At 71.3% G+C, this 57671-nt stretch carries 44 protein-coding genes and 5 pseudogenes (1 of these 49 running past the window's edge); 25 read left to right on the plus strand and 24 right to left on the minus strand.

Features of this window, described 5'->3' with window-relative positions:
- The 5 genes and pseudogenes from ACYVDG_RS10520 to ACYVDG_RS10540 all read right to left on the minus strand — a co-directional run.
- Window positions 1–110: pseudogene (locus ACYVDG_RS10520) on the minus strand (IS5/IS1182 family transposase); the annotation flags it as partial.
- A 17-nt stretch (window positions 111–127) separates the two neighbouring features.
- Window positions 128–731, minus strand: a pseudogene (locus ACYVDG_RS10525) (transposase domain-containing protein); the annotation flags it as partial.
- Window positions 732–862: 131 nt separating this feature from the next.
- Window positions 863–1321, minus strand: a pseudogene (locus ACYVDG_RS10530) (PepSY-associated TM helix domain-containing protein); the annotation flags it as partial.
- Window positions 1322–1422: 101 nt separating this feature from the next.
- The gene (locus tag ACYVDG_RS10535) at window positions 1423–2616 is read right to left on the minus strand and encodes an MFS transporter (protein ID WP_460748932.1); all 1194 of its coding nucleotides are present in this window, start codon (window positions 2614–2616) and stop codon (window positions 1423–1425) included.
- 149 nt (window positions 2617–2765) lie between these two features.
- Entirely contained in the window at window positions 2766–5045 is a 2280-nt protein-coding gene (locus ACYVDG_RS10540; protein ID WP_460748935.1) for an ATP-binding cassette domain-containing protein, read from the minus strand.
- A gap of 71 nt (window positions 5046–5116) precedes the next feature.
- On the opposite strand from ACYVDG_RS10540, the gene ACYVDG_RS10545 reads away from it, so the two are divergent.
- Window positions 5117–6118 carry a helix-turn-helix transcriptional regulator gene (locus ACYVDG_RS10545; RefSeq protein ID WP_460748938.1) on the plus strand — a complete coding sequence of 334 codons (1002 nt, stop codon included), beginning with the start codon at window positions 5117–5119 and terminating at the stop codon, window positions 6116–6118.
- Here ACYVDG_RS10545 and ACYVDG_RS10550 read toward each other — a convergent pair.
- Entirely contained in the window at window positions 6069–8423 is a 2355-nt protein-coding gene (locus ACYVDG_RS10550) for a penicillin acylase family protein (protein ID WP_460748940.1), read from the minus strand. The two genes, ACYVDG_RS10545 and ACYVDG_RS10550, sit on opposite strands and share 50 nt — an antisense overlap.
- Before the next feature lie 173 nt (window positions 8424–8596).
- On the opposite strand from ACYVDG_RS10550, the gene ACYVDG_RS10555 reads away from it, so the two are divergent.
- Window positions 8597–9337, plus strand: a complete 741-nt coding sequence (locus ACYVDG_RS10555) for a thioesterase II family protein (protein WP_460748942.1) — start codon at window positions 8597–8599, stop codon at window positions 9335–9337.
- Between the two features lie 21 nt (window positions 9338–9358).
- Here the strand turns inward: ACYVDG_RS10555 and ACYVDG_RS10560 are convergent, their stop codons facing one another.
- Both ACYVDG_RS10560 and ACYVDG_RS10565 read right to left on the minus strand, forming a co-directional pair.
- On the minus strand, window positions 9359–11188 hold the full coding sequence (locus ACYVDG_RS10560; protein WP_460748945.1) for a glycoside hydrolase family 13 protein: 1830 nt from the start codon (window positions 11186–11188) through the stop codon (window positions 9359–9361).
- Between the two features lie 198 nt (window positions 11189–11386).
- Window positions 11387–12373 (minus strand): glycoside hydrolase family 6 protein, encoded by a 987-nt coding sequence (locus ACYVDG_RS10565; RefSeq protein WP_460748948.1) that lies wholly within the window; start codon window positions 12371–12373, stop codon window positions 11387–11389.
- A 208-nt stretch (window positions 12374–12581) separates the two neighbouring features.
- Here ACYVDG_RS10565 and ACYVDG_RS10570 point away from each other — a divergent pair, with 208 nt between their 5' ends.
- Window positions 12582–13103, plus strand: a complete 522-nt coding sequence (locus tag ACYVDG_RS10570; protein ID WP_460748951.1) for a GNAT family N-acetyltransferase — start codon at window positions 12582–12584, stop codon at window positions 13101–13103.
- Between the two features lie 213 nt (window positions 13104–13316).
- Window positions 13317–13934: a TetR/AcrR family transcriptional regulator gene (locus ACYVDG_RS10575; RefSeq protein WP_460748954.1), complete on the plus strand. Its 618-nt coding sequence runs from the start codon at window positions 13317–13319 to the stop codon at window positions 13932–13934.
- 61 nt (window positions 13935–13995) lie between these two features.
- On the opposite strand, the gene ACYVDG_RS10580 is transcribed toward ACYVDG_RS10575, so the two are convergent.
- Both ACYVDG_RS10580 and ACYVDG_RS10585 read right to left on the minus strand, forming a co-directional pair.
- Window positions 13996–14874: an aldo/keto reductase gene (locus ACYVDG_RS10580; protein WP_460748957.1), complete on the minus strand. Its 879-nt coding sequence runs from the start codon at window positions 14872–14874 to the stop codon at window positions 13996–13998.
- Window positions 14875–15093: 219 nt separating this feature from the next.
- Entirely contained in the window at window positions 15094–15957 is an 864-nt protein-coding gene (locus ACYVDG_RS10585) for an NAD(P)H-binding protein (RefSeq protein ID WP_460748959.1), read from the minus strand.
- Window positions 15958–16073: 116 nt separating this feature from the next.
- Between ACYVDG_RS10585 and ACYVDG_RS10590 the strand changes: the two genes are divergently transcribed.
- Together ACYVDG_RS10590 and ACYVDG_RS10595 are read left to right on the plus strand one after the other, a co-directional pair.
- Window positions 16074–16652, plus strand: coding sequence for a TetR/AcrR family transcriptional regulator (locus ACYVDG_RS10590; protein ID WP_460748961.1), 579 nt, complete (start codon window positions 16074–16076; stop codon window positions 16650–16652).
- A gap of 13 nt (window positions 16653–16665) precedes the next feature.
- A pseudogene (locus ACYVDG_RS10595) lies at window positions 16666–16815 on the plus strand (CGNR zinc finger domain-containing protein); the annotation flags it as partial.
- Between the two features lie 17 nt (window positions 16816–16832).
- On the opposite strand, the gene ACYVDG_RS10600 reads toward ACYVDG_RS10595, so the two are convergent.
- Complete coding sequence (locus ACYVDG_RS10600; protein ID WP_460748964.1) at window positions 16833–17636, minus strand: IclR family transcriptional regulator domain-containing protein; 804 nt, start codon at window positions 17634–17636, stop codon at window positions 16833–16835.
- A gap of 179 nt (window positions 17637–17815) precedes the next feature.
- Between ACYVDG_RS10600 and ACYVDG_RS10605 the strand changes: the two genes are divergently transcribed.
- The 8 genes from ACYVDG_RS10605 to ACYVDG_RS10640 all read left to right on the plus strand — a co-directional run bounded on the left by ACYVDG_RS10605 (window position 17816) and on the right by ACYVDG_RS10640 (window position 25606).
- Window positions 17816–18670: a CoA transferase subunit A gene (locus ACYVDG_RS10605; protein WP_460748966.1), complete on the plus strand. Its 855-nt coding sequence runs from the start codon at window positions 17816–17818 to the stop codon at window positions 18668–18670.
- A complete protein-coding gene (locus tag ACYVDG_RS10610; protein WP_460748969.1) occupies window positions 18667–19422 on the plus strand; it encodes a CoA-transferase subunit beta in 756 nt (251 codons plus the stop codon). Before ACYVDG_RS10605 ends, ACYVDG_RS10610 begins: the two co-directional genes overlap by 4 nt.
- A gap of 108 nt (window positions 19423–19530) precedes the next feature.
- Complete coding sequence (locus ACYVDG_RS10615) at window positions 19531–20706, plus strand: thiolase family protein (protein ID WP_460748971.1); 1176 nt, start codon at window positions 19531–19533, stop codon at window positions 20704–20706.
- Window positions 20707–20759: 53 nt separating this feature from the next.
- Entirely contained in the window at window positions 20760–21551 is a 792-nt protein-coding gene (gene pcaH, locus ACYVDG_RS10620; RefSeq protein WP_460748973.1) for a protocatechuate 3,4-dioxygenase subunit beta, read from the plus strand.
- The gene (pcaG, locus tag ACYVDG_RS10625) at window positions 21548–22111 is read left to right on the plus strand and encodes a protocatechuate 3,4-dioxygenase subunit alpha (protein WP_460748975.1); all 564 of its coding nucleotides are present in this window, start codon (window positions 21548–21550) and stop codon (window positions 22109–22111) included. Before pcaH ends, pcaG begins: the two co-directional genes overlap by 4 nt.
- 105 nt (window positions 22112–22216) lie before the next feature.
- Window positions 22217–23587 (plus strand): 3-carboxy-cis,cis-muconate cycloisomerase, encoded by a 1371-nt coding sequence (gene pcaB, locus ACYVDG_RS10630; RefSeq protein WP_460748977.1) that lies wholly within the window; start codon window positions 22217–22219, stop codon window positions 23585–23587.
- On the plus strand, window positions 23584–24720 hold the full coding sequence (gene pcaDC / locus ACYVDG_RS10635; protein WP_460748979.1) for a bifunctional 3-oxoadipate enol-lactonase/4-carboxymuconolactone decarboxylase PcaDC: 1137 nt from the start codon (window positions 23584–23586) through the stop codon (window positions 24718–24720). Before pcaB ends, pcaDC begins: the two co-directional genes overlap by 4 nt.
- A gap of 49 nt (window positions 24721–24769) precedes the next feature.
- Entirely contained in the window at window positions 24770–25606 is an 837-nt protein-coding gene (locus ACYVDG_RS10640; RefSeq protein ID WP_460748982.1) for an isocitrate lyase/PEP mutase family protein, read from the plus strand.
- A gap of 69 nt (window positions 25607–25675) precedes the next feature.
- Here ACYVDG_RS10640 and ACYVDG_RS10645 read toward each other — a convergent pair whose 3' ends face one another.
- The 6 genes from ACYVDG_RS10645 to ACYVDG_RS10670 all read right to left on the minus strand — a co-directional run bounded on the left by ACYVDG_RS10645 (window position 25676) and on the right by ACYVDG_RS10670 (window position 34374).
- Window positions 25676–26512, minus strand: a complete 837-nt coding sequence (locus ACYVDG_RS10645) for an SAM-dependent methyltransferase (RefSeq protein WP_460748984.1) — start codon at window positions 26510–26512, stop codon at window positions 25676–25678.
- Between the two features lie 108 nt (window positions 26513–26620).
- A complete protein-coding gene (locus ACYVDG_RS10650; protein ID WP_460748986.1) occupies window positions 26621–27358 on the minus strand; it encodes a hypothetical protein in 738 nt (245 codons plus the stop codon).
- A complete protein-coding gene (locus ACYVDG_RS10655; protein WP_460749182.1) occupies window positions 27355–30429 on the minus strand; it encodes an SNF2-related protein in 3075 nt (1024 codons plus the stop codon). The genes ACYVDG_RS10650 and ACYVDG_RS10655 overlap by 4 nt, the downstream gene beginning before the upstream one ends.
- Window positions 30430–30517: 88 nt before the next feature.
- Complete coding sequence (tnpB, locus tag ACYVDG_RS10660; protein ID WP_460748989.1) at window positions 30518–32026, minus strand: IS607 family element RNA-guided endonuclease TnpB; 1509 nt, start codon at window positions 32024–32026, stop codon at window positions 30518–30520.
- Window positions 32027–32158: 132 nt separating this feature from the next.
- On the minus strand, window positions 32159–33556 hold the full coding sequence (locus ACYVDG_RS10665) for an MFS transporter (RefSeq protein ID WP_460748992.1): 1398 nt from the start codon (window positions 33554–33556) through the stop codon (window positions 32159–32161).
- Window positions 33557–33564: 8 nt separating this feature from the next.
- Entirely contained in the window at window positions 33565–34374 is an 810-nt protein-coding gene (locus tag ACYVDG_RS10670) for a glycerophosphodiester phosphodiesterase (protein WP_460748995.1), read from the minus strand.
- A gap of 155 nt (window positions 34375–34529) precedes the next feature.
- On the opposite strand from ACYVDG_RS10670, the gene ACYVDG_RS10675 reads away from it, so the two are divergent.
- The 5 genes and pseudogenes from ACYVDG_RS10675 to ACYVDG_RS10695 all read left to right on the plus strand — a co-directional run bounded on the left by ACYVDG_RS10675 (window position 34530) and on the right by ACYVDG_RS10695 (window position 40751).
- Entirely contained in the window at window positions 34530–34991 is a 462-nt protein-coding gene (locus tag ACYVDG_RS10675; protein ID WP_460748997.1) for an Rv3235 family protein, read from the plus strand.
- 182 nt (window positions 34992–35173) lie between these two features.
- Window positions 35174–37087 (plus strand): annotated as a pseudogene (locus tag ACYVDG_RS10680) (S9 family peptidase).
- A gap of 477 nt (window positions 37088–37564) precedes the next feature.
- Window positions 37565–38572 (plus strand): C40 family peptidase, encoded by a 1008-nt coding sequence (locus ACYVDG_RS10685; RefSeq protein ID WP_460749000.1) that lies wholly within the window; start codon window positions 37565–37567, stop codon window positions 38570–38572.
- 161 nt (window positions 38573–38733) lie between these two features.
- Window positions 38734–38907 (plus strand): hypothetical protein, encoded by a 174-nt coding sequence (locus ACYVDG_RS10690; RefSeq protein ID WP_460749002.1) that lies wholly within the window; start codon window positions 38734–38736, stop codon window positions 38905–38907.
- 161 nt (window positions 38908–39068) lie between these two features.
- Window positions 39069–40751 carry a glycosyltransferase family 2 protein gene (locus ACYVDG_RS10695; protein WP_460749004.1) on the plus strand — a complete coding sequence of 561 codons (1683 nt, stop codon included), beginning with the start codon at window positions 39069–39071 and terminating at the stop codon, window positions 40749–40751.
- A 187-nt stretch (window positions 40752–40938) separates the two neighbouring features.
- Here the strand turns inward: ACYVDG_RS10695 and pstS are convergent, their stop codons facing one another.
- Window positions 40939–42129, minus strand: coding sequence for a phosphate ABC transporter substrate-binding protein PstS (gene pstS / locus ACYVDG_RS10700; protein ID WP_460749006.1), 1191 nt, complete (start codon window positions 42127–42129; stop codon window positions 40939–40941).
- Window positions 42130–42402: 273 nt separating this feature from the next.
- Here pstS and treY point away from each other — a divergent pair, with 273 nt between their 5' ends.
- The 3 genes from treY to treZ all read left to right on the plus strand — a co-directional run bounded on the left by treY (window position 42403) and on the right by treZ (window position 47591).
- Window positions 42403–44781 carry a malto-oligosyltrehalose synthase gene (gene treY / locus ACYVDG_RS10705; protein WP_460749009.1) on the plus strand — a complete coding sequence of 793 codons (2379 nt, stop codon included), beginning with the start codon at window positions 42403–42405 and terminating at the stop codon, window positions 44779–44781.
- Between the two features lie 67 nt (window positions 44782–44848).
- A complete protein-coding gene (locus ACYVDG_RS10710) occupies window positions 44849–45739 on the plus strand; it encodes a putative RNA methyltransferase (RefSeq protein ID WP_460749012.1) in 891 nt (296 codons plus the stop codon).
- A gap of 61 nt (window positions 45740–45800) precedes the next feature.
- Complete coding sequence (treZ, locus tag ACYVDG_RS10715) at window positions 45801–47591, plus strand: malto-oligosyltrehalose trehalohydrolase (RefSeq protein ID WP_460749014.1); 1791 nt, start codon at window positions 45801–45803, stop codon at window positions 47589–47591.
- Between the two features lie 43 nt (window positions 47592–47634).
- On the opposite strand, the gene ACYVDG_RS10720 is transcribed toward treZ, so the two are convergent.
- Both ACYVDG_RS10720 and erm read right to left on the minus strand, forming a co-directional pair.
- Complete coding sequence (locus ACYVDG_RS10720; protein ID WP_460749016.1) at window positions 47635–48156, minus strand: hypothetical protein; 522 nt, start codon at window positions 48154–48156, stop codon at window positions 47635–47637.
- A gap of 134 nt (window positions 48157–48290) precedes the next feature.
- Entirely contained in the window at window positions 48291–49265 is a 975-nt protein-coding gene (gene erm, locus ACYVDG_RS10725; protein ID WP_460749018.1) for an ErmE/ErmH/ErmO/ErmR family 23S rRNA (adenine(2058)-N(6))-methyltransferase, read from the minus strand.
- Between the two features lie 468 nt (window positions 49266–49733).
- Between erm and ACYVDG_RS10730 the strand changes: the two genes are divergently transcribed.
- On the plus strand, window positions 49734–50435 hold the full coding sequence (locus ACYVDG_RS10730; RefSeq protein WP_460749020.1) for a class I SAM-dependent DNA methyltransferase: 702 nt from the start codon (window positions 49734–49736) through the stop codon (window positions 50433–50435).
- Window positions 50436–50469: 34 nt separating this feature from the next.
- Here ACYVDG_RS10730 and ACYVDG_RS10735 read toward each other — a convergent pair whose 3' ends face one another.
- The gene (locus ACYVDG_RS10735) at window positions 50470–51309 is read right to left on the minus strand and encodes an aminoglycoside phosphotransferase/kinase family protein (RefSeq protein ID WP_460749023.1); all 840 of its coding nucleotides are present in this window, start codon (window positions 51307–51309) and stop codon (window positions 50470–50472) included.
- Window positions 51310–51367: 58 nt separating this feature from the next.
- On the minus strand, window positions 51368–52726 hold the full coding sequence (locus tag ACYVDG_RS10740) for an MFS transporter (RefSeq protein ID WP_460749026.1): 1359 nt from the start codon (window positions 52724–52726) through the stop codon (window positions 51368–51370).
- An 84-nt stretch (window positions 52727–52810) separates the two neighbouring features.
- Between ACYVDG_RS10740 and ACYVDG_RS10745 the strand changes: the two genes are divergently transcribed.
- The gene (locus ACYVDG_RS10745; RefSeq protein ID WP_460749028.1) at window positions 52811–53371 is read left to right on the plus strand and encodes a helix-turn-helix domain-containing protein; all 561 of its coding nucleotides are present in this window, start codon (window positions 52811–52813) and stop codon (window positions 53369–53371) included.
- Window positions 53372–53599: 228 nt separating this feature from the next.
- On the opposite strand, the gene ACYVDG_RS10750 is transcribed toward ACYVDG_RS10745, so the two are convergent.
- Both ACYVDG_RS10750 and ACYVDG_RS10755 read right to left on the minus strand, forming a co-directional pair.
- Window positions 53600–55939, minus strand: coding sequence for a DUF6351 family protein (locus ACYVDG_RS10750; RefSeq protein WP_460749030.1), 2340 nt, complete (start codon window positions 55937–55939; stop codon window positions 53600–53602).
- 214 nt (window positions 55940–56153) lie between these two features.
- On the minus strand, window positions 56154–56723 hold the full coding sequence (locus ACYVDG_RS10755) for a pyridoxamine 5'-phosphate oxidase family protein (protein WP_460749032.1): 570 nt from the start codon (window positions 56721–56723) through the stop codon (window positions 56154–56156).
- A gap of 343 nt (window positions 56724–57066) precedes the next feature.
- Between ACYVDG_RS10755 and ACYVDG_RS10760 the strand changes: the two genes are divergently transcribed.
- Window positions 57067–57671, plus strand: partial view of a response regulator gene (locus ACYVDG_RS10760; protein WP_460749034.1) — the 5' portion only. It continues 52 nt past the right edge of the window; the window shows 605 of its 657 coding nt (coding positions 1–605); the start codon lies at window positions 57067–57069; its stop codon lies off the right edge, out of view.

Raw genomic sequence — 57671 nt, forward strand, 5'->3', positions numbered from 1 at the left:
ATGCCCTCGTGCAGGTAACGGTAGCCAGTGGCCTGGGAGATACCGGCATCACGGGCCAGGCAGTGCACGCAACCGCGCTCACGGAACCAGCGCAGAACAAGTACCGCTTGACGGAACGGACCCAGCGGGCTTGGTCGGGTTCGCCGCTGGGGGCGGGGCTGATGGTGGCCCCTAGCAGGGAGCGGGTGCCGGTCTCGCACAGGGCGGTGACCTGCAGGCGGGGGTAGCCCTCCTCGCCGTGGGGTTGGGTGATTTTGCGTAGCCAGGCCAGGTTGCGTGGGCTGTCGGGGGCTTTGATCGAGGTGCAGGCGTCGAAGGCCACGGTGCGCCAGTGCCGGTAGCGGGTGCCGGGGGTTCTGGGTCGGCCAGGGGCACGGCGATGGTTTCGAAGAGGGTGTGGAAGGGGGCGGGTCCCAGGCGGCGGCGTAGGTGGCGTAGCGCGGCTTCGCTGGGGCGGGGCAGGGGGAGTCCGTGCAGGCCGGCGACGAGGCTGTCCCAGACGCGGGCGTATCCCACTTGGTCGAACAGGGTGAGGGCTAGGACGAAGTAGATGCCGACGCGGGAGGGCAGGGGCATTGGCGTTGCTGCCAGGTGTTGGTGCGCTTTAGGGCGTCATCGATGAGTTCGAAGGGCAGGTAGCGGGTGAGTTCGCCCAGGTGGCCGGGGGCGTAGGGGCCTTGGGCCACGGTGGTGGTGCGGGTGTGGGTGGTGGTGGCATACTGGTCGGGCAACGGGGCCTCCGGGTGCAGGTGTCTTGGTCGATTTCCTGCGTTTTATCGGAGGTCCCGTTGTTTTGTCATGGGTGCGTGGGTGTGGTGTTACGGACTTGACATCGGGCGCAGAGCGCTAACTACGCGGTCTTGAGGTGCAGCTCGCGGTGGAGCAGGTCGATCCAGGTGCGTACGGGGAGGGCACCGCTGGTCCCGTAGGTCTCGGTGACCCCCAGGACTTCGCCCTCGTGGGGGTCGACGAACACCGTCGTCTGCGTGGTGGATTCGGCGCCGGGTACGTGGAGGAGCACTCGGGTGGAGTCCTCGGGGCCGGTGGCCGGGCGGACCGAGTCCACGTGGGCCCCGGGCATTTCTGCCTCGGCGATCCGCACCTGTTCGCCCAGGGGCAGGGAGCGCTCGGCGGCGGGGACCCGTAGGAGGTCGGAGTGGAGCGCTTGCTCGAGCTGCGGGGTCCAGACGTAGAGCAGCCCGGTGACCGCAGCGACCAGGATGAAGGGCGCTACCAGCACGCCCGCGTAGAAGTGCAGCCGCAGTACCAGGGGCCTGAGCTGTGCCCAGACTCCTGGTCGTGTGCTGGGTGCCGGTTCCATGCTTGTCCTTCCCGTCGGTATCCCGGGCCGTCAGTGCCCCGGTCGCCACTGATGTCGTCCTGGGGGCCCGGGGAGTTCCCGGCGGGGGAGAGGTTTCCGGATCAGTTCGGGGAGCGCCGGTCCGCCAGGCGGGGCACCCCCGGCACCAGGAGCGGCAGCAGGCTGGTGGCCAGCCCCACTGCGGCAGCTCCGTAGAGGACGGGACGGGCGCCCACGGTCTCGGCCAGTGCGCCGGCGGCCGCGTACCCGACCGGCTCGAGTCCGAAGCTGCCCACCTGGTCGATGCTGATCACCACGCTCAGGCGGTCCTGCGGGACGGACTTCTGCAGCGCCGTGTACCAGTACACGCCGAAGAGCATGAACCCCACCCCGGCGGCGACATAGCCCGCCAGCAGCACCGGGACCGGCACGGTCTGCGCGAGGCCCAGCAGCGTCAGCGGGTAGCAGAGCACTCCCAGCAGCGACACCAGCCCGGGCCGGAGCGGGGTCCAGCGGGCGGCGACGACCCCGCCCACCAGTTGCCCGGCGGCCATGCAGGACAGGGCCAGCCCGTAGACGGGCTCGGCATAGGAGTCGGCGACCACGATCGGCAGGAGGGTGAACCCGGGGGCAAGCGTGGCTGGTGCCTGGACGGTGGCCACCGCGATGATCGCCAGGATCCACGGCCTGCGCGCTACCTCGCCCCAGCCGGCCCGCAGGCTCGCACCCGTGGTCTCCGAAGCCCGCTCGGGTGCGGGCGGCGCCTCCCGGATCCACACCAGGGCGCTGACACAGATGGCGAACAGCGCGGCGATCACCAGGAACACGGTTCGAACGTCCAGCACGGCAAGCAGGACTCCGGCCAGTGCCGGGCCCGTGACCCCGGCGGCACGTCCCACGATGTTGCGCAGGGCGTTGGCCTCCTGGAGTTGGTCGCGCGGCACGATCAGCGGCATCATCGCACCGCTGGCCGGTTCCACGACTGATCCGGCAACCCCGCTGAGCGCGGCCAGTGCGAGCAGCCACCCGCCCGCGTCGGGGCCGAGGGCGAAACCCAGCATCACCAGCAGTTGTACCGCGTCGTTGACCACCAGGGCCGACGACTTGCGAACCCGGGTGAGTAGCGCTCCGCTCAGCAGTGCGAACAACGACCCGGCGGCCCCGCGTACGCCGAGGACCAAGCCGAGCATCAGGGGCCCGTGCTCAACGAGGACCAGGCCGACCATCGCGACCGGGAGCATCTCCGATCCGAGGTCACCGGCGCCGCGGCCGCCGAGCAGGAGGCGGAACCCCCGGTTTCCCAGTGTTTGCGGCACCAGGTTTCGAGGGATGGGACGGGGCACTCCGTGACTTCCTACTTCGTGAACGGTGGAGGGCCAGTGTGTCCGAGCGGCGTGGTGGGCAGCGAAGGGTTTTCCGCCCGCTCCGGCCGCGAGGTCGCGTTGGCCCGGCGTGCCCCGGCCCGTTACCCGGCCAGGTGGGTGCGTAGGGCGTCGGCGGTCGGGCCCTCGGCCGACTCCGCCATCCGCGCGGGCGTTCCCTCGAACACCACCCGCCCGCCCTCGTGCCCGGCGCCCGGACCAAGGTCCAACACGTGGTCGGCGGCGGCCACCACGTCCATCCGGTGCTCGGCGACCACCACCGTCGCCCCTTCGTCCACCATCCGGTCGAACAGGGCGACCAGACCGGCCACGTCGCCGCCGTGCAGGCCGGTCGTGGGCTCGTCCAACACGTACAGGCGCCTGGTCCCGGCCAGTTCCCGGGCCAGCCGCAGCCGCTGGCGCTCGCCGCCGGACAGCGTATCCAGCGACTGCCCCAGGGTGAGGTAGCCCAGCCCGACCCGCTCCATGCGTTCCAGCGCCCCCGCGACCACGGAATCCCCGGCCACCGAACCCTCGAAGAACCTCCGCGCCTCCGCCGCCGTCAGCGCCAGAACCTCGGCGATGTTCCGGCCGCCCAGCGTGTACGACAGCGCCCTCGGGTTGAAGCGCAGCCCTACGCAGTCCTCGCACACGGTCTCGACGTCGTCGAGGAAGGCGAGGTCGGTGACGAGCACACCCCGGCCCCGACACGTCGGGCAGGCCCCTTTCGAGTTGGCGCTCAACCACCCCGGCGCCACCCCGTGCGCACGCGCGAACGGTCCTCGGAAAGCGTCCTGCACCCCCAGGAAGGTGACCGGGGTGGACCGCGGGCCGCCGTACAGCGACCCCTGGGACAGCACCACCGCGTCCGGCCGTACCCTGGGCAGCTCCCCGTGCACGAGAGAGCTCTTGCCCGAACCCGCCACCCCGGTGACCGCGGTCAGTACCCCGGTGGGGATACGCACGTCCACGCCGCGCAGGTTGTGCAGGCGCGCGTCCCGCACCTCCACGCTCCCGTCCGGGACGCGCGTGCGGGCGCGCACCGCACGCGCTCGGCGCAGATACCGGCCGGTGGGGGTGTCGGCCGCCCGCAAACCCTCGACCGGCCCCTCGTACACCACCAGCCCGCCGTCCCGGCCCGCCCCGGGGCCCAGGTCCACGACGTGGTCGGCCACCGCGATCACGTCGGGGTCGTGCTCCACCACGAGCACGGTGTTGCCCTTGTCGCGCAGCCGCTGCAGCAGCCCGGTCAGCCGATGCACGTCTGCGGGGTGCAGCCCGGCGCTCGGTTCGTCGAGCACGTAGGTCAGCCCGGTCAGGGACCCGCCCAGGTGGCGGACCAGCCGCACCCGCTGTGCCTCCCCGCCGGACAGCGTGGCCGAGGCGCGGTCCAGGCTCAGGTAGCCGAGCCCCACCTCCTCCAGCCCTCGGAGGCGTTCCAACAGGGAAGCGGTGACCGGGGCGACCCGCGGGTCGTGGACGGCGGCCACCGCGGAGGCGAGTCCGGTGACGGGCAGCGCGCACAGGTCGGCGATGTTGTACGGGCCGATCCGGCAGGCCAGCGCAGCCGGGTTCAGCCGGGCGCCGTCGCACGCCGGGCAGGTCCCCCGCCACACCACCCGGTCCAGCTCCGCCCGGTCGCGTGCGTTGAGCGCCGCCGCGTCCAGCAGGCTCCGGTGGATGCGGGGGATCACCCCCTCGAATACCCCGGTGACCGGGAACTCCGGGTCCGGTCGGTCGGGTCGCAGGCCTTCGGCGTGCAGCAGCAGGTCCCGCTCCTGAGCGGTGTACGCGCCCACGGGCTTCGTCCGGTCGAACAGCCCGGCGTGCACGTAGCGCTTCCACCGCCAGGAGCCCGGGGCGAAGGTACGCAGTCGGATCGCGCCGTCGTCGAGCGAGCGTTCTGGGTCGAGTAGCGCGTCCGCGTCGACCCTCCGCACGGAGCCCAACCCTTGGCACTCGGGGCACATGCCGCTCGGGTCGTTGAACGAGAAGGCGGGGGAGTAGCCCGCCCAGGGTTCACCGACGCGGGAGAACAGCAGGCGCAGAAGCGGGGCGAGGTCGGTCGCCGTCCCCACGGTTGAGCGCGCGTTGCCGCTGAATCGCCGCTGGTCCACGGCCATGGTCACCGTCAGGTTGGTCAGCCGGTCCGCGTCGGGCACGCCCAGGTGGGCCATCCGGTTGCGGGCGAAGCTGTCGTGGGCCTCGTTGAGCTGGCGTTGGGACTCGGCGGCGATCGTGCCGTACACCAGGGACGATTTGCCCGACCCAGAGACCCCGGTGAACACGGTGAGCCGGTCTCTGGGCAGGGTCAGGTCCACCCCGCGCAGGTTGTTCTGTCTGGCGCCGATCACGGTGATCCCGGGCATTGTCGTGGTGCTCATGCGGTCACGCTAGGCGGGGTTGTGGTCAGAATTCGGCCACAATTCGCCGGAGTTGGGGGAGAATGGTCGGCATGGCCGACACCAGCCAGCGGATGCTCCGCCTGCTCTCGCTCCTACAGAACGGTCGGGCCTGGTCGGGCGCGGTCCTGGCCGAGACGCTCGGTACCAGCGCCCGGTCGATGCGCCGCGATATCGACCGTCTGCGCGATCTCGGCTACCCGGTGGAGAGCCTGCGCGGGCCGGGCGGGTACTACCGGCTGGTCGCGGGCAACGCTGTGCCGCCGCTCATGTTCGAGGACGACGAGGTGGTCGCCGTGGCGCTGGGCCTGCGGATGGTCGCGGGCGGGCTCAGCGGGGTGGCGGGGGCGGAGGACGGTGCCGAACGGGCCCTCGGCAAGATCGAGCGGGTGCTCCCCTCCCGGCTGTCGCGCCGGGCCGTGGGCCTGGCCTCCGCGGTCGATCCGGGCCAACGGGTCTGGCCCGGAGCCCCGGCGGGCGTGCTCACGGCCTTGGGCGAAGCGGTCGCTGACGGCCACTGGGTGCGGATGACGCACCGGGGCCGCGACGGTACGGAGCGGCGGCGCAAGGCCGACCCCTACCGACTGGTCCTGCTGGGGCGCCGCTGGTACCTGTTCGCCTGGGACCGGGACCGGGCGGACTGGCGGTCCTTCCGGCTCGACCGGATCACCGTGGTGACGCCGACCCGTGCCGCCTTCACCCCCAGGGAACTCCCGGCCGCGGATCTGGCCGCGCACCTGGAACGGGGGTTCGGGGCAGGGGAGGATCGGTACACGGTCACGGTGCTTTTCCACGCCTCAGCGGCCGAGGTTGCCGCCTGCATCACGCGCGTGGACGGTTCCTTGGAGGCCGTCGGCCCCGACCGTTCGCGGTACACCGCCAGGGTCGACTCCTACGAGTGGATCGTCAGCGTGCTGGCCCTGACCGGCCTGGACTTCACGGTGGAGGGCCCCGACGATCTCGTCCGGTACACCGCAGAACTCTCCGCCCGGCTCGGCCGCGCGGTCACGTCCGGTCGTCCGGACCGGGGGCGGCGGGAACCAGGCGGAGGGTGACCGATCGGTGGCGGTCCACCGCCTCGCGGGAGTAGAGGAGCGGGAAGTACCGGCCCTCGGCCCACAGGTCGGTGAGGTCCCGGTGGTGGGGGCTCCGCGGGTCCCCGGACTGGCCGGGCGCGTTGACCGCCAGGGACTCGTCCCAGGCTCCGACGTCGACCACGATCCGGAAGGAAGCCCCGTGGTACTGGCGGCCGGTGCCGTCGTAGGCGGTCAGGTCCACGGTGTCCGCGCTCCCGGGGCGCGGGATCCGGTGCCCGACAGCCCATGAAGGAGGGTTCTCGGCGGCGGCGAGGGGGTGGTCGAGCCGGGCGAAGTGGCGTTCGCCCCAACGCCAGGCGTCGGAGGGCGGCCCGAGCCGCTCCGCCAGGTCCAGGTAGGCCAGGCCCAGGGATGCCGCCACCAGTGCCCTGCCCCGCGCGTCCCCCACCGACTCCGCCAGCAGGCGCAGCCCGATGCGCGGGTCGCCCGCGACGTTCTCGTCGGGGGAGACCGCGGCCACGGCCCCCGCCACCCGGTCGGGGCCGACCAGCGGCAGCAGGCGTTCGCGCAGCAGGGTCGGGCGCAGGCGGCGGCGGAACCAGTGCTCGAACAGGGTGGGCTGGGGCAGGTCCACCGCCATCGTGGCGTCCCAACCGCGCAGGAGTTCCAGCGCTTCGGCGGCCCCGGGCACTGTGTCCGTCGGTTGCGCGGGCAGCTGTTCCAGGTGTGCGAGGGCCGTGCGAGCGGCCGGGCTGACGTGGTCGTTCTGCAGGCGGCAGGCGTCCTCGACCGTCCACCCGGTCCGCGCGGAGAGTTCCTCGGCGATGCGCTCGTACCGCAGGGGCGCTGCCCAGTCCCGGGTGACGGTGAACGGCCGCCAGTCGGTGGCGCGGCCGGTGTTGTGTTCGTTGGCGGAGGCGAACCAGCCCTGCTCGGGGCGGTCCACGGCGGGCAGCTCCGCCCCGGAGTGGAACCCGGCCCACTCGTGGCTGCCGTCGCCCGGTACGGGCAGGGCACCGTCCCAGTTCGGCCGGACCGGTACCCGGCCCGCGGCGATCCAGCCGATCCCCTGGGAGTCGGCGTAGACCTGGTTCTCCCCGGGGGCGCCCCAGACCCGCATGGCGTCGCGGAAGCCGCGGCTGTCGCGCGCCCGCATGTACTGGACGCTGCCCAGGTAGGGGGCCATGCCGGGGCCGAGCCAGGCGGCGCGTACCGCGACGGCCGTCCGGCGTTCGGGGTCGGTGTGCACGACCGGGCCGTGCACGGTGAAGTTCAGCTCCACCTCACGGTCGGGTCCACCGAGGACCGGGACCCGTTCGGTGACCCTCTCGAAGTCCCGCCAGCCGTCGCCGTGCCGGTAGCGCCAGGGGGCGTCGGGGTGGAGTCCGTAGACGTACAGGTCCTCTTGGTCGATGGGGAAGATGGTGAGCCCGAAGGCCACGCGGCCGTTGTGGCCGATGGAGATCCCGGGCAGTGCGGGTTCACCGGCACCGATCACGTCGAACTCCGGGCAGCTCAGGTGCGTGAGGTAGCGGAGCGCGGGGTTGCTGACCGCTCGGTGGGGGTCGTTGGCCAGGATGGGACGGCCGCTGGCGGTCCGCTCTCCCCCGATCACCCAGTTGTTGCTGCCGTCGGGCTCACGCGCGGCCGCACTTGCGTCGGTACCGGTTCCGGTGTCGGCCCCGGACAGGTCCACGGGGGACAGAGCGAGCCGGTACACGTCCAGGACCCCGTGGTGGAGCGCGCTGAGGTCAAGGCCCTCGGGTACCTTCAACGGCCGCTCGGGTTCGCGGACCGTGCGCAGGTCCTCGGCCTCGGGTCCCAGGTCGCGCAGGGTGAGCGCGCGGGCCAGCTCCTTCTCCGCGTTCCCGTAGAGGCCGTGGGAGCGGATCCGGGCCAAGTCACCGGGCGACCACCGTCCGGGGGTGATCCCGAGCTCGGCGAACTCGGGTCCGAGCAGCTCGGGTCGGCGCTCAGTGAGTTCGACGAAGGCGTTGATCCCGGAGGTGAAGTTTTCGGCCACCTCGCGCACTCCGTCCCCGTACGCCGCCCATTCGGCGTCCATGTCACCCCGGTAGAGGAAGAGGCGGGCCGCGCGGTCCCGGTCCAGGTGGCCTTCCCCGAACACCTCCGAGAGCAGGCCGAGCCCGCGCCTTCGCCACAGGTCGAGCTGGAACATCCGGTCGCGCGCGGCCGTGAAGCCCTGCGCGACGAACACGTCGGCGCTGTCGCGGGCCCGGATATGGGGTACGCCCCAGCGGTCGACCACGACTTCGACCGGGTTGGTGAGGCCTGCGACGGTGTACGTGTGGATGCTGGACATGTCTGGCTGTCTAGCGTTCGCAGGGCCGTTGGCACAAGCCCCGATCGCGGTGCGGGGTCGACGGTGTTCTCGCTCACGTGCGGGAGCCGACCGGGGCCTCCGAGTTGCCGACAGCTTATTACCGGCTGGTAGGTTTACGTTGTTACTTGACGGTAGGAAGACGAGGGGGAGCCGTGCACGAGGGAGCCCTGACCCGGCTGAGAACCGTTCCACACTGCCGGTTCCGGCTCTTCGTCCTCCACCACGCCGGCGGTTCCCACCTGGGGTACCGCGGTTGGGTCCGCCACTTCCCCGCGGACTGGGAGATCTGCCTCCTCGACGCCCCCGGCCGGACCCGCATGTCCGCCGCGGCACCCATTCGTGAGGCCGGGGCCCTGGCCGAGTACATGCACGAGGTCATCGGCCCCGAACTCGACCGCCCTTTCGGCCTCTTCGGGCACAGCATGGGCGCGCTCGTGGCCTACGAACTCACCCGGCGCCTCACGGACACACCCCCCGCCTGGCTCGGCGCCTCCGCCTGGAGTCCCAGGCCCGGCCATGAGCACCCCGAACCCCGTCACCTCGCCTCCGCGGAGCGCCTGCGCGAGGCCATCGTCCGCATGGGCGGTACCCCCCGCAGCGCACTCGAGGACCCCGACGTGTGGTCCTACGTCGAGCCCCTGATGCGCGCCGACCTGGAACTGGTCGACACTTGGACACCGGACCCGGATGCCCCGGCGCTGCGGGTGCCGCTGTCGGTCTTCGGCGGATCCGACGACCCGGGTATGACCCCCGAGCGCCTCGCGAGCTGGTCAGACCACGTCGAGGGCGGCTACGAACACCACGTCTTCCCCGGTGGCCACTTCTACTTCACGGGGCGCACCGGAGAGCTGGTCGAGCAGATCACCAAGGACGTCGAGGCCGTCCTGGGCTGACCGGCCGAACCGGCATCGGCGTCACCCGGCAGACGTGGTGCCCACGGCCACCAGGTGTCCCGGACCCTCGGCGGCGAGCTCGACCTTGTCGTCGACCCGGAACCGCACTCCGCCGACGCGCTCCACGGTCTCCAGCCCTTCCGCGTCCAGGTCGGCGAGCGCGGTGACCCGTTCGTCGTGCGGGCCGTCAGTCAGGTGCACCAGGACCACCTGGTCGCCGAGCGAACGCAGGAAGGTCATGTGGTGCTCGCCGGCGTCCAGCCAGCGCAGGCCGCCGGTCTGGAGCGCGGGCAGCTCCTTGTGCAGGGCCAGGAGGCGCCGGTGCGCTGCGAGGACCTCCCGGTCCCAGTCCTCGGGGCGGTGCCAGGGCATCGGCCGACGGGAGTTCTCGCCGTCCCGGCCCTCCAAGCCGATCTCGTCCCCCGCGAAGACGAACGGAACCCCCGGCAGGGTGGCCTGCGCGGCCACACCCACGGCCTGGAGCACCGGATCGCCCACCACTGTGCGGAAGCGAGCGGAGTCATGGGTGCTCAGCGCGTTCACGCTGTGCGTGCGCACCCGCCAGGGCAGCCCGGCGTTGGTGGTGCGCATCGCCCGGACCGCCTCCGCGGCCCCGCTTGCGGGCAACGGGGCCGACGTGTGCGTCGCCGCGTACCGGACACCTTCCGGGCCGGTGTTCAGCCAGGCCCACACCGGCCGCGTGAAACCGGCGTAGTTCATCACCCCGTGCCAGCCGTCGTGCCGGGTGTCGGGGCCCGCGTCGTAGAAGTGCTCGGCCAGCAGCCAGGACTCGGGGGCGGCCTCGCGCATCCGCGCGGCGATCTCACCGGAGACCTCGTGGTTCACGTCCTGGGCGCCCAGCCGGCCGGTCATGTTGGCGACGTCGATGCGCCAGCCGTCCAGGCCGTCCTCACCGGTCAGCGGACCCGCCAGCACGGAGTCGTCGGCACCGTAGACGCGCTCGCGCAGCTCGGGGGAGGAGTAGTCGAGCTTGGGTAGGGACCGCACACCCAGCCAGCTGACGTAGCCGTCCGGGTGGTCGGTGAAGTAGTAGTAGCCGGCCTCCTCCGACTCCGGGTCCGCCTGGGCGGCCGTGAACCACTCGTGCCCGTCGCCGGTGTGGTTGGTGGTGAGGTCTCCCATCACCCGCATGCCGCGCGCGTGCGCCTCGCGGGTCAGAGCCTGGAGTGCCTCGTCGCCGCCGAGCAGCGGATCCACCTCGTCGAAGCTGGCAGCGTCGTAGCGGTGCGTGGAGCGGGCCGGGAAGTACGGCGTCAGGTACACCACCTCGGCACCCAGGTCGGCCAGATGGTCCAGGTGGCGGCGCACGCCCTCCAGGGTTCCGCCGAAGTACTCCTTGGCAGCGTCCGCCCCGAAGCCCGCGGGCTCGTCCTCCCAGTGCCGGGGGACCGCCCAAGCGGGGTGCTCGGCGAGCGGTGCGAGAGAGTCGTCGTCACGGGCGAAGCGGTCCGGGAAGATCTGGTAGACGGTGGTCCCGGGCACCCACGTTGGCGGGTTCGGTCCGGTGACCAGGCGGAAGTCTCCGTCGTCGGTGACCTCGTGGTCGTGTGGACCCGCCTGGTTGAGCCAGGTGTACCGGCGCCCGCGCACGATCGCGAACCGGTAGGAGGTCACCACCGGAAGCAAGGGGACCTCCACGCGGAACCAGCTCACCCCGCCCGAAGAGCGCTCGAGTTCGCCCTCCACGAGTGCGGCCTCGCCGTCCTCCACCACGCAGGCGTACACCGCGTCCGCGCCGCCCGGTATCCGTACCCGCAGGAGGGCGTGCCCCTCGTGAAGGGTCACGTAGTCGGCTGAGCCGTCGTGGTGGGGGTCGTGGCTGAAGCGCATGTGGGGACACTCCGGAGGTACTGGCAGAAAAGAACCGTCACATCATCGCAAGGAAAACGCGTCTATGCGAAAGTTTTTACGTTCGGGTTTTGCAATCCGGTCCTTACACAGCCGACCGCCGGACCCAGAACCCCGGGTCCGGCGGTCGGGCGGCACGTGCGACGGGATCCGGCCGTCGCGTGCCCGTGGGCGGGGCGGTCAGTCCTGCGCGTTCTCGGCCAGTTCGTGGGCGATGTCCGGGATGAAGGCGCCGGCATCGTCGGCGCATCCGTCGGCCTCACCCGGCAGCTTCACCCACAGGAAGCCGTCGATGGCGGGGTTTCCGGTGTCGGACGTGGTGGGGGTGCCCAGGGCTCGGCCGGGCGGGTCGCACCACTCACTGTCGTCCGCGGGGCCGTTGCCGTTGCGGCTGGTGTCCACCACGGCGGTCAGGTCCAGCCCGCTGGCCTCGATGATGGCCTCCGCGTAGGCGACCTCGTCTTCGCTGGTGCGGTAGTTGGAGGTGTTGGTGGCGATGCCGTGCGCGCTCTCGGCCGCGTTCACGCCGTCCAGGAGGTCGGCGATCTCCTCAGGGGAGTGCCAGTCCGAGTGCCCGACGTCCATGTACACGCGTGCCTGGTCCGAGCCGGCGATCAGCGCCTGCCCCGCGTAGGACAGCGAGTCCATGACTTCGGCCGGGGGCTGGCCCTCGCAGGTGCCCATGAGGGACAGCGCGTCCGGTTCCACGACGATGGTGGCCGGGCGGCCGTCCAGGCCTGCGGCGAAGTTGTCCACCCAAGCCTGGTAGGAGTCGTGGTCGGGGGCGCCGCCGTCGCTGTGGTTGCCGCAGTCCCTGCCGGGGACGTTGTAGACCACCATGATCGGTACAGTGCCGTCGGCTTCGGCGGCGCTGGCCAGGGCGTCGACCTCGGCCTGGATGCTGTCCGGGTTGTACGTGGTGAACCAGGTGGCCTGCGGGACCCCGGCGATACGCTCCTCGATCAGTGCGGCTCGGGGGTCATCGGGGTTGTCGGCGACCCATTCCGCGGCCGCGGTGTTCGGATTGACGTAGAACGCCGAGTCCTGAGCCACCTCGGGGCCCTCCTCGGTATGGGATACGGTTTCGACCGCCGTGGTGCACCCTGAGGCGAGGATGCCCAGGGTCAGTGCGGTCGCGGCACCCAGTGCCGACCAGTGCGGTTTCATGAAGTACTCCTTGCGCTGCGAGCGGGCTAGCGGGATTGGGAGCGCTCCCAGAGTGGCACCACCATAGGTGCGCCCACGCCGCCTGGGAAGGGGGTCACATGACGGTTTTCCTGCGGTACCGGGTGTCTGGAAGGCCCGGAGTGAAGGGAGTCCAGACTCTTGTGCCGCCCCCCTGTGCCGGGGGTTTGTCCCGGGTTACCGTTGTGGTATGAGCCTTGAGCTGCCAACCGAACGACTCCTGATCAGGGAGTGGGAGCTGGGCGATGCCGACGCGGCCCTGCAGATCTACGGGGCCGACGAGGTCGCGCACTGGCTGACACCGGAGTGGCAACCGGTGACCGATATCAGCGCGATGCGCTCGGTGCTACACGCCTGGATCGAGGCGGGACCGAACCTGATCCCACCCGCCGGGCGCTGGGCGATCGTCCGTGAGGAAGACGGAGAACTGGTGGGAGGGCTGTCGTTGAAGCTGCTCCCGCCCTTCGAGGAGGACTTCGAGCTGACCTGGGCGCTACGCCCCGACGTATGGGGTAACGGCTACGCCACCGAGGCGAGCCGGGCCATCATCGCTTGGGCGTTCAAGCAAGGGATCGAGGAGGTGTTCGCGGTCGCCCGCCCCCGCAACGAGCGGGCGATCGGCGTCGCACGCAGGCTCGGCATGGAGTGGGTCGGCGAGACCGAGAAGTACTACGACATGCGACTGCAGGTGTTCCGTATCCGTCCCGGTTGACCGACGGACGCGGACCATCCACAGTCACGGGGACCCACCACAGCCACCAGGGACCCACCACAGCCACAGGAGCACGACCGTCACACGCGGCCCGCCGGAAGGTGTCCTCCGGCGGGCCGTGCCCGTGCCGACGTCCGTCGTCGGGGAGGTGGCTGGAGCGCATACGCTGCTTACTCCGACACTGCGGCACGGGAACGGAAGGGGAGTCCCTTTATGGTGCTGGCCGGGGAACCCGGAAGCGGCGGGGGCAAACGGCCCGGCGGCAGGAGCGCCCGAGTGCGCGCCGCCGTGTTGGAGGCGGCGGGCGACGCGCTGGCCGAGAGCGGGGTGGACGGTCTGGACCTGACCGACGTCGCCCACCGGGCCGGGGTGGGGCGGACCACCGTCTACCGCCGCTGGGGTTCGGTGCCCGCGCTGGTAGCCGACCTGCTCGACGACATGGCCGAGCAGTCACTGTCGAGGGTGGAGACCGGCTCCCTCCTCAAAGACCTCACCGCCAACGCCCAACTGGTCCGCGAAACCCTCGCGCACCCGCGCCAGGGCCCCTTGTTCAAGGCGATCATCGCCGCGGCGACCTGTGACGAGCGCACCGCGGGTGCCCTGCACCGCTTCTACGACGTGCGCATCCGCGAATGGGCGCCCTGCGTGGAACAGGCGGTGGAGCGGGACGAGATTCCCGAGGGCACCGACGCCCACGAGGTGATCAGGGCGGTCTCCGCGCCCCTGTACTTCCGGTTGCTCGCCAGCGGAGACCTCCTGGACGAGGGCGCCGCCGACCGCAGCGCGCGGGCGGCCGTGGCGGCCGCCCGCGCTGGGGTCTACGTGCGGTGAAGCCAGGCCCGGGGCACGTGTTCCCTCAACAGGACCCGCTCCCGTAACAGGGCTCGGGTTCCTAGGACAGGGCCAGGCTGATCCGCTCGACCTCCTGCTCGGACAGCCGCAGGGCCGCGGCGGCCGTGTTCTCCTCCAAGTGCGCCACCCGCGAGGTGCCCGGGATCGGCAGCATGACCGGCGAGCGGTGCAGCAGCCAGGCCAGCGCGAGCTGCACAGGGGCCACACCGTGCTCCGCCGCGATGGCCGCCAAGGGCGACTCCGCCTTGGCCATCTCGCCCCTGCCCACCGGGGCCCAAGGCAGGAAGGCGATCCCGTCCTTCTCGCACTGCTCCAGGACGTCCTCGGACTGGCGGAAGGACGGTGCGTACTGGTTCTGCACCGAGGCGATCGGGGTGATCGCGCGGGCCGCCGACAGCTCGTCCACGCTCACCTCGCTGAGCCCGATGTGGCGGACCTTGCCCTCCTGCTGGAGCTCCATCAAGGCGCCGAGTTGGTCGGCCAGGGGCACCTCGGGGTCGACACGGTGCAGCTGCATCAAATCGAGCCGCTCCACCCCCAAGTTGCGCAGGCTCAGCTCCGCCTGCTGCTTGAGGTACTCGGGCCGGCCCAGCTTGTGCCACTGGGACGGGCCGGTACGGGCGAGCCCGGCCTTGGTTCCGATGACCAGGTCGGCAGGGTAGGGGTAGAGCGCCTCGCGGATGAGCTGCTCGCTGATCTGCGGCCCGTAGGAGTCGGCGGTGTCGATGAAGTTCACACCGAGTTCGACGGCCCGCCGCAGCACGGCCAGCGCCTCGTCCCGATTGCGGGGCGGTCCCCACACCCCCTCGCCCACGATCCGCATCGCCCCGTACCCCAGTCGGTGTACCGGTAGGTCGCCGCCCAGTCGGAGGGTGCCCGCCTGCTCTGCGATGTGCGGTGTGGCGTGTACGTCGGTCACGGTGTCCCTTCCGGTGCGGCACGAGGGCCGGGTTCGTGCCATGGTCTCAGTTCGTCGTCGGGGCGGCCCGCGTCCGCGGCCTCGTGTCGCGGGCCGTGTCCCGGCCGGGATCGGAAGGATTCCAGCAGGGGCCGGAGTCGCGCAAGGTACGCGGTTCCCCGGGCCGGTGCCGACCGGTCCCGGTACCGCGTCCACCGGGACCCGGTCGGCACCGCGCAACTACCGGAAGGCGTCGATGTGGTCGGCGACCCACTGGGCGTACGTGCGGCCGGGGCGGCCCATGACACGCTCGTAGTCCTTGGACACGATCTGGTCGAGGTCCCACGCGGCGCCCGCGTCGGCGGGGTCGGGCTCCCACAGCAGCCAGTCGCAGACCTCGGGCGGGACGCCCTGGGAGATCCAGAGCTCGCGGGCCTCGGCGAGGGCGAGGGGCACGAACGTGACCTCGCGGCCCAGGGCTCCGGCGATCACGGAGGTGCGCTGGGCGGGGGTGATGGGCTCGGGCCCGGTGAGCTCATAGGCGCGCCCGTGGTGGCCGTCCTCCAGCAGCGCGGTCGCGGCCACTTCAGAGATGTCGGCCTCGTGCACGGGCGCGCCGGGCTCGTCGCCGTTGGGTGCGCGGATCACTCCCTCGGACCGGACGGAGTCCGCGTAGGAGTCGAGGTCGTTGATCATGAACTCGCCGCCGCGCAGATGCGTCCACTCCATCCCCGAGCGCTCCAGGGCGTATTCCACCGGGCGGTGTACCTGGTGGCCGAAGCTGCCATCAGTACCGTCGCCGTCGTCCTCCACCGAGGAGGAGGACAGCAGCACGACCCGCCGGACACCCGCCGCCTCCATGCGGCGCACGATCTCAGCGGCGGTCTCGGAGTGGGGATAGAGCAGGACCGCGTCCACCCCGTCGAAGACGCCGTCGAGTGTCTCGGGCCGGTCGAGGTCGCCCGCCACCGGATCCACTCCGTCGGGGAAGACCCGGTTGGCGGGGTCACGGCTGAGCGCGCGGACGGTGGCGCCGCGTTCGATGAGCTGCGGGACTACTAGAGAGCCGACGGTTCCGCTGGCTCCGGTCACCAGGATGCGCATGGTTCGGGTTCACCTCAAGTCTGGTGTTTTGGGATTTCAGTAGATCATAATAGGACACCAGTGTCCCATCTAGGGTTCCCTACGTTCTGTTTTGGGGTGAGCGATAGGTTGTGGCCATGAGCAGCACCGAGAATCCGAGGGTCGGGGTCCGCGCCCGGACCCGCGGCGCGATCCTGCGCGCGGCCGCCACCGTTCTGGCCCAGGACCGGGGCGCCCCGTTGTCGGCCGTCGCCGAGGCGGCCGATGTGGGGCGCAGTACCCTGCACCGGTACTTCCCCGACCGTGAGGAACTGCTGGCTGCCACTTACCGGGAGGCGCTGTCCGAGATCACCAGGGTGATGGACGAGGCCCGGGTCGAGGAGGGGCCCGCGGTGGAGGCCATGCGCCGCGTGGTCGCCGCGCACGTGGAAGCGGGCGACTGGATGCTGTTCGCCTTCGGGGACCCCGCCAACGAGGCCTTCGACGAGGAGGCGGGTGAGGTCGACTCCGAACCCGAGATCCTCACCGGCCTGGTCAGGCGGGGCCAGGAAGAAGGGGCCTTCGACCCGGACGCGGAACCCGCCTGGGTGGTGCAAGTTCTGTGGGCGCTGCTGTTCACCGGCGTGGAGCGGGCCAAGCAGGGGCGGATGTCCCGGCACGCCGTGGCCCCGGCGGTGGTGAGCGTCCTCGAGCACGGGATCGCGGCCCGGGGCTGAAGCCGCCTCAGGCGCCGCCCCGGACTGCGCGCACGTCTACGCCGACTTCTCCCGCAACGGCCGCCAGCGCTACTGCTCGCCCACCTGCGGAAACCGCGACGCCGTCCGCCGCCACAGGGCCCGCGCGGCCGAGGGAGCCGAGGAGTTCGTCCAGGGGGTGTAGGGGTGCGCCCCTGCCGGTCAGCCGGTGGCGTCGCGGCGGGCCACCGAGGCGAGGTCGGCCTCGATACGGGCGGTGGTCTCCAACAGGGCGGGGAGCAGGTCGCGGCGCACGTCCTCGATCGAGGAGCGGTTGGCGTGCGCGGACACGTTGGCGGCGGCGATCACCCGTCCCTCGCCGTCGCGGATGGGTGCGGCCAGCGACCGCAGCCCTTCCTCGAGCTCCTGGTCCACGATTGCGTAGCCCTGCTCGCGCACCCGGAGGACCTCTGTGCGGAGTTCGGCGGTTTCGGTGATGGTGAACCTGGTGAGCGGCGGAAGCTTGACCCGGTCCAGGTACGCGGTGAGCCCGGCGTCGTCGTGCCCGGCCAGCAGCACCCGGCCCATGGAGGTCGCCGCCGCCGGGAAACGGGTGCCCACGGCGATGGACACGGCCATGATCCGCGAGGTCGCCACACGGGCGACGTAGAGGACGTCGTCACCCTCCAGGACCGACACCGAGGCCGATTCGTGCACCCGGGCGGACAGGTCCTCCAGGTGGGGCTGGGCGACGTCGGGCAGCCCGGCTGAGGCCACGTAGGCGTAGCCGAGCTCCAGTACGCGCGGGGTGAGGGAGAACTCTCGCCCGTCGGTGCGCACGTACCCGAGGTCGACCAGGGTCAGCAGGAAGCGCCGGGCCGCGGCGCGCGTGAGGTCCGTAGCGCGCGCGACTTCGCTGAGGGTCATGGATGGCCGTTCGGCCGAGAAGGCTCGGACGACCATGAGCCCTCGCTCCAGGGACTGAACGAAGTGGGCTCCGCGCTCGGGGGCGTCTTCGGAGGTCATGAGGCCTTCCAGTGTCGGTGGCGAGGGGTGTTGTTGCTGAGGGCGGCGGTGGTTCACGGTGATGTTCTCATACCGAACACGGGCGGGACGCCTTGACCCTTCCGGTGATCGGCGCTACGGTCATACCCAATATGTTCGCACTGTGAACACTAATTCGCTATACGAACGGGAGGGTCACCATGGTCGTGTCCCTGGGCGAGGCGGTCCGGACACTCATCCGTGACGGCGACACTGTCGCCCTCGAAGGGTTCACCCACCTCATCCCCGTGGCCGCTGGGCACGAGATCATCCGCCAGGGCCGACGTGACCTCACCTTGGTGCGGATGACGCCCGACATCGTCTATGACCAGCTCATCGGTGCCGGATGCGTCCGCAAGCTCGTCTTCTCGTGGGGCGGCAACCCGGGGGTGGGGTCGCTGCACCGATTCCGCGACGCGGTCACCGGCTCCTGGCCGGTCCCGTTGGAGATCGAGGAGCACAGCCACGCCGGGATGGCCAACCGCTACGTCGCCGGCGCCTCCGGGCTGCCGTTCGCGGTCCTGCGCGGCTACAGCGGTACGGACCTGGTCGAGAACAACCCGAACATCAAGACCGTCACCTGTCCCTTCACCGGGCAGGAACTGGCCGCGGTCCCGGCGCTCAACCCCGATGTCACCGTCATCCACGCCCAGCGCGCGGACGCCGCCGGCAACGTGCAGCTGTGGGGGATCACCGGTATCCAGAAGGAGGCCGCCCTGGCAGCCGACCGGGTCCTGGTCACGGTGGAGGAGGTCGTGGACACCCTCGACCCCGTCGCCGGCCAGGTCATCCTGCCGAGCCGGGTCGTCGACGCGGTCAGTGTCGTCCCCGGAGGCGCGGCGCCCTCCTACGCCCACGGCTACTACGAGCGCGACAACGCCGCCTACCAGGCCTGGGACGCCATCGGCCGCGACCGTGAGGCCTTCACCGCCTGGCTCGACGAGCTCATCTCGGCCAAGCCCGGCACCGAAGCCACGACCACCACCCATCCTCAGCCCGCAGGGAGAGGCGCGTGACCACTGCCACCTGGACCGCCGACGAGATCATGACCGTCACCGCGGCGCGCTCACTGCGCGACGGGATGGCCTGCTTCGTCGGGATCGGGCTTCCCAGTACAGCCGCCAACGTGGCCAGCCGCACCCACGCCCCCGACCTGTGGATGATCTACGAGTCCGGCACCCTGGGCGCGGCCCCCGACCACCTGCCGCTCTCCATCGGCGACGGGGTCCTCGCGGACACCGCGGACACCGTGGTCTCCGTTCCGGAGGTCTTCAACTACTGGCTCCAGAGCGGCCGTATCGACGCCGGTTTCCTCGGCGCCGCCCAGATCGACCGGTACGCGAATATCAACACCACCGTGATCGGTGACTACGACGACCCCAAGGTGCGCCTGCCCGGAGCGGGAGGCGCACCCGAGATCGCCGCCTCCTGCCGCGAGGTCATCGTGATCATGCGGCACAGCAAGCGGGCGTTCGTGGAGAAGGTGGACTTCGTGACTTCGGTGGGCCACGGTGCGGGCCCCGGCGACCGTGATCGGCTCGGGCTGACCGGCGCCGGTCCGATCCGGGTCATCACCGACCTCGGCGTACTCGAGCCCGACCCCGACACTCGGGAGCTCACCCTCGTCGGTGTGCACCCGGGCGTGGACGCCGACATGGTGCGCGAGGCCACCGGCTGGGAGCTGCGGGTCTCCGACGCGCTGACCAGGACTCCCGATCCCACCGACACCGAACTCTCCGTGCTCCGTTCCCTGACCGGTGCCTCCTGAACGCGGCGCGATAAGGTGCCTAACAGTGTTAGGTAATGGGCCCGGGCCCGTCACAGAGCCCGGGCCCACCCCGGCAGCGGAACCACACACCACCCAAGGAGACCCACGGTGACCGACGTCTACGTCCTCGACGCCGTACGCACCCCCTTCGGAAAGTACGGCGGCGCCCTCTCCGGCGTCCGCCCCGACGACCTCGCCGCGCACGTGGTCGGAGCCCTGACCGAACGCGCACCCGCGCTCGACCCCGCCGCTGTCGACGAGGTCCTCCTCGGCAACGCCAACGGGGCCGGCGAGGAGAACCGCAACGTCGCCCGCATGGCCACCCTGCTGGCCGGGCTGCCCACCGGCGTGCCCGGAGCCACCGTCAACCGCCTCTGCGGGTCCGGGATGGAGGCGGCCATCCAGGGCAGCCGCGCCATCCAGACCGGTGACGCCTCCCTCGTCCTGGCCGGGGGAGTGGAGTCCATGAGCCGCGCCCCCTGGGTCCTGCCCAAACCCGCCAAGGGCTTCCCCGCGGTCAACGCCACCCTGCACTCCACCACCCTCGGCTGGCGCATGGTCAACCCGCGCATGCCCGAGAAGTGGACCCTCTCCCTAGGTGAGAGCACCGAAGGACTGGCCGGTCAGCACGGCGTCAGCCGCGAGGACCAAGACGCCTTCGCCCTCAACAGCCACGCCAAGGCCGCCCGCGCCTGGGCCGACGGCGTGTTCGACGCCGAGATCGTCCAGGTCGACGGCGCTCACCTGGAACGCGACGAGAGCATCCGCGAGCCCTCAGCCGAGAAGCTCGCCGGCCTCAAGCCCGCCTTCCGAGGCGACGGCACCATCACCGCGGGCAACGCCTCGCCCCTCAACGACGGCGCAGCCGCCCTCCTGCTCGGCGACCGCGCTGCCGTCAGCACCACCGGCCTCGACCCCCTCGCCCGCGTGGTCAGCCGGGGCGTAGCCGGGGTCGACCCCGACGTGTTCGGCATCGGACCGGTCCGCGCCGCCGAGATCGCCCTCGAACGGGCCGGGATCGATTGGGACGACCTGTCCGCCGTCGAACTCAACGAAGCCTTCGCCGCCCAGTCCCTTGCCTGCGTCCGCGCCTGGAAGGGACTGGACCCCGACATCGTCAACCCCAACGGCGGGGCCATCGCCATCGGCCACCCGCTCGGCGCCTCCGGCGCGCGCGTCATCGGTTCGCTCGCCCATGAGCTGCGCCGACGCGGCGGCGGATGGGGCTTGGCCGCCCTGTGCATCGGGGTAGGCCAGGGACTGGCGGTCGTGCTGCACGCCTGAAGCCCATGGCGGGCCCCGAGCGCACCGGGGCCCGCTCCGAAAGGAACAGCCGTATGTCCACCACCTCAGACGGGGCGCGCCCCGGCCACGGTGCGGCCGCCCGCGCCGACTCCGCCGGACTCCACGTCCCCGGGTACGTCCGCGACCACGACAGCCACCCGCCGCTCGACTATCCCGGGTACAACAGCACCGCGCTGCGCCACCCCAAGCGCCCGCTCACCCTCCTCCCGCACACGCTCACCGAGATCACCTCGCCCGTTCTGGGTGAGGAACGCCTCGGAGCGTTGGACCACGACCTCACCCGCCAGCACGAGGACGAGCCCCAAGGGCAGCGGATCATCGTGCACGGGCAGGTCCGCGACAGCGACGGCACCCCCGTCCCGCACACCCTGGTGGAGGTGTGGCAGGCCAACGCCGCTGGGCGCTACCGGCACACCGGTGACACCTGGCCCGCCCCCCTGGACCCCAACTTCAGCGGGGTCGGACGGGCCCTCACCGACGCCCAGGGCCACTACCGGTTCGTCACCGTCCGGCCCGGCGCCTACCCGTGGAAGAACCACCGCAACGCCTGGCGCCCGGCCCACATCCACTTCTCCCTGTTCGGCCGGGCCTTCACCCAGCGCCTCGTCACCCAGATGTACTTCCCCGACGACCCGCTGTTCTTCCAGGACCCCATGTGGAACTCGGTCCCGGACGAGAAGGCGCGCGAGCGGATGCTCGCCCGGTTCGACTACGACAACACCGAACCCGAGTGGGCGCTGGGCTACCGCTGGGACATCGTGCTGCGCGGACGCGAGCAGACCCCGTTCGAGTCCGAGGAAGAGATTCTGGAGGACGACGAATGAGCACCCACGCCACCACCCCGTCGCAGACCGTCGGCCCCTACCTCCACATCGGCCTGCCGTGGCCCGACGGCCCCTTCGCGGTCGATGAGGGCACACCCGACGCGGTCTGGCTGCGCGGCACGGTCTACGACGGCGCGGGCGCCCCCGTCACCGACGCCCTCGTCGAGACCTGGCAGGCCGACCCCGACGGCCGCTTCGACCACCCAGACGACCCTCGCGGGGCCCGAAAGCTGCCCGGCTTCCGCGGGTTCGGCCGCTGCGAGACCGACTCCTCGGGCAGCTACGGCATCCTCACCCTCAAGCCCGGGACCGTGCCCGGCCCCACCGGGGACCAGGCGCCGCACATCGACGTCTCCGTCTTCGGGCGCGGCATGCTGCACCGGGTCGTCACCCGCCTGTACTTTCCCGAAGAGGAAGCGGCCAACGCCGCGGACCCCGTTCTCACCAGCATCGAGGACCCCGAGGCCCGGGCCACCCTCGTCGCCCGCCGGGACGGGGACGGATACCGTTTCGACATCCGTATCCAAGGCGAGCACGAGACCGTCTTCTTCGACATCTGAGCTCCGGATGATCTTGCTCCTGTCTCCACCCTCGGCCGCCGGGAGTGGAGACAGGGGCAAGATCATCGCTCATCGGGACCCACGACACCTAGCGAGGAACCATCCATGACCGGCCTGTTCGACGGTGTCCTCAACCGCGGCCCCGTCGGGCCGCTCACCGACGACACCGCCTGGGTCCAGGCCCTGCTCGACGCGGAGGCGGCGCTTGCCCGGGCCCTGGCCGACGCCGGCACCGGTCCGACCGGCCGACAGGCCGAGACGATCGCCGCCGCCTGCGTCGCGGACCGGTACAACCCGGCCGCGCTCGGCAGGGCGGCGGAACGCGGCGGCAACCCGGTCATCCCGCTGGTCGCCGAGCTCACCGAGCAGGTGCGCGCGGCCGACCCCGAGGCGGCTAGGCACGTCCACCGCGGCGCCACCAGCCAGGACATCATGGACACCGCCGCCATGCTCCTGGTCCGCGGCGCGGGCCGGGCCCTGCACACCGAACTCACCGCGCTCACCGCCGAACTGCGCGCTCTCGCGGACCGGTACCGCGCCACGCCCATGCCCGGCCGCACCCTGCTCCAACAGGCGCTGCCCACCACGTTCGGCGCGGTCGCCGCGGGGTGGGCCGAAGGGCTGACCGGGGCCGCCGACCGGCTCGACGACGTCCTCACCCACCAGCTGGCCGCCCAGCTCGGCGGCGCCGTGGGCACCCTGGCCTCGCTCGGCCCGGACGGCCCCGCCGTGGCCGCGGCCTACTCCTCCCGGCTCGACCTCCCCGAGCCCGCCCTGCCCTGGCACACCGAGCGCGGCCGCGTCACTGAGGCCGCCGCCGCTCTGGGCCGGGTGTGCGGCGCCGCCGGAACGGTCGCCCAGGACATCGTGCTGCTCGCCCAGACCGAAGTCGGCGAGGTCACCGAGGAAGGTGGGAGCGGCGTCGGAGGGTCGTCCACCATGCCGCACAAACGCAACCCGGTCGCCGCCGTCAGCGTCCTCGCCGCGGCCCGCCAGGCCCCCGGCCTGGTCTCCACCCTGTTCGCCGCGCAGATCCAGGAGCACCAACGCGCCGCCGGGTCCTGGCACACCGAGTGGCTTCCCCTCACCGACCTCCTGCGCCGCACCGGCTCCGCCGTTTCCTGGCTGCGCGTCAGCGTCGAACGCCTGCGCGTCCACCCCGACCGCATGCGCGCCAACCTGGACCACACCGCGGGCCTGGCCCTGAGCGAGCGCGTCACCACCGACCTGGCCCCCGAACTCGGCCGCATGGAGGCCCACCGCAGGGTCACCGACGCCTGCCGTGCCGCCGTCGCCGAGGACCGCGACCTCGTCGACGTCCTCGAAGACCACCTCGGCGGCCTGCGCACCCGCGACCGGATCAGGGCCCTGCTCGACCCCGCCGCCTACCTCGGCGCCGCCACCGTGTTCACCGACCGGGTGACGGGTAGGACCGGCCGAGCGACACCTACCGACAGTGAAGAAGGAACCCGATGAGCGTTGACCTCCACCACACCGAAAGCGGCCCGGCGGACGCACCGCCGCTGGTGCTCGTCGGATCCCTGGGCACCAACGGACAGATGTGGCAGCCGCAGGTCGAAGCCCTCTCCAGCGCCTTCCGGGTGATCCGGGTCGACCTGCGCGGACACGGCCAGTCACCCGCCCCCGAGGGGCCCTACAGCATGGCCGACCTCGGCGGCGACGTCCTCGCCCTCCTCGACCGGCTGGGGATCGAACGCGTCCACTACGCCGGCCTGTCCATCGGCGGGATGGTCGGCCAGTGGCTGGCGGTCAACGCCCCCCAACGGATCGACCACCTCGTCCTGCTGGCCACCACCCCGTACCCCGGGCCTGCCCAGAGCTGGCTCGACCGTGCCGCCCTGGCCCGCGACAAGGGCACCGGTGCTCTGGCCGACGCCGTGGTGGGGCGCTGGTTCACCCCGGGCTACGCGGAAGAGCACCCCCAGGACGTCGACCGGCTGCGCGGCCAGATCGTGGACACCCCCGACGAGGGCTACGCGGGATGCTGCGAGGCCATCAGCCAGCACGACGTGCGCGAGGACCTCCACCGGGTCGTCTCGCCCACCCTGGTCGTCTCCGGTGCGGAGGACCCGGCCACCCCGCCGGAGGGCCACGGGTCGGTGATCGCCGAGCGGATCCCCGGCGCCAGGTATGTCGTTCTCGACGACGCCGCCCACCTGCTCTCCTGGGAGCACGCGGCCAAGGTGAACACGCTCATCACCCAGCACCTGGCCTCCGCTGACCGGTACGGGTCCGGTATGCGGGTGCGCCGGAGCGTGCTCGGCGACACGCACGTCGACCGGGCTGAGGAGCGCAAGACCGGCTTCACGGAGCCCTTCCAGGACCTCATTACCCGTTACGCCTGGGGCGAGATCTGGACCCGCCCCGGCCTGGACCGGCGCACCCGCAGCTGCATGGTGCTGACCGCCTTGGTCGCCAAGGGCCACTGGGGTGAGCTGGCCATGCACGTGCGCGCGGCGCGGCGCAACGGCCTGACCCCGGACGAGATCGGCGAGGTGTTCCTCCAGGCAGCGATCTACTGCGGGGTCCCGGCCGCCAACAAGGCCTTCGCCATCGCCCAGGAGACCTTCGACGAGGACGCTCACTGAGCCGGTGACTGAGCCGGGGACTGTCCGAGCCGTGGGATAGAACGTGTCCATGGACATTTCTGAAGACGGTGTGCGCGAGCGCGGTGAGCGCTTCCGCGCACTGCACCACGCTTCCGAGGCCTTCGTCGTGGCCAATGCCTGGGACGCCGGCACGGCCCGGCTGCTGTCGGGGCTCGGTTTCCCTGCCCTGGCCACCACCAGCGCCGGGCTGGCGCACGGGTTGGGACACCGGGACGGGGCAGGTCTGGTCACCCGGGAGGAAACGCTGCGCAACGCAGCGGCGGTCGCCGCCGCCACGGACCTGCCGGTGACCGCGGACCTGGAGAACGGTTTCGGCGACACCCCCGAGGACGTCGCCCGGACCGTTCGGGAGGCCGGTGGCACGGGAATCGTGGGCGGCTCGATCGAGGACACCACCGGGCACCCTGACACGCCGGTATACGAGCCGGGCCTCGCGGTGGAGCGGGTCGCGGCGGCGGTCGAGGCAGCTCGGGCACTGCCATATCCCTTCACTCTCACGGCCCGGGCGGAGAACTTCCTCCACGGCCGACCAGACCTGGAGGACACGATCCGCAGGCTGCAGGCCTTCGAGGAGGCAGGCGCGGATGTGCTGTACGCACCGGGTCTGCCGGACCCCGACGCGATCCGTGCGGTCTGCGCCGCGGTGCGGCGCCCGGTCAACGTCCTCGCTGCGGGGGCGGCGGCTCGGATGTCGGTGGCGGAGCTGGGCGCCCTCGGTGCACGCCGGGTCAGCCTGGGTTCGGGGCTCTCGCGTTCGGCGCTGACCCAGGCGGTGGCGGCGGCCAGGGAGATCGCCGAGCACGGGACCTTCGAGCGGATGTCAGGGGCGCTGTCGGGATCCGAGGTGGACCGGCTGATGGGTTAGCGCCGACGGGGCTGCCCTCGGCGCCAACACCGGTACCCGTGCCGCCGGTTCCCGGTACCGCGTAGCCAGTCAGGGTTTGAAGGCCACCCCGGAGAGCTCCCACCGTTTGATCCCCGGGTCGGTCGGGCGGAACAGCGGGTCGCGGTCGGGGTGGCGCCAGGTGGCGCAGTCCACGGTGTAGGGGGCCTGGTCGCGGCCGTCGTTCCACGGGCTGACCAGGTCCAGGCCGGAGAACACGACGGCGGCCTCCTCTGGGCTGCGCACACGGCCCCAGGGGGTGCCGAAGGACAGGATCTTTTCCGTCATCCAGGCGGCGGCCTCGGTGTCGTCGGAGACGATGTGGGAGAAGATCACGCAGGAACCGGGGGCGAGCCGGTCCATCAGGGAGCGGATCATGCCGAAGGGGTCGCTCTCGTCGGGCAGGCAGTGCAGCAGCGACACGAGCATGAGGCACACGGGCAGGTCGGGGTCGATGAGTTCCTGGGTCTCCGGGGCGCCGAGGATCTGATCGGTGTCGCGGATATCGGCCATGAGGAACGTGGTGCCGGCGCTGTCGGTGACCAAGGCGCGTCCGTGGGCGAGCACGATGGGGTCGTGGTCCACGTAGACCACGCGCGCCCTGGGGTTGGCCCGCTGGGCGACGTGGTGGGTGTTCTCGGTGGTGGGCAGGCCCGCGCCGAGGTCGAGGAACTGCTCCACACCCCGTTCGCTCACGTATTCGACGGCCCGGCCGAGGAAGGCCCGGTTGTCGTTGGCGAAGGCGACGAGTTCGGGGATCCCCGCGGCGAGCTCCTCGCAGGCCTTGCGGTCCGCTTCGAAGTTGTCTTTCCCGCCCAGCAGGTAGTCGTACATCCGCGCGATGCTCGGCGTGTCCATGTCGATGTGCGGAGGGAAGCGATCGGCCATAGAGAGGGTACCAATCAGGGCTAGTAGTGCGCGGTTATCTCCAGCAGAATCGTAACCGCGTTTCGCCCGCCTTACCGGCGATTTACGCAAGAAAGTCGGGGCGATACTTCACATCCGCCCTTCACGCGCGGGAAAGGACATCCCGGAACGGTCGAAACCGGGTAGTTCGTCGGCTACATGCCCTGGGGCGGCGGCTCTGACACGATCCGCTACCCCCTCCGGCAGGGGCGGTGGCGGCGGTGGCGACGGCTCCGCCCAGAAGGCCGCAGCCGAAAGGGGTCCGGTTGTTCGTGCCTCGGGAGCGAAAACGCGGTCGTGGGTGTCCTCGTGTTCCGGGGAAAAGCCGGTGTGATCGTCGTTGTCGAACGCCGCTTCTCGCGCCGAGGGTCCCATTGTTCCGGTAGAGAGGTCTCTGACCAGTTCCACGAGCGGCCTCCGCTCCCGGCCCGCCCACCGGGTCAGGACGAAGGGGTCCCGGTCGGCCTCGGCCCCCAGCGCGGCGGCGGTCGCGGACAGGTGGGCGCAGCGCCCCGCCCAGTGGTCGCACGAACACGTCGCCACCAGGCCGCCCCAGCCGCGGGGAACCAGGTCCAGGCCCAGCAGCGCGAACACGCGGGCCGCCGCCTCCGGCAATTCGCCGCCCAGCACACGGGCCCTGAACACCGGCTGCGAGGCCAGCGCGGCGCACACGCGTACCCACTCCTGTTCCGGCCACTCGGTCCTGATCAGGCTCGTCTCGTGCCCGCCCACCCGGGCGGTGACCTCGCCGGGACGGACCGCGATCCGCTCGACCCTGTGGCCGTCGGAACCCGCCAAGGCCTCGCCGAGCAGCTCCGACCAGCTCATCCGGCCACCGCCTCGGGCGCCATCCGCACAACATCGCGCAGGTCGTCCACGGACAACCCGCTCAGCCACTGCTCACCGGTGGCCACCGCGCCGTCGGCCAGCGCGCTCTTGCGTTCGATCATCTCGTCCACCCGTTCCTCGACGGTCCCCACACAGACCAGCTTGCGCACTTGTACGTCCCGGCGCTGCCCGATCCGGAAGGCCCGGTCAGTGGCCTGGTTCTCCACCGCGGGGTTCCACCACCGGTCCACGTGCACCACGTGGTTGGCGGCGGTCAGGTTCAGCCCGGTCCCGGCCGCCTTCAACGACAGCAGGAACACCACCGGACCCGAAGCCGTCTGGAAGTGCTCCGTCATCCGCTCGCGGTCGGCCCTGGAGGTACCCCCGTGCAACCACAGCACCGGTACCCCGATCCGGGAACGCAGGTAGGGGGCCAGCCGCTCACCCCAGCGCGCGTACTGGGTGAAGCACAGCGCCTTGTCGCCCTCGGCTGCCGCCTCGCCCAGGACCGCCTCCAACCGGTCGAGCTTGCCCGACCGCCCGGCCAGAGCCGAACCGTCCCCAAGGAACTGGGCGGGGTGGTTGCAGATCTGCTTGAGCCGGGACATCGTCGCCAGCACCAGCCCCTTGCGCTCCTTCTCGTCGGCCTCGGCCATCCGTTCGGCCATGTCGTCCACCACTGCCTTGTACAGCGAGGCCTGTTCGGGTGTGAGCGTGCACCAGGTGCGCATCTCCTGCTTCTCTGGCAGGTCGGCGATGATCGAACGGTCCGTCTTGAGCCGACGCAGCACGAACGGCCCCGTCAGGCGGCGCACCAGATCGGTGCCGTCCCCAGTGCCCTGCTCCGCCTCGGCCCGGTCGGCCACCGCGCGCTGGAAGTCGGCCGCCGTCCCCAACAGCCCCGGATTGGCGAACTCCATCACCGACCACAGCTCGCCCAGGTTGTTCTCCACCGGGGTGCCGGTGAGCGCGATCCGGGTGGCGGCGGGCAGGGAGCGCACGGCCCGCGCCTGCCGGGTCCCGTGGTTCTTCAACGCCTGAGCCTCGTCGCACACCACCCGGTGCCAGGGCATGCCCGCCAGCTCCTCGGCATCGCGCGCCACCACCCCGTAGGTCGTGACCACCAGGTCGCAGGCGCCCACGAGCCGGGCCAGCGCGTTCCCGGACGGCCGGTCCGGGCCGTGCTGGACGTGTACCCGCAGGCCCGGGGCGAACTTCTCCGCTTCGCGCCGCCAGTTGCCCACCAGCGACACGGGGCACACCAGCAGGGTGGGGCCGGGCGCCGGGCCCGCGCCGCGCTCATCGGTGAGCAGCGCCAGCAGCTGCACGGTCTTGCCCAGCCCCATGTCGTCGGCGAGCACTGCGCCCAGCCCCAGCTCACCCAGGAACCGCAGCCAGGCCGCACCGCGGTCCTGGTAGGGGCGGAGCGCGCCCTCGAAGCCCGCCGGGACACCCATCGGCCGCGGCTCGGCCTTGGCGCCGCCGTCCAACAGGGCGCCCAACGGGCCGTCAGCCACCACGTCCGCCACCGGCAGCGGGGACTCCTGCGCGCCGATCGCCGCCCGGAGCGCCTCCTCGCGGCGCACCCGGCCGCTTCGCCGCATCAGGTCCAGGGCCGCTCCGACCCGCTCGGGATCCATCTCCATCCACCGGCCCCGCACCCGGACCAGAGAGCGCTTGAGCCGCGCCAACTCCGCGAGTTCGTCCAGCTCCTCGGCGGTGAGGGGGCCGTCCGCGCCGGGGCCGCGCAGCAGCGCCTCGAAGGACACGTCGACCAGGTCGGTGGGGCTCACCCCGCCGCGTCGGCGCCGCTCGGGCTCCTCGTGCACGGTCATCCGCAGCCCGAGGGCGCTCCGACCGCTCCAGTCGGGCAAAACGACACCGAACCCGGCCGCCGTCAGACGGGCCGAGGCCCCGCCGACGAAGGCCTGCGCCGCGCCGGTGTCCATGGCCAGCCGGGCCGGGGCCAGTTCGCGCAGCGCCCGGTGGAGCGCGGGCAGGTGGCGGGCGGCACGGCGCAGGTCGGCCAGGGCGGTGGAGCCGACGTTCTCGGGCAGCCAGGCCGCACCCTCGCCCAACCACACCTGTTCCAGGGGCAGGCGCAGCCCGGGGTCGGCGGTGGAGCGCACCCAGAACTCCAGGGTCCAGGGACGGGGACTGCCCTGGGCGCCCTCGTGCTCGGGCTCGCGGAGCACGAACAGCAGCTGGGCCCGGCCGCCGCCGCGCACTCGGGAACGCCATGCGCGCAGGGGCCCGCGCAGTGCCCGCGCCGTGTCCTCGTCGACGCGGGTGCGGTGCCCGGTGAGCGCGGTCGCCAACCGCGCTGCAGGTGCCTGCTCGGGGGCGGGCACGGGGGTGTCTTCGGAGGCGTTTGCGGCCGAGTCGTCTGCTCGGGCCCAGACCACGGCCATCCGACGGGCGGCGGCGTCGGTGAGCAGTTCCAGTGGAGCCAGCACACAGGTCCGCGCCACCTCTTCCCGCGCCGCTCTGTCGCGCACTGAGCCGCCCCGGCCCGGCACCTGCAGGTGGGCGGAGGCCGACGGCGGCAGGGCGTCGGTGAGCGCCGCCAGGTGCTCCTCGGCGCGGTCCAGCGGCGCGGGCCGCCAGCGCGCTCGCGGCGGCGAACCCACCAGGTCGGGAAGGACACCGCCCGCGCGCACCAGGTGTTCGGCGAAGGCGTGGATCGCGCGTAGGTGGGTCAGGGCGGGGCCGACCCCGCAGGGCAGCTGTTCGAGCGCCCCCAGGAGCGTGTCGGCCTCGGCCGAGGACAGTTCCAGGGCCGTGACCCGCCAGGGCAGGAGCGCCGCGGGGGAGGGGTCGGTGGAGCCGGACGGCGCCGGGGCGTCGCCGTCCGGTGTGGCGGTACTGGGCAGCGACAGCACGAGATCGGTGGTGTGGACCGTGCCCGGGTCGAGCCCGGCCTTGGCCACCGCCTCACGCAGTTCCGTGACACCCGCACCGAAGGGGTGCGCCCCAGGGGAGCGTCGCGCGTCCCCGTCGGGAACACCCGGTTCCCCCTCGCCCCAGAGCAGCAGCGTGTCCCTGGACCACACACCGTGCAGAACCCGCACCGTAGCGCCCGCCAACCCATACCGTTGCTGATGTCTTATGCAAACATCAGCATCCCGTGCATTTCTGTACGAAAGGTCCGTGACGGTGTCACCACAACCTCAGTTGGGTGTCCTGACGACGGTGTCCCGCTTCCTTCCGCCTGTGCGGTCTTGCGCCACCAGCCCGCCCCGCACCCGCCCTGCGGCGGGTGCGGGTAGTGCGGGTCTTACGGTCGGCTCCACGGGCCTTCGGAGCCCTCGCTCCCCGGTCTCCGGCCACTCCGGTACCGGTACTGCCCACCTGCGCCGCCAAGGCGGCGAGGTTGCGTGCTGCGTTCACATCCCGATCCAACATCAGGGGACACTCGTCGCAGTCGAACACCCGGACGTGCAGTGGCAACTTGGCTTTCGTCGCCCCGCACCCCGAGCAGGTCTTACTACTGGCAAACCACCGGTCGGCCACCACCAGGCGCCCACCGTTCCAGGTGGTTTTGTAGTCCAGTTGGCGGCGGATCTGACCGAACCCCGCATCCTGGATGCGGCGGGCCAGACGGCGGTTCTTGACCATCCCGGCCACGTTGAGGTCCTCCACCACCACCGTGCCGTACTCCCGCGCCACACTGGTGGTCAGGTGGTGCAGCGCGTTGGTGCGCAGGTTCGCTACCCGGTGGTGCACCTTGTTGCGGGCCCGGTTGGCCTTGACCCACCGCTTGGAGGGAGGGCGCCCGGTGCGCCGGTCCGGACCCTGGCGACGCGACACCCTCCGGCAGGCCCGGCGCAGGTCGGTCAGTGCCCCCTCCAGGTGGCGGGGGTTGGCCACCTGCCACACCCCACCATCGGTGTCGGCGACCACCGCCAAAGACTTCACCCCCAGGTCCACCCCGGCCACCCCCTCCGGCCGGGCCGGGACACGGGGGGCGCGTTCGATCTCGACCTGGAAGGACACCTGCCACCGCCCCCGCCGGTGCGAGACCGTGGCCGAGAGGATCCGCGCGGTGCCGTTGGCCAGGCGGCGGTGGAGTTTGCGGGTGGACTCATGGGTGCGCACCCGCCCCACCACCGGCAGCCTCACGTGGCGGCGGGTGTCCTCGCACCGGATCGCACCGGTGGTGAACCGGCACGACAGGGGCGCCCGGTGCTTGGACTTGGGCCGCGGCACCCCCACCTTCGGCCCTTTGCGATCGCCCCGCTTGGCGGCGGAGTAGCCGTCAAAGGCAGCCGCCGCGTTCGCTATGCCGGTGTTGTAGGCCTCCTTGGAGTTGTCGGCCCACCAGGTGGCGAACCGGGGATCTTCCCTCTTGGTGGCGTTGAAGGCCCGCCGCAGGGCGGGCAGTGACCAGGACCGCCACGGGGTGCGCTCGGACTCTGCGATGCCGTAGGAGGCCTCGGCCTTGCGTTGGTCCCAGGTGGCCAGGATGTGGTTGCGGGCCCAGTTGAAGGCCGTCCGGGCGGCTCCGCAGTGCGAGCGCAGCCGCTGCTCGGTCTCGGCGCCGGGGTCCAGGGCGAAGACGTAGGCCTGGACCGCGTGCCCGGGGCGGGGCTGAAACCCCCGCTTGTTCTTGCGCTTCTTCTTGCCTTCAGGCTGCTGGTCGGCTTGGTGTGGGGCGGTCTCGGCCACGGGTCCCACCCCCTCCCGGTGTCTCGTTCACACGTTCGAGAAAGACGTTAGCGGAGCGGGCGGGCCGGTGTGGGCAGAATCCGCGAGTTCCCCTGATTCTTTTCCCAAGGGGGAACCGGTCCGAGGGCGGCGTCAAAGGTTGCCGGGTACCTCGTTGCCGACCGCTTCGATGCCCTCTTTGAGGTTGGTCCACCACAGCAGCAGGCCTCCGATGATGAAGAACACCACCAGGGAGAAGATGGCGGTGCGGAAGCCGCCGGTCAGGTTGACGACCAGGGTGATCGAGGCGGCACCCAGCAGCACCGACCCCCGGTCGGCCAGCTGGAAGAGGCTGAAGTACTCGGCCTCGTGCCCGCGCGGGATGAGCAGCGAGTACAGCGCCCGCGCCAGCGACTGCGTGCCGCCCAGAACCAGCCCGATGCCGGCGCCCAACAGGAAGAACAGCAGCGGGTCGTTCGGGGGCAGGTAGTAGCCGGCCGTGACCAGGAAGCACCAGGCGACCAGGCCGGCGAGAACGGTGTTCTTGGTGCCGAACCGGCGGCCGATCCAGCCCATGATCAGGGCGCCGGCGAAGGCGACGAACTGGATGAGCAGGATGGTGCCGCTCAGCACCTCCAACGGCAGTTGCAGATCCTGGCTGGCGAAGCTGCCCGCGAAGTAGATGACGGCCTGGATGCCGTTGTTGAACAGTACGAACGCGATCAGGAACTTCAGCGTGTTGGGGAAGCGCCGCATCTCGCCCAGCGTGCGCAAGTACTGCTTGAGCGAGGACCCCAGTTTGGGAGCCCCCGGGCCGGCGGCGAGTTTGCCGTAGCGGTTGCGCAGCAGCCGGATGCCGATGACGGAGAATCCCAGCCACCACACGCCCACCGAGGCGAAGGCGATGCGCACCGCGTGGTCCTCCGCCACACCCAGGTCCTCGGCGAAGGCCAGCAGACCCAGGTGTGCGGCGAGCAGGATCCCCCCGCCCAGATAGGCCATCGACCACCCGGTCACTGAGACGCGGTTGCGTTCCTCGGAGGTGGCGATCTCCGGCAGGAAGGCGTTGAACACCACCAGGGACATCCCGTAGAACGTGTTGCCCACGATGAACAGCAGTGCCGCGACCTGGTAGTCGCTGGTGAAGTACAGCGAACTCACGCACAGCGATCCGATGGCGGCCAGCCAGAACAGCCACCGCTTCTTGTATTGGGTGTGGTCGGCCAGTGCCCCCACAACGGGCAGCAGCACCAGCAGCAGGATCCCCGCAACCGTGGTTACCAAGGGATGCAGCGAGTTCGGGTGCACGCTGAACCACTCGACCCCGAGCGGGTAGAGGAGCAGGCCCGGTTGGGAGCAGTCGTCGCCCGCGCCCGCCTCCGCGCAGGCCAACCCCGACAGGTAGGGGCCGATGAGGACCGTGACCACCGAGGTGATGAACACCTGGTTGGCCCAGTCGTAGGTGTACCAGCCGCGCTGCTCGCGCCTGCGCTGCTTGGGGTCGGGCGACGGCGAGTTGTCCGCCGCCGGGGCAGAGGGGGTCGTGGACATGGAGGGGATTATCCGTTCCGGGTGGGGTTGCCGGGGTTCCAGCGGCCGCGCCTGACCAGGAGCTCGCGCAGTGCGGTCGTGTTGTCGGTGACGATCCCGTCCACACCCGCGTCGAGCAGCCGCTCCATCACTTCGGGCGTGTTGATCGTCCACACGTGGACCTGCATGCCGAGCCGGTGCGCGGTGCGGATCACGTCCCGGCTGAGCAGGGGGAAGCCGTTGTGGCTCAGCGGGATCTGGGCGCAGACCGGGACGCGGCTGGCGGCCGGGCGCAGCAGCGGGGACAGGGAGGCCAGCCGGAGCCGGGCCACGTCCACCGGTCCGCAGGAGGTCGCCACACGGGGGCCGAAGAGGTGGCGGGCCCGGTTGAGGCGGTCTTGGTCGAAGGAGCCCACGCACACCCGGTCCCAGGCGCCCGTGCGGCGGAGCACGTCCAGCAGGGGCAGGACGGCGCCGTCCGACTTCAGGTCGATGTTGAACCGGGCTCCGGGCCAGGAGCCGATCAGGTCCTCCAAAGCGGGCACCGGTTCCTTGCCCGCGACCCGGGCTCGGGCGACCTCGCGGTGGGGCAGCGCGGAGATGGCACCGACCCGGTCGGTGGTGCGGTCCAGGGTGTCGTCGTGGAAGGCCATGAGCACGCCGTCGCTGGTGGCGTGCACGTCCGTCTCCAGGTACGTGAAGCCGAGGTCGACGGCGTGCTGGAAGGCCACTGCGGTGTTCTCCAGCTCAGTGCGCCGCGCGCCCCGGTCATCGGTGAGCCACCCGCCCCTGTGGGCGAGGGCGACGGGCACGGGGGAGGAAAGGTACGCGTGTGTCACGTCTGCAGTATGCCGGTTGTGGGGCGGCGGCCGCTCGTCTGCGGCACGCCGTGTTGGATAGGCGAAAAAGCTGGTATTCCAGGTGGCACGAGTGCCCTCCTCACGGCTCCTTGTAGGGGGAAGGGTTTCGTCTCCCCCTCGGAAGGGATCTGTTCATGTCGTACACCCCCGACGGCCTCCCCTGCCAGCGTGCTCTCTGCAACCGTGCGCCGTCCGCCGCCTGGCGGCCGGCGCGGACCCCGGCGCGGACCCCGCGCCGCGGTATGTCCGTGGGCCGGTGCGGGGCGCCGGTCCTGGCGGGCCACCGGACCCCCGGTGACGTGCACCGGCTGGCCCAGCAGATGGCCGAGGTCCTCGTGGGCCGACGGGCCCCGGAGGTACTTCGCCACCACGTGACGGTTCCGGTCCGGGAGGAGCTGCGCCGCCTCCGGGGCACGGTGAGCTGCGCGTTGGCGCCCCGCTTGGCCCGGGTGTTCCACCAGCCGCTCGGGGCGGGTGCGGTGGAGGCCAGTGCCGTGATCGACTGCGACCGGCGTACGCGGGTGTTCGCCTTCCGGCTCCGCAGGGAGGAGGGGCGCTGGGTCTGCACCCGCCTGGAGACCGATCTGAGGCGATGAGGGTCGGAGCACCGACCCGCTGACCGAAAGGCCAAGTAAGGCTGGATTTGCCCTTTATCGCGTCGATAGGGTCCCGGTGGGATCACCCTCTGACCGGGACCTCTCCGGCTAGATGTATTCCCAGCACCCGATGGGAAGGAGGAGGCGGACCGTGCACCCCTGAGCACGGCCGCCACCCGAGCATGAAACCCGCTGACATCGCTTACCTGCACAGTCTCAGCGCACCGTCACTGTCCCCGGACGGTGGCCGAGCGGTCTTCGCCGTGACCCGGCCGGACCTGAAGGAGGACGCCTACCTCGGCTCCCTGTGGAGCGTGCCCACCGACGGCGCCGAGAAGCCCAGACAACTCACTCGGGGAAGCCGGGACGGTGCCCCCGCCTTCTCGCCCGACGGCCGGTGGATCGCCTTCCTCCGGCCCGACGAGGACAAGCGCCCCCAGATCCACGTGCTGCCCGTCGACGGCGGCTAGCCGTGGAAGATCACCGACCACCCCTTGGGCACGGGCCAGTTCACCTGGAGCCCCGACTCGACCCGGTTGGCCTACAACGCGCGCGTGCCGGAGGACGGGCGCTACGTGGAGGGCGCACCGGACAAGGAGCCGCCGCGCCGGATCACCACCTTCAAGTACCGGATCGACAACATCGGCTTCACCGTCGACCGGCCCCAGCACATCTTCGTGAGCGCCCCGATCGACCCGTCGGGGGAAACCGGCGAGGGGGAGACGGGCGAACCGATCCGGGTCACCGAAGGCGACCGGGACCACGGCCGTCCTCTGTGGACGCCGGACGGCACCGGCCTGGTGTTCGACGGCGCGCTGCACGAGACCCGCGACACCGACCTGATCCAGGACGTGTGGACGTGTGCCCCGGAGGCTGGGGCCCGACCGCGCAGAATCACCCGGGGCGACCTGGGTGGGCGCGCCGTGAGCCTGTCCGAGGACGGCGCCACGGTGTACTTCCTCGCCGACGACTTGGGCCCCGACGGCGGCGACTTCGTGGGCAGGGTCAGCGGACTGTGGTCGGTGCCCTTCGACGGTTCCGCCGCTCCCCGGCGTCTCACCGGCACCGAGGACCCGCGCATGACCGCGAGTACGCAGGCCACCGAACAGGGTGTGCTGGTCGCGGGCGAGAACCGCGGGGCGGTCGAGCTCTACCGGGTCACCCCCGAGGGTGAGCTCTCCACTCTGCTGGGCGGGCACGTCGAGGTCCAGGGTTTCGACCACGCCAACGGCGTGACCGTGGCGGTGGCCGCGGGCGAGCGGGACAGCGGCGAACTCTACGTCCTCACCCGGGACGGCACCCGGGCCCTGACCTCCTTCACCAGCGAGTCCCTGGACCCGGTTCCGGTGACTGAGCTGACCGCACACACCGCCGACGGCCACCCGGTCCACGGGTGGGTGGCGGTGCCCGAGGGCGAGGGGCCGCACCCGGTCCTGCTGATGATCCACGGGGGTCCCTTCGCCCAGTACGGCTGGCAGCTCTTCGACGAGACCCAGGTCTACGCCGCCGCCGGGTACGCGGTGGTGTACTGCAACCCGCGCGGCTCCTCCGGTTACGGCCAGGAGCACGGGCGGGCGGTCATCGGTTCGGTGGGCGCGGTCACCGCGACCGACCTGCTGGCCTTCCTGGACCAGGCACTCGAGGACGAGCGCTTGGACGCCTCCAGGGTGGGTGTCATGGGCGGCTCGCACGGCGGGTTCATGACCACGTGGATCGCGGCCCACCACGGGGAGCGCTTCCGGGGCGCGATCAGCGAGCGCGCGGTCAACGCGATCGAGAGCATGCACGGCTCCTCCGACATCGGGGCCTACTTCCCGGGGCCGCTGTACGGTCCCCCAGAGACCTGGCCCAAGGAGAGCCCGCTCACGTACGCGGACCAGATCGACAAGCCCTTCCTGATCATCCACTCCGAGCAGGACTGGCGCTGCCCGCTCGAACAGGCCCAGCGCCTGTACGTGGCGCTCAAACGGCGCGGGCACGAGACCGAGATGCTGGTGTTCCCGGGTGAGGGGCACGAGTTGACGCGCTCGGGCCTGCCCAGCCACCGGGTGTCCCGGTTCGAGGCGGTCTTGGACTGGTGGGGTCGCCACCTCTGATGTCCCGGGGTCGGGCGCGCACCCAGCCCGACCCCTTCCCTGTTTCACTGTGATACGCATCACGGTCAACTGGGCGCTTGGTCGGGTTTTGGCGTGCCCTCCTCGGGAAGAATGCGCCCTCACTCGCGCCCACTGCGGGCTTCCCGTGCTCGACGCGTCCAGTGCAGGTCAGGTGGGTTGCCCAAGCGAAGGTAACGAACGGGTCGCGTTCAGTCCGAGTGATGACCTAGTGTTCCCCTCAGGTCGGAACGTCCCAGTTCGTCACCACCAGGGTGACAGCGTCTGACTTTCCGTTGCACTCTGCTCAACAGCTGTCCTTTTCCCAGGAGCAGAGGCCGTCACAACGCCCGGCGACTTCTTGCGGCCCTTCTCGCCGCCGCCGGATCCCCTGAACACGTGTTCCCACGCCGTCCCTCGGCGTGCCTTCGGGATGCCCATGTGTCGGTAAACGGGTGTGGGAGAAAGGCAGTCGGTGCTTTGACTCGCAACCCCGAACCCCGACGTCGCCTCGCGACGGTCGGCTTCGTCGCCCTCGGCGCCGTGGTGCTCTCCTCCGGTGTCGCGCTGGCTGAGCCCTCGGAGTCCGAGGCGCGTGAACGCTACGAAGAGCTCGAGGAGGAGCTCTCCGTCCTGAACGCCGCCTACAACGACGCGGAGGAAGACCAGGCCGCGGCCGAGGCCCAGCTCGAGGACCTCGAGGAGCAGCTGGAGGACGCGCAGGAGGACTTGGACTCCGTGTCCGGTCAGATCTCCGTGATCGTGCAGAGCGTCTACCGGGGCGCCACGCACAACCCCATGGACGTCCTGTTCGGCGGCGACGCCGACAGCGCGCTGAAGAACATCGCCGACCTGAACTACCTTTCGGAGAGACAGCAGACGGTGCTCTCCGATTACGTGAGTGACGTCGAGCACGCCGAGGAGCTGCACGGCGCCGCCGAAGCCTCCGAGGAGGCCGCGGCCGATGCCCTGGAGGCAGCCGAGGCCGCCATGACCCAGGGCGAGAGCGCCCTGGACGAGCAGGCGGAGGTTCTCGAGGATCTCGGCGGGGTCGACCCGACCGCCGGCGAGGCCACTCAGGCCTCGAATGACGGCGGTTCCTCCGGCGGGGACGCCGCCGTCTCCGGTGACGTCCAGGCCGTCCTGGACTTCGCCCGTGACCAGATCGGCAAGCCCTACGTCTGGGGCGGAACCGGCCCGGACGGCTTCGACTGCTCCGGCCTGACCCAGGCAGCCTGGGCCGAGGCGGGCGTGAGCCTGCCCCGCACCACCTACGACCAGGTCAACGCCGGAACCCCGGTCTCCCGTGACCAGCTCGAGCCGGGTGACCTGCTGTTCTTCTACAGCGAGTCGTCGCCGAGCCACGTGGGCATCTACTCCGGAAACGGCAACATGATCCACGGCTCCAACCCGTCCAAGCCGCTGGAGGAGATCGACCTGGCCTCCTACTGGGACAGCGTCTTCACCGGCGCGGTCCGCCCGGGCTAGGTGTTCTGCCCTGAGAGCTAGCAAGAGGGGCCGTCGGGGCCGGTGCGCGAACACCGGCCCCGGCGCCCCGTTCTGCGCGCCTCGCGGCTCGTTGAACGCCGGGGCCCGGTGAGACTGGGCCGGGGTTCCACCGGCGCAGGTGGCCGCGTATCCTACGGCCCATGGGTCGTCTACTTCTCAGGGTCGCCGCGGCTATCGCGGCCGTGATCGTCGTTTTCTGGCTGCTGTCCGTGATCATCGGCCTGCTGGTGTGGGTCGTCATGATCGGTCTGGTCGTCGGTGTCATCTTCCTCGGGGTCCGGATGCTGAAGTCCGACTCCGGCCCGCGGAGCTGACCCCGGTCCCCGCCGACGCGGGGACGGATCCGGGTGTTCGGGATATCCGGGCAGCCGCGGTGATGTGACACATCGGGCAGAACATCTCACGCTGTGTAGGCAAACCTCGCTATAGTGACTGTGTGTCACTGAATAAGCACGTAGGGTCCCACATTGATGGGGTGTCGCACCGAGGCCGGGTGGAACGCGTCACCACCCGCGTCTACCGCAACGACTGGAGTGCGCTGACACCCCCCGCGACCGGCTGCTGGGCACCGGAGCTCAGCGTCAGCGTCGTCATCCCCGCCCGGGGCGGACAGGACCGCCTCGACCTCGCCCTGGCCTCCCTCTCCGTCCAGACCTACCCGGCACACCTCCTCGATGTCGTGGTCGTCGACGACCACTCCTCACCACCGCTCCGGCTGCCCGAACAGCGCCCGGAACGGTGCCGCGTCGTGGCCGCGCCCGACGGCGGCTGGGGTGCCGGTTACGCCCGCGCCTACGGTGCCCACACCAGCACCGGCGACATCCTGCTCTGGATGGACGCCGACATGGTCGCCTGCCCCGAGTTCGTCGAGGCCCAGGCCCGCTGGCACCACACCCACGCCGAATGCGTCACCCTCGGACGCATCCGCTTCACCGACACCGAACCCCAAGGCCCCGCGGACGTGCTCTCCGCGGCCCGGTCGGGCAACCTGCACCGGGAACTCGACACGGGTGGCCGCCACGGATGGGTCGAACACCTCCTCGACCAGACCGATCACCTGCGCGACGCCGACCACCTGGGCTTCCACGCACACGTGGGCGCCGCGGCGGCCGTCCGGCGCACCCTCTACGAGGCGGCGGGCGGCGTCGACCCCGACCTCGACCTCGGCCAGGACACCGAGTTCGGCTACCGGCTGTGGCAGGCCGGGGCGGTCCTGGTCCCCGAACGCACGGCCACCGCCTGGCACGTGGGCGCGGCCTCCACAGCCCGCACCCGCCTGCCCTCGGAACGCTTCCGCACCGAGGTCCTCGCCGAACTCATGCCGCACCCGCACGCCTACCGCGAACGCGTTCCGGAACCGCGCCGCCGGACCCCGCTGGTCCACGCCGTCGTGGACGTGGACGGAGCTCCCTACCACCTTGTGCGCGCATGCGTGGACCGACTCCTCGCCAGCACAGAGACCGACCTGGCCGTGACCCTGGTCGCCGACTGGGAGTGCGCCGAGGCCGCCCCCGGCGGGATCGACGGCCCCCACCTGGACCTGCGCCTCGTCCAGGCCAACTACCTGCGCGAACCCCGGCTCTCCTTCTCCTCCAGCGTGCCCAAGACCGGCTTCCCGTCGCCTTTCCTCCTCCAGCTCCCCGTCGCCTGGGGGCTGGGCGAGGTCGCCCTGTCCCGCCTCCTGGCCAGCACGGAACGGGCCCGCGCCGGGCTCACCGAGCTCTTCCTCGCCGCCTCACCGACCCGCGACGCCGGGGTGCGGCTGTGGCGCACCCGTGCCCTGGCCCGCGCCATGCGCGTGTGCGGAGAGGACGAAGACCTGGCCGACGTGGTCGCCGAACTGCACGGCCGCTACCGCATCCACGGCGGCGAGGACACCCTCACCGACCTCACCCAGTACCGGCCACCCCCGCCGCGCCCGGCCCCTCGGGAACAGGGCCCTGACCGAAGCGAGGACACCGAACACCCGCGGGAGGAGTACCCCCTCCAGAGCGGCGGAGCAAGGGACGGCGAGGAGGACGGGGAGAGGGACGGTGAGCCCGAGCTGGACGCGTACCCGGACCGGCCGCGGCACCGCGGTCTCCGAGCGCGGCTGCGTTCCCTCTGGTACCGGGCCTGCCGCGCCTCCGGCCGGGAGATGCCCGGGCCCGACGACTGAGCACGGCGGCGGACCGGAGGCCGCCGTTCCGGCCGGGCACCGCGGCCCCGGAGGCCGCCCGGTCCTGACCGGGGTCAGCCGCTCTGGCCGTTCCCGACCGCTTCCGGAACGCGCAACGGGCGTGCCACGACCGCGGCACGCCCGCAACCCCGAGTCCCGTCGGGCACTCGTCCTCACCGGGAACGGATCAGGAACCGATCGCGTCGATCGACTCCAGCAGGTCGGCACGCAGGGAGTCGTCGATCGGGGTCGAGTCGGTCTCGTCGGAGGCCTCCTGCTGGCCCTCCTCGCTCACCACGTACTTCAGGAACGCCTTGACCCGCTCGGCCTCGTTCTCGTCCGGGTACTCCAGGCACACCGTCTCGTAGGCCACGAGGACCAGCGGGTAGCTGCCCGGCTCGGTGGTGCCGAAGTCCAGGTCCAACGCCAGGTCGTACTCGCTGGTGTTGTCCTCGCGGCGCGGGGATTCGGCCACGACCTTGGCGGCCGCTTCCGGCGAGATCTCGACGAAGTCGTCACCCACACCGATGTCGGCGGTCGGCAGACCGTGCAGGTGGGACATCTCCACGTAACCGATGGCGCCGTCGGCCCGCGAGACCGTGTCGGCGATGCCGCTGTTGCCCTGCGCCGACTCACGCGGGGTGATCGGCCACTGGCCGTCGGCCTCGTGCGGCCACGAGTCGGGCGCCGCCTCGGACAGGTAGTGCGTGAAGTTCTCCGTCGTACCGGAGTCGTCGGCCCGGTTCACCTGGGTGATCGCCAGGTTCGGCAGATCGAGGTCGGGGTTGTCCTCCGCGATCTCCGGGTCGTCCCAGTGCGTGATGTCCTGGTTGAAGATCCGCGCCACCGTGTCCGGGCTCAGGTTGATCGAGTCGATCCCCTCCAGGTTGAACACCACGGCGATGGCCACCACGTAACCGGGGAGGTTGATGGTGTCGGACTCGCCGCAGCGTTCCCGGGCGTCGACGTTCTCCTCCGGGTCCATCGGCGCATCCGTCCCGGCGAACGTCACCGCCCCGTCGATGAACTGGTTGCGGCCGCCACCCGACCCGATCGAGTCGTAGTAGACGCGCGCGTCCTCACAGGCCGACTGGTAGCCCGCGATCCACGTCGTCATCGCGTTTTCCTGGGCGCTGGACCCGGACCCGTGCAGACTCCCCGAGAAGCACTCCAGATCGTCGGGGACGGCCGGGGCGGCCCCCTCGACGGCGTCGTCGCTGCCGCAGGCGGTGGTCGCCAGCAGCAGTCCGGCCAACGCGGCCGAGGCGGCGCCCCGGTAGGCGCGGGAGCCGCGGCGGGTGCGGTCCTGGGTGCGGGTGCGCTTGTTGGACGGGAGCACGCTGCCTCTATCCCCTTCGTCGGTGTCGGTGGTCCTCATGGTCACCACCGCTCGCAGCCGGTCCTCGGCGCGTTGTCGCTGGTAATGGAAGACCGCCGAAGAATTTAATCATTTCGGGGCCACCTGTCCCAACGCGGGTGTGTGCGGAACCGGACGAGTCCGTGGCGGCTCGGGGGACTCCGGGTGGACAGCAGGTGAACGAGGAGTTTTCCACTGGTGAAAGGTGGCAGGGAGGGAGCTTCCGGGCAACCTCCGGGGGAGTGCGTGCGGGCGTGCATGACACGCCGGACCGAAGGGCAGTGATCCTCAGTGATGAGTCCGCACAGTGCGCCCCGGAACGTCCGCGCCACACCGACGTCCACCTACCGACTGCAGCTGAGGCCCGGTTTCACCCTGGCCGACGCGACCGCGCTGCTCGACCACCTGCACCGGCTGGGGGCGGGCGCCGTCTACCTGTCACCCATACTCACCGCCACCCCCGGGTCCGACCACGGCTACGACGTGGTGGATCCCACACGGGTCTCCGAAGCCCTGGGCGGTGAACGGGCGCACCGCGAACTCGCCGACCGGGCCCACGCTCTCGGCATGGGCGTGGTCGTCGACATCGTGCCCAACCACATGTCCGTGGCCCGGCCCGACGCCAATCCGTGGTGGTGGGACGTTCTGGCGCGCGGACGTGACTCGGTGTACGCGCGCTGCTTCGACGTGGACTTCGACTCCGGACCGATCCTGGTGCCCGTCCTCGGGGACCACGGCGACGGCGGCCGCGCCGCCCTGGACCACCTCACCCTCGCCGACGGCCACCTCGTCTACTTCGACCGGCGCTTCCCTCTGGCCGCCGGCACCCACGAACCGGGCGACAGCGCGGAGACCGTGCACGAACGCCAGCACTACCGACTCGTCTCCTGGCGGCGCGGCGACAGCGAACTCAACTACCGGCGCTTCTTCGACGTCGACCACCTCGCCGCCGTCCGGGTGGAGGAACCCGGGGTCTTCGACGCCGTCCACGCCGAGATCCTCCGCTGGGCCGCCGACGGCAGAGCCGACGGGCTCCGGGTGGACCATGTCGACGGACTCAGTGACCCCGGCGGCTACCTGCGCCGCCTGGCCGAACGCTTCGACGGATGGATCGTCGTCGAGAAGATCCTCGCCCCCGGAGAGACCCTGCCCCGCTCCTGGCCGGTGGCCGGCACCACCGGGTACGACGCCCTCCGCCAGATCTGCGGCGTGTTCGTCGACCCCGACGCGGAACCCGTGCTCACCGCACTGGCCGCCGAACACGGGGTGGCCACCGACGTCGCCGCGATCGACCACCAAGCCCGCGCCCACGCCGCCACCGACCTCCTGCGCGCCGAGGTACGCCGCATCGCCGCCTTGGTCCCGGACCCCGTCGGCGAGGGGGACCGGCGCTCCGCGACCCGCCGGGAAGAGGCCGTCGCCGAACTCCTCACGTCTTTCGACGTCTACCGCTCCTACCTGCCCGAAGCCGAACCCGCCTGGGCCCGTGCCGTACACGCGGCCGCCGCGCGCCGCCCCGACCTCGAACCCGCTCTGAAGACCCTCGACCGCGCCGTCCGCGAGGACCCCCACGGCGAGCTCGCCCACCGCGTCCAACAGACCAGCGGCATGGTCGTGGCCATGGGCACCGAGAACACGGCGTTCTACCGGGGTACCCGCTTCGCCGCCCTGAACGAGGTCGGCGGCGACCCCGCGCGGTTCGGCGTGGATGTGACCGCCTTCCACGAAGCCCATCTTCGCCGGGAAGCCGCCGAACCCCACGCTATGACCACGCTGACCACGCACGACACCAAACGTTCCGAGGACGTGCGGGCCCGCTTGGCCGCCCTCTCCGAGATCCCCGTGGACTTCGCCGAGGCCGTGCGCCGCTGGACCCGGCAGGCGCCCCTTCCCGAGCCCTCCCTCGACCTCCTCGGGTGGCAGACCCTGGTCGGTGCCTGGCCCGTCAGCGACGAACGGCTCGTCGAGTACCTCCTCAAGGCGGCCCGCGAAGCCCGCCTCGGAACCTCCTGGACCGCCCAGGACACCGACTTCGAAGACCGGATCCGCGCCTGGCCCGCCCAGATCCAAGGAGAACTGCGCGCCGACGTCGAAGCCCTGGTCGAGACGGTGCGCGCGGCGGGGTGGAGCAACTCCCTAGGGCAGAAGGCCGTCCAGCTCCTCAGCCCAGGGGTGCCCGACATCTACCAGGGCACGGAGCTCTGGGACCTGTCCCTGGTCGACCCGGACAACCGCAGGCCCGTCGACCACCGGAGGCGCACCGAACTCCTCTCCCGCCTCGAAACCGGCTGGAAACCGGCGGTCGACGACACCGGGGCGGCCAAACTCCACCTGGTCCGCACCTGCCTGCGCATCCGGGGCGAACTACGGCCGGACGGCTACCTGCCGCTGGCCGCCGAGGGCCCGTCCGCCGAGCACGCCCTGGCCTTCGCGCGCACCACCCGAGGCTCCCGCCAACCGGCCCTGGCGGTGGTCGCGACCCGGCTGCCGCTGACCCTGTCCGACGCCGGAGGCTGGGGCGACACAGTCCTCCCGCTGCCCTACGGCCCGGGGGAGTGGACCGACCACCTCACCGGCCGGACGCTCGCGCCGGAACGCATGGACGGCCTCACCACCGCCCGCCTCTCCGAGGTTCTGGACACCTATCCGGTGGCGGTCCTGGTGCGCCGGTAGGCGGGGTGCGGCAGTAGGCAGCGCCGCGACGGTGGGCACTGGTGCGCCGGTAGGCTGACCGGTGACCATGACGAACTCCCACACCGGCGCCCGCCCCGGCCCCGCGCTGCGCATGCCCGCCCCCGTCGCGGCCGCCCTGACCTGCCCCGTCTGCGGCCAGCCCCTGGAACGGGACTCCCGGGGGTTGCTCTGCGCCTCCGGCCACAGCTTCAACGTCGCCCGTGAGGGCTACGCGGGGCTCCTCACCGGAGCGACCCCGCCCGGAACCGGTGACAGCAAGGACATGGTCGCCGCCCGTCTGCGATTCCAGGAGAAGGGCCACTACGACCCCATCGGCCAGGCACTGGCCGCACAGCTCTCGAAAGAGCCAGCTGCCTCCCAAAGGGTGGTCGTCGACGTCGGCGGTGGTACGGGGCACTACCTCACCCAGGTCCTGGAGAGCCTCCCCGAAACCGTCGGCCTGACCACCGACGTCTCCAAGTTCGCCGCCCGGAAAGCAGCCAGGTCCCACCCGCGCGGCGGCGCCGTCACCTGCGACTCCTGGCGCACCCTGCCCCTCGCCGACGGCACTGCCGACGCTCTGCTCAACGTGTTCGCGCCACGCAACGCCGCCGAGTTCCACCGCGTACTCAAGGTCAACGGCGTGCTCCTGGTGGTCACACCCGCTGCCGACCACCTCGCCGAACCGCGCACCGGGCTCGGGCTGCTGGAGGTCGACCCCCGCAAGGAGGAGCGGCTCGCCGACAGCCTGGGAGACCACTTCACCCGCGAAGGCACCCAAGAGCTGCGCTTCACCATGGAGCTGTCGCACGACGACGTGCACACCGTCGTGGGCATGGGCCCCAGCGCCCGCCACATCACCCCGGAGGACCTGGCAGCCCGGGTGTCGAAACTCCCGGAGCCCTTCACCACCACTGCGTCGGTCCGTGTGGGCGTCTACCGGCCGACGCTGATCTAGAGCGGGCCCGGCCACCCTGCCCCGCGCGTGACGATCGCCCCCGGTGGGTAGGCAGTCCTGCGTGAACGAACTGCCCACGGAACCGACTCTGGCCGCCTCACCCGGGCGGGGGGTTCTCGGCGACTTCTCTGTCTGGGCTCCCCACGCCCGATGGGTTCGCGTACGGGTCGACGGCGTCGACCACCCCATGCAGGCCGACACCGGCGCCGACGGCTGGTGGCACGCGCTGGTGGACGGGGCCGGACCCGGTTCGGACTACGCCTACCTCTTGGACGACGACGATCGGCCCCTGCCCGACCCGCGCTCCCTCCGGCAGCCGGACGGGGTCCACGCGCCCAGCCGTGTCTACGACCACGACGCGCACATGTGGGCCGATGGCGACTGGACGGGCCGCCCCCTCGCTGGGGCCGTGATCTACGAGCTCCACGTCGGCACCTTCACCTCCGAAGGCACGCTCACCGCCGCCGTCGACCGCATCGGCCACCTGGTCGACCTCGGTGTCACCCACGTCGAGCTGATGCCCCTCAACGCCTTCGACGGCACCCACGGCTGGGGCTACGACGGTGTCCTGTGGTCCGCCGCCCACGAACCCTATGGCGGGCCCGATGCGCTCAAGGGGTTCGTTGACGCCTGCCACCGCCGTGGGCTGGCCGTCCTCCTGGACGTGGTGTACAACCACCTCGGCCCGTCCGGCGCCTACCTGCCGCGCTTCGGCCCCTACTTCTCCGGTGAGAACGCCTGGGGGCCGTCCCTCAACCTGGACGGGCCCGACTCCGACCCCGTCCGCGACCTGGTCGTCGAGGGTGCCCTGGACTGGTTGCGCCACTTCCACCTGGACGGGCTGCGCCTGGACGCCGTGCACGCCCTGCACGACGAGCGCGCGGTCCCGATCCTCGCCGAACTCTCCGCGGAGGTCGACGCCCTGGCCACCGGACTCGGCCGCCCCCTCGCCCTGATCGCCGAGTCCGACCGCAACGATCCGCGCACCGTCCTGCCCCGAGAGGCGGGCGGTCTGGGCATGACCGCGCAGTGGTCCGACGATCTCCACCACGCCCTGCACGTGGCCCTGACCGGTGAGACCCACGGCTACTACGCGGACTTCGAAGGGCCGGAGGTGCTCCCCGACGTGCTGCGGCGCGTCTTCCGGCACGACGGGAACCGGTCCAGCTTCCGGGGTAGGCGGCACGGCGCCCCCGTCGACACCGCACGTATCCCGGGCAGCCGCTTCCTCGTCTATCTCAGCACCCACGACCAGATCGGCAACCGGGCCCGGGGCGACCGCATGGGCGAATACGTCTCACCGGGTCTGCTCACCTGCGGTGCCGCGCTTGTCCTCTGCTCTCCGTACACACCCATGATCTTCATGGGTGAGGAGTGGGGTGCCACCACACCTTGGCCGTTCTTCGCCTCCTTCTCCGACCCGGCCCTGGTCGACGGGGTGCGCCGCGGCCGTCGGCGCGAGTTCGAGGGGCTGGGCTGGGCGGAGGAGGACATCCCCGATCCCATGGATCCGGCCACCCGCGACGGCGCGGTCCTGGACTGGTCGGAGGCGGAGCACGAACCCCGCCAGCTGGTCCTGGACACCTACCGGTCCCTGATCGCCCTGCGCCGGTCCGAACCGGAGCTCTCCGATCCGCGGCTGGACCGCTTCGCGGTGACCGCCAGCAGCGACGGGCGGTTGATCGTGCTCTCCCGCGGCTCCCTGCGCCTGGTCTGCAATCTGGGCGCCGAGGAGGTCGAGGTCAAACTGGACGCCGCCCCTCGGGAGCTGCTGCTCGCCAACGGTTACCCCCGGGTCGACGGCATCGCGGTGGTGGTGCCGGGCGAGTTCTTCGCTGTGCTGCGGGTCTGAGCCGTCGGAGAGCACGGCCCGACGGCCATGCCTCGGGCCGGCTTCAGCCCACGGGGCCGCTGAAGTCGGCCTCGTCCTCGCCGTTGACCATGGACACCGTCATGGTGTCGGGTGCGTCCGGCGCGTCGCAGTACAGCTCCATGCTGTGCGTGCCGGCCTCGGCCTCGGTGACCGGGTCGTCGGAGTCGGCCGGGTGCGTCGCCCCGTCCTCGTAGGAGCACTGCGTGTCCAGGTTGGCCAGCCCGAAGACCCTCTCCAGCTGGGGCACCTCGATGGTCAGGGTGAAGACCGCCTGACCCGCGGCATCGAGGGTGGCGTCGTCCACCGTGTAGACGACGTCCTCCTCAACCCCGTCCTGGAACTCGTGCTCGTAGGCGCCCACCGGGTGCGCGAAGGCAGCGCCCTCACCGAAGGCGTACTCGTGACCGTCCCCGTTCCCTTCGGGCTCGGCCGGTTCTCCGTCCTCTGCTTCGGGCGCGGGCTCGTCCGTCGTGTCCTCGGGCGGGCCGATCGTTTCGGATGCCGTGTCGGTGGCCGTCTCGTCGACGGCCGGGGGGTCCTCCATGGACATCTCCTGTGCCGAGGAACCACACCCGGCCGCCGCGAGAGCGATCGGTAGTGCTAGTGCGTATGGGATGATTCGTCGCATAACCCCACGTTAAGTGAGGTTTGGCGGCTTTCTTGGGTCTCGCCGGGGCCTTATCCGGCCAGCACTCGAAGTACACCCACCCACTGCTCGGGCGTCACCACACCCACCGGAGCGCTCGGGGCGATCCCCGCCTTCCGCAGGGCCGCGGCCACCTTCCGGGCCGGGTACTCCCGCCGCAGCGACGCCGCGAGCGAACCACCCACCCCGGTGAAACCGATCTCGACCATGCGCCGGTACTCACCCATCTGCTCCTGAGGCACCAGGGGCTCGGCCCGACGGGTCAGTACCAGCAGCCCGGCGTCCACCCGGGGCGCGGGGCGGAAGCGGTCCCGGCCGATCCGCCCGGCCAGCCGCCACGACCACTGGGGCCAGGTGAGCACGGTCAACCGGCTCCACCGGCCGTAGGCACCGGTGCGTTTGCGCGCGTACTCCAGCTGGGTGACGAGCGTGGCGGAGGTGAGGCCGGGGGCCTTCAGGCACCACCGGACGATGTCGGCGGTCCGCGAGTACGGGATGTTGCCGACGACCGCGAACGGTTCCCGGGGCGCGCGTGACCGGGTGAAGTCACCGCGCACCACCCGAACACCCCGGGCGGGGTCCCGGTAGCGGTCGGAGAGCCGCGCGGCCAGCTGCGGGTCGAGTTCGTGGGCGATCACGTCGCGGGCGGCGGGGGAGAGGAAACGGGTGATGGCGCCGTCCCCGGAACCCACTTCCACCACCAGGTCCTGGGGGCCCACCCCGGCCACCCGCACCACCCAGCGGGCGGTGACGGGGTCGGTGAGGAAGTTCTGGGAGAGGCGACGCCGATTGCCGGACCGCCGGTTCTCCCCGCGTCTGTTGTCCGCACGTCGGGACTTCCCGCGGGGTTCACCGCCACGCTGATGGTTGGCGTGTGGCTTGTCGGCGCGTGGGCTGCGGGCGTGCGGGTGCCTGTTGTCGCGGGGGCTGGTGCCCTGTTTCTCGGCGTGGGGGTTCGCGTTGTGCCGGGGGCCGGTACCGCGGTTCTCGCGTGGGTTGCGTGCCACGAGTGGTCCGTTCTGCCGCCCCGAGCGGGGCGGCGGACGTGGACGGGCAGCACGAGGGGGCGCGGCACCGCGAGGGTGCGCGCCACAGAGGAAGGTCCGTGGTTGCCCGTCCGGAAGGAAGAGGACGTCGGCGGAACCTGGACCGATACGCGTGAACGAGGGGAGCCCCTAACACCGCCGACGTCGTACCCGGAGGTACGGGAACGGCGGTGCGCTCTGAGGGGTCCGGCTACCGGTCCAGCTGCGCGGACCGGAGGCGTGCGAAGGTTTCAGCGGTCACGGGCCAGGCGAACCGGCCCTGGATGATCGCGTGGAAAGCTGCCATGGCGCTCACGGTAGAGGGGCGGTACTCCTCCGGGCAACGGGTTTTCCGGGCGCCCCGTGAGCGCCGCGGACCCGCTGCACACTCACCCCCGCGCCACGAAAACCGGTCGCGTGGCCCGGCCTGACCACGCGATACTCGCGTCCATGCCTGACTTCTCCGAGTTCGACACCCGCCACTACCGGACCGTCGACGTGGCCACCGGCTACGACGGCTGGTCCAGCACCTACGAGGACTCGGTCCTGGACGCCATGGACCTCGACCTGCTCAACGGACTCACCGCACCGGACTGGTCCGAGGCCCGCCGCGTCGCCGACCTGGGGTGCGGCACCGGGCGCACCGGGGCCTGGCTCCGGGACCAGGGGACGGCGCACGTGGACGGCGTGGACCTCAGCGCCGGGATGCTCGCCCTCGCCGAGAAACGCGGCGCCCACGACACTCTCGCCCAAGGCGACGTCCGCGCGACCGGTCTGCCCGGCAACACCTACGACCTGGTCATCGCTTCGCTCATCGACGAGCACCTGCCCGACCTCGCGCCCTTCTACGCGGAGGCCTGGCGGCTCACCAAACCGGGCGGACGCTGCGTGCTGGTCGCCTACCACCCGCAGTTCATCATGGCCTCCGGCATGCCCACCCACTTCACCGATGCGGCGGGAGAGGAGATCGCGATCACCACCCACGTGCACCTGCTCGGTGACCACGTGCGCGCCGCCCTCGGCAGCGGGTGGCGGTTGGCGGAGCTGAACGAGGCGGTCGTGGACGACGGCTGGGTGGCGGCCAAACCCAAGTGGGAACGCTTCCGCGGCTACCCGATCTCGGCCGCGTTCGTGTGGAACAAACCCGCCTGACCGCACCCGCGCCCGTTTCCCGCCCGTATCCCGATCAGGGCGCGGTGAGCATCCGTGTCCACAAGCCCTGGTGCCGCTGGATGTAGTCGGCGGCCGCACCCCAGTGGTCGGCGTGCCCCTCGGAGTGCAGGCGGGCCCAGGGTTGCCGGCCGGTCCGCGCCCCTTCTTCCAGGAGTTCGAACATGGCGCCCACCCGCCGCAGGGCGGCCCCGGGGAGTTCGAGGCGCTGGTCGGCGTCACAGCCGTAGCCGTCGGCCAGTGCCCGCAGCCTTTCGCCCGCGGTCTCGGGGCCGCCGCTCTCATGCAGCGGTACGAACCCGTGCGCGGCGTAGCCCAGGTCCCCCATCCGGGTGCCCGGTGCGGCGCCGTCCCAGTCGATGAAGGTCCACAGCTCCGGCAGGCGCGTCCCGCTGGTGTCGAAGGCCTCCTGGCTGCCCTGGGGGTCGCGGACCAGGTTCCACGGGGCGAGGTCGTAGTGGCAGATGACCTCGGGTTCCTCGGGCGGGAACACCGATTCCCACACCGCGCCCTCTTGGGTCCGGTATCCGGCGGTGAGGTCGTGCAGTCGCCGGATCATCGAACCCAGCCTGCGCAGTTCGGCGGCGGTCATCGGCGGCATCCGGTCGGCCATGGTGCCGGGTGCGTAGGCCAGCCGCTGATGGCCCGAGGGGCGCTCGCCGTAGGAGACGGGGGAACCCGAGAAACCGCACAGGTGGAGGTAGCGCAGTAGGGACGTCACGGCGGGGGAGGAACGGTTCCAGGGCTTGCGCACGGTCCGGCCGATCCGCAGGACCTGGGCGGAGACGTTTCCGCCCTCCAGGACTTCCACGTCGTCTTCGGATGGGGCTGCGGGGGAAGTGTCGAAGTGTGCCACGCTCCCATGCTCACCCGGGTCGGCCGGGGCGTCCACCGGGTTTCCGGGCCGCCGTGGTTCACGCCTGCTCCCGAGGCCCGGTCTCCCCTTGCCCGCTCTCTCCTGGCCCGGTCTCCCCGTGCCCCTCTGCGCGCTCCTCTTCCGCCAACTCCAATCCGACCTGCTCCGCGGTGTCGATGGCCGCGTCGTCGATCCGCAGCATGGGGGCCACCAGGGTGACTACCAGCAGGGCCATACAGAGGAACATCGCCTGGAGGCCGATGAACTCGGCGAGCAGACCACCGGCCGCGGCGCCCAGCGGCCGGGTCCCCCACGCCATCAGCCGGTAGACGCTGTTGACCCTCCCCAACAGCGCGCCCGGGGCCATGCGCTGCCGCAGGGACACGGTGATCACGTTCCACATGGTGATCCCGAGGCCACCGAGGACGAAGCCCAGTCCCACCAGCCAGACATCGGTGGTCAGCCCGGGAACCGTCAGAACCACGCAGAACAGGACGATGCTCAGCCACAACGACCGGGTACGGCCGAACGTCCGCTCGAACCACGCGGTGGCGAACGCCCCGACCACGCTGCCCGCGGCGACCATCGCGAACAGGAGGCCGAAGGCCGCTTCGGTGAGACCCATGGGGGAGCCGGGCCCCACGACGAAGAGCGCCACCACCCCGAAGAGCGCGGAGAAGGCGAAGTTGGAAACGCCGACCATGAGGGCGAAGGTGCGCAGGAGCCGGTGCTGCCACAGGAACCGCACCCCCTCGGCGATGTCGGCACGCATGCTGGTCGGCGGTCCGGTGCGGGCCACCTTGTAGCGGCCGCGCACCAGTAACAGCGCGCCCACGGCCGCGAACCACAGGGCCGCCGGGGTCACGAAGGCCAGGCCCACACTCACCGCCACCATGGCGCTGCCCAGGGTCGGGCCGACGAACTCCTGGCTGCTCAGCTCCACCGCGAACAGGCGCCCGTTCGCCCGGGAGAGGTGGTCGCGGGGCACCAGTTGCGGCAGGATCGACTGCGCCGCGGTGTCGTAGACGGTCTCGGTCATACCGATGAGAAAGGCCACCGCGTAGATGAGCCAGATCGACCCGAAGTCGAAGGCGACGGACAGGGTCAGGAGCGCAGCCAGGCTGCCGCGCATCACGTTGGCGCCGAGCATGGCCAATCGTCGGTCCATCCGGTCGGCAAGTGCCCCGGCGGGAAGGGCGAAGAAGAGCCACGGCAGGCTCAGGGCCACCAGGATCCCCGAGATGAGGGCGGGGGAATCGGTGAAGCGCAGCGCCACCAAGGGCAGCGCGACCTTCAGGACGCCGTCGGCGAGATTGGAGCCCCCGGAGGCGGTCAACAGGGACCAGAAGGGTGCCCCCAGACCGCTGGTGCCCCGGTCTGCCCCGGGCTGGGGTGGGGGCTCCTCGTCGTTGGCCATGGGTTGAGATTGCCAGAGCGATCGACAAAACTCAATCGATTCAGAAAGGTCAATGGATCGGTGCAGATCGGTTACGCTGCACGCATGGCAGAACCGGACCCTGACCCGCCCCAGCCCCCGAGCCCGGCGCCCCGCCGCAGGCGTCCGGCCACGGCAATGGAGGCCAAGGCCCTGAGCCACCAGCTGCGCCTGCGCATCCTGCGCCTGTGCCTGGCCCGGGAGCTCACCAACAAGGAACTGGCCGACCGGCTCGACACCACCCCGGGCACGGTGCTCTACCATGTCCGCCATTTGGTCGGCGCTGGACTGCTCGTCGCCGCCCCGGTGCGCACCGGCACCGGCGGTGCCCTGGAGAAGCCCTACCGCGCCACCGGTGAGAGCTGGTGGCTGGACGGCCCCCTGCAGGACATGACGGGGGAGGAGCGCATCGCACCGGTCACTGCCTTCCAAGAGGAACTCGCCGAAGCGGGTGCCGACTCGGTGCGCACCTACGCCCGGTTCGTCCTGCACCTGAACGACGAGGAACTCGACGAGCTCGATCAGCGTCTTCTCGCGGTCATCGACGAGTACATGGCCACTGACGACCAGCGCCTCGACCGGCCTGCCTACGGCGGCGCCATCATCCTGCACCGAACGGGCGAGTAACCGACGGCAGGATTAGGGCATGTTCGGCGGACACTTACCCTGCTGCGCGTCGCCCCAGCGGCACTGTCACTGCGTTCTCATCAGTCGACAGCCAAACCCGGGCGGGCCCCCGCTGTGCGATGCTGCCGAGCTTGCGAGGTAGTGCACAGTAGGGGAACTCCTTCTTCGGCCTTGTGCCAGCACCACTGGATGCTCCGCTCGCGACGGGCAGCATCCACCGAACACGCCCTAGAACGACTGCCACGGGCCCTTCGGCGGACCCTGCCCCAGCCCCGGCTCCGACCAGTCGCACACCCCGTCGGCGAACACCTCCTCAGCGAGCACGGCCTGCTCCTCGTCGAACTCCGCCGGGTGCTCCCGCGCGTCGAACGGGGTCAGGCGGCACTTGACGATGTCGGAGGCCAACGGGCCGCCCGCAGCGGTCCTGGGGGAACCGTGCGTGGGGAATTCGTCGGCGCACCGGTCGCCCTGCCCTCCCGGCAGCGGGAGCTGTTCCGCTGCCACCCGTTCGTCGCCGATCCAGCAGGAGTCCGTCAGCCACTCCGGACGGCTCCGCTCCAGGTAGTCGGCCGGGTCGGCACCGGGGTAGGTGCGGGAGAGCTCGTCGGCCGCGGTCACCCAGGCGTCGAGTTCGGTCAGGGCCCGGCCGGCCACCGGCTGGTCGGCGGAGAACACCCCGCCGTAGTGGTCTTCCACCAGCATCACCTGGTTGTCAGCGGACCCGTTGGCGGCCAGCAGCCGCTCGCGCGTGGAGAACGAGTGATAGCGCATGTGGATGTCGCCGCCCTCCGCGTCGTCCTGGTAGGGGCGGTGGTCCACGATCGGGATGTCGGCGAGGCCGCCGCCCCCGTGCAGCAGGCGCCCGCTGTCGTAGGCCGCGCGAATGGCCGCCTGATCGCCCACCGTGCGTTCGGGCACCACGCCGCCGTCCTGGTCGAAACCGCCCACGTGCTCGTTCAGGTGCAGGAACTCGTCCACGTCGATGTCCCCTTCCACCAGGGACGACAGTCCGTACTGGATCCCCACGTTGTCCAGCGGCCGACGCACTAGACCGGTCTCCGGGTGGGTCCCGTAGACGTTCGCGGCGTGCGAGTACATGTCGCAGCGGGCCCCGTCGGGGTTGTCTTCGGGGTGGTAGCGCTCGGCGGCGGGCAGCTCGTCGGGACACTCGCCTTGGGGATCGATCCGGGACGCGGCCCCCGCCATGGCCCCGATACCCTCCCAGGACCCGAAGCCGGACACGGCGCGCTGCTGCTCCCGGGTCAGGCTCCCGGGGTGCTCTTCGGCGTAGGACTGCAGGAGCAGGGCGTCGGTGACGGCGGGCGCGGTCGCGAACCCGACGTCGGGGTAGCTCTGCGAGACCACCATCCCGTCGAGCAGCCCCGGATAGTTGTCGCCGATCTGGTGCCCCTGGTACGCGCCGCCGGAGTTGCCCCAGCCCAGCGTGTGCTCGGGCACCCCGTAGGTGAGCGCGAACCGCTCCTTGACCGCGCTCATGGTCTCGGCGGCCAGGAGGTCGTCGCAGTTGTTGCCGAACACGTTCAACGAGGCGGAGGCCACCGCATACCCCTCGGAGAGCATGCCGTGGTCCACGACCCCGGCGGTGTCGCTCCCCTGGATGTACCAGCCGCCCGGGCACCCGCCACCGAACTTGTACACGAGGCGGTGGTTCCAGCCCTCGGACGGGGTCCACGGATCCGGTGCGTCCTCGCGCGGGTCGTGCAGGACGGCCGTCTCGTACACGGAGCGGTTGGCGGTACCCGTCTCCACCCGCACCGTGTACGGGACCTCGTCGCCGGCGGCGGTGGTCGTGTACGCGACGTCGGCGGGCAGCCGGTCGCCCTCGGGCAGCGGAGCGAACTCCCCGTCGGTGGTGCGGTACACGTACCCCACCACGGTCTCCACCGAGCAGTCGTCGTCCAACGGGGCACCCAGGTGCCCGCCCCAAGCCAGTTCGAAGTCCTCGGTCCCGCACACGAACGGGTCCTGGTGCGGGCCGGCGAGGACCGGGCCTGTGATCGGGTGGTTGGTGACCGCCGTGCGGGCTTCTTCCGGGGCCTCGACCCCCTCGGCCGAGGCCGCCAGGGTGGTCTGCCCCTCGGGCAGGTCCGGGACCAGGCCCTCCAAGGCGTGACCGACGCCGGGCAGGTGGACGGGGCGCAATTGGTCGGTGACGTCCGTGCCGTCCGCCGCCAACCGGACCCGGTGGGTTTCGACAGTGCGCGGCACCTCCACCCGCACCAGGACGGTTCCGCCCATGACCGTGCCCGGGCGTGCGGAGAGCACACGGACCCGCAGTTCGTCGGGAAGCTCATCGGTGACGGGCAGTACCGGCGCGGCCGAAGGGGGCAGGGACAGCGCCGTGGCCTGGTCGAGCAGGGGGGTTCCGGAGACGGTGAAGAGGACGGCGGTCGCGGAGGCGCCGAACCCCAGGGACACACGGCCCCACAGGCGGTTCACCAGGTACTCCCGGAATCCCCGGAGTGCCGAGAACTCCCGGAGCACGCGGGCGCGCCCGCACTTGTCGTGGACTTGGGACTTTGGTGGCAGTTGTGACCGCTGTCGCACGGGGCGATGGTCTCCGCGCGACCAGAGCAGGAGCTGGGGACACACCGGCTATGAGACGGGCTTTGCACTCCCATGCCGCCACCGATACCCCGTTTGGGGGACGAAAACACCAAAGGCCCGGTGACCACATCTGTCCAGTGCGGTCACCGGGCCGACAGGTTCAAGGACGGAGCCGGGCTGTCCTGCGAAGGGTTGTGAGCTGCCGGAGAACACCTCAGGGACGGCGGACCTCGCGTCCGGTCACCCGGCCCGGGGTGATCTTCAGGACCTGGTCGCGCTCGCCCTCCGCCCAGGGCTGGGGGAGGCGCCCCTGCGGGATCCGCTCCAGCTCACCGGCGTCCCGGATCCACCGGCTGCGGCCGGAGGCCAGCACGCTCCAGCCCTCACGGCGCTCCTCGTCGAAGTGGTCCACCTGGAAGGCCGCGTACCCGCGCCCGTACCGCATGATGGTCCCCGCCAACGTGGACCGGAACACGATGGTGTCGTTGACCAGGACGTAGTTGACCGGGAGTACGGTCGGAGCTGCGTCCCCGTCGATAGTGAAGGCCACCCGCCCGATGTCTCGCGTGGCCATCAGGTTGAGGCAGGTCTGGCGCTCCAGGACGGTGAAACTGGCCTCCTCGTTGTCGGCCAGGTCGGCCCCGACCAGCAACTGGTCGTCCTCCCCGAGGCGTTCGGTTCCCGCGAACTCGTCGGACGCCGTCCGCTGCTCCGGAGGCGGGGTCGGACCCGCAACCGAACCCCGCCCCTGCGCGGACGCGTCAGCACCGCTTGTTCCAGCCATCACAAGTCCCCCGAAGATTGGCGCCTTCAGTTCCTGACCCCACCATCCTTGCTGCTCGCGGCGCCGAAGGCAGGGGTCGCGAGCCCCCCGAAGGACGGCAAAGGTCCTCGTCGGCGCACTACCCGTCGGGACACTCGCCTCAAACGAAAAGGGACGTTCGACTCACCTGGTGGCGGTCGTCGCTGTCTAGGCTGGAGAGGTGAGGCCCGAGCCCCCGACCAGCGCCTGGACTGCCGGAACGGATCCGACCGAAGGCGCCCCGGGTAAGGGGCGACGGGCGAACCCCACAAACCAAGGCGGCCGTGCCGCCTCAGGTCACCAGCGCTGAGGAGGTGTGCACCTGATGGGCGGCGACAGTTCGATCCGGGTGTTCCTGGTGGACGACCACGAGATCGTCCGGCGAGGGGTCGGATCACTCCTCGACGACGAGGACGGCATCACGGTGGTCGGCGAGGCCGGAACCGCCGCGCAGGCCCTGGCCAGGGTCCCCGCGCTCGAACCCGACGTGGTCGTGCTCGACGTGCGGCTCCCCGACGGCGACGGCGTCACCGTGTGCCGGGACATCCGTTCGATGCTCCCGGAGACCCGCATGCTCATGCTCACGTCCTACTCCGATGACGAGGCGCTCTACGGCGCGGTCATGGCGGGGGCGTCCGGTTACATCCTCAAGCAGATCCACGGCACCGACCTGGTCGGCGCCGTACGCACGGTCGCCCAGGGCCGGTCCCTGCTCGACCCCGAGTCCACGGCTCGCATGCTCAAGCGGCTCCGTGAGGAGGCCGGGCGCAAGGACCCGCTGAGCGAGCTCACCGAACAGGAGCGGCGCGTCCTGGAACTCATCGGCGAGGGTCTGACCAACCGGGAGATCGGCGCCCGGATGTACCTGGCAGAGAAGACCGTGAAGAACTACGTGTCCCGCGTGCTCGCCAAGCTCGGCATGGCCCGCCG

The organism is Nocardiopsis oceani (assembly GCF_054777395.1).

Bases quoted from the DNA above. Each gene is read 5' to 3' on its own strand.
- ACYVDG_RS10540 (WP_460748935.1), bottom strand. From the start codon at position 5,045: ATGAGCACCACGACAATGCCCGGGATCACCGTGATCGGCGCCAGACAG.
- ACYVDG_RS10545 (WP_460748938.1), top strand. From the start codon at position 5,117: ATGGCCGACACCAGCCAGCGGATGCTCCGCCTGCTCTCGCTCCTACAG.
- ACYVDG_RS10550 (WP_460748940.1), bottom strand. From the start codon at position 8,423: ATGTCCAGCATCCACACGTACACCGTCGCAGGCCTCACCAACCCGGTC.
- ACYVDG_RS10560 (WP_460748945.1), bottom strand. From the start codon at position 11,188: ATGCGCTTCAGCCACGACCCCCACCACGACGGCTCAGCCGACTACGTG.
- ACYVDG_RS10565 (WP_460748948.1), bottom strand. From the start codon at position 12,373: ATGAAACCGCACTGGTCGGCACTGGGTGCCGCGACCGCACTGACCCTG.
- ACYVDG_RS10570 (WP_460748951.1), top strand. From the start codon at position 12,582: ATGAGCCTTGAGCTGCCAACCGAACGACTCCTGATCAGGGAGTGGGAG.
- ACYVDG_RS10575 (WP_460748954.1), top strand. From the start codon at position 13,317: ATGGTGCTGGCCGGGGAACCCGGAAGCGGCGGGGGCAAACGGCCCGGC.
- ACYVDG_RS10585 (WP_460748959.1), bottom strand. From the start codon at position 15,957: ATGCGCATCCTGGTGACCGGAGCCAGCGGAACCGTCGGCTCTCTAGTA.
- ACYVDG_RS10590 (WP_460748961.1), top strand. From the start codon at position 16,074: ATGAGCAGCACCGAGAATCCGAGGGTCGGGGTCCGCGCCCGGACCCGC.
- ACYVDG_RS10600 (WP_460748964.1), bottom strand. From the start codon at position 17,636: ATGACCTCCGAAGACGCCCCCGAGCGCGGAGCCCACTTCGTTCAGTCC.
- ACYVDG_RS10605 (WP_460748966.1), top strand. From the start codon at position 17,816: ATGGTCGTGTCCCTGGGCGAGGCGGTCCGGACACTCATCCGTGACGGC.
- pcaH (WP_460748973.1), top strand. From the start codon at position 20,760: ATGTCCACCACCTCAGACGGGGCGCGCCCCGGCCACGGTGCGGCCGCC.
- pcaG (WP_460748975.1), top strand. From the start codon at position 21,548: ATGAGCACCCACGCCACCACCCCGTCGCAGACCGTCGGCCCCTACCTC.
- pcaB (WP_460748977.1), top strand. From the start codon at position 22,217: ATGACCGGCCTGTTCGACGGTGTCCTCAACCGCGGCCCCGTCGGGCCG.
- pcaDC (WP_460748979.1), top strand. From the start codon at position 23,584: ATGAGCGTTGACCTCCACCACACCGAAAGCGGCCCGGCGGACGCACCG.
- ACYVDG_RS10640 (WP_460748982.1), top strand. From the start codon at position 24,770: ATGGACATTTCTGAAGACGGTGTGCGCGAGCGCGGTGAGCGCTTCCGC.
- ACYVDG_RS10645 (WP_460748984.1), bottom strand. From the start codon at position 26,512: ATGGCCGATCGCTTCCCTCCGCACATCGACATGGACACGCCGAGCATC.
- ACYVDG_RS10650 (WP_460748986.1), bottom strand. From the start codon at position 27,358: ATGAGCTGGTCGGAGCTGCTCGGCGAGGCCTTGGCGGGTTCCGACGGC.
- ACYVDG_RS10665 (WP_460748992.1), bottom strand. From the start codon at position 33,556: ATGTCCACGACCCCCTCTGCCCCGGCGGCGGACAACTCGCCGTCGCCC.
- ACYVDG_RS10675 (WP_460748997.1), top strand. From the start codon at position 34,530: ATGTCGTACACCCCCGACGGCCTCCCCTGCCAGCGTGCTCTCTGCAAC.
- ACYVDG_RS10690 (WP_460749002.1), top strand. From the start codon at position 38,734: ATGGGTCGTCTACTTCTCAGGGTCGCCGCGGCTATCGCGGCCGTGATC.
- pstS (WP_460749006.1), bottom strand. From the start codon at position 42,129: ATGAGGACCACCGACACCGACGAAGGGGATAGAGGCAGCGTGCTCCCG.
- treY (WP_460749009.1), top strand. From the start codon at position 42,403: ATGAGTCCGCACAGTGCGCCCCGGAACGTCCGCGCCACACCGACGTCC.
- ACYVDG_RS10710 (WP_460749012.1), top strand. From the start codon at position 44,849: ATGACGAACTCCCACACCGGCGCCCGCCCCGGCCCCGCGCTGCGCATG.
- ACYVDG_RS10720 (WP_460749016.1), bottom strand. From the start codon at position 48,156: ATGGAGGACCCCCCGGCCGTCGACGAGACGGCCACCGACACGGCATCC.
- ACYVDG_RS10730 (WP_460749020.1), top strand. From the start codon at position 49,734: ATGCCTGACTTCTCCGAGTTCGACACCCGCCACTACCGGACCGTCGAC.
- ACYVDG_RS10740 (WP_460749026.1), bottom strand. From the start codon at position 52,726: ATGGCCAACGACGAGGAGCCCCCACCCCAGCCCGGGGCAGACCGGGGC.
- ACYVDG_RS10745 (WP_460749028.1), top strand. From the start codon at position 52,811: ATGGCAGAACCGGACCCTGACCCGCCCCAGCCCCCGAGCCCGGCGCCC.
- ACYVDG_RS10755 (WP_460749032.1), bottom strand. From the start codon at position 56,723: ATGGCTGGAACAAGCGGTGCTGACGCGTCCGCGCAGGGGCGGGGTTCG.